Source organism: Providencia sp. Je.9.19 (assembly GCF_051129765.1).
Lineage (GTDB): Bacteria > Pseudomonadota > Gammaproteobacteria > Enterobacterales > Enterobacteriaceae > Providencia.
The window spans coordinates 115,344-173,014 of sequence record NZ_JBCPSS010000002.1 but is presented as its reverse complement, the minus strand read 5'-3'; the positions used below and the strand labels follow the sequence as shown (position 1 = coordinate 173,014).

The 57,671-nt window shown below is 41.2% G+C and carries 58 protein-coding genes, 2 tRNA genes and 1 pseudogene (2 of these 61 cut by a window edge); 26 read left to right on the top strand and 35 right to left on the bottom strand.

Annotated elements, in window-relative coordinates; genetic code table 11:
- Positions 1 to 249 carry the 3' end of a valine--tRNA ligase gene (locus AAZR93_RS10000; RefSeq protein ID WP_434719983.1) on the top strand. The gene continues 2,646 nt to the left of window position 1, outside the view, so 249 of the gene's 2,895 nt are visible here — the last part of the coding sequence; its start codon lies beyond the left edge, outside the window; the stop codon is at positions 247 to 249.
- Positions 250 to 417: 168 nt separating this feature from the next.
- Positions 418 to 930, top strand: a complete 513-nt coding sequence (locus tag AAZR93_RS09995; RefSeq protein ID WP_434719726.1) for a GNAT family N-acetyltransferase — start codon at positions 418 to 420, stop codon at positions 928 to 930.
- A 73-nt stretch (positions 931 to 1,003) separates the two neighbouring features.
- Here the strand turns inward: AAZR93_RS09995 and rraB are convergent, their stop codons facing one another.
- Positions 1,004 to 1,423, bottom strand: coding sequence for a ribonuclease E inhibitor RraB (rraB, locus tag AAZR93_RS09990; protein WP_294104108.1), 420 nt, complete (start codon positions 1,421 to 1,423; stop codon positions 1,004 to 1,006).
- Between the two features lie 161 nt (positions 1,424 to 1,584).
- Here rraB and argF point away from each other — a divergent pair, with 161 nt between their 5' ends.
- A complete protein-coding gene (gene argF / locus AAZR93_RS09985) occupies positions 1,585 to 2,610 on the top strand; it encodes an ornithine carbamoyltransferase (RefSeq protein ID WP_434719725.1) in 1,026 nt (341 codons plus the stop codon).
- 117 nt (positions 2,611 to 2,727) lie between these two features.
- Here the strand turns inward: argF and phnX are convergent, their stop codons facing one another.
- Both phnX and phnW read right to left on the bottom strand, forming a co-directional pair.
- Positions 2,728 to 3,537, bottom strand: coding sequence for a phosphonoacetaldehyde hydrolase (gene phnX / locus AAZR93_RS09980; RefSeq protein ID WP_434719724.1), 810 nt, complete (start codon positions 3,535 to 3,537; stop codon positions 2,728 to 2,730).
- Entirely contained in the window at positions 3,534 to 4,649 is a 1,116-nt protein-coding gene (gene phnW / locus AAZR93_RS09975) for a 2-aminoethylphosphonate--pyruvate transaminase (protein ID WP_434719723.1), read from the bottom strand. The genes phnX and phnW overlap by 4 nt, the downstream gene beginning before the upstream one ends.
- A gap of 141 nt (positions 4,650 to 4,790) precedes the next feature.
- Between phnW and phnR the strand changes: the two genes are divergently transcribed.
- The 5 genes from phnR to phnV all read left to right on the top strand — a co-directional run bounded on the left by phnR (position 4,791) and on the right by phnV (position 9,433).
- Positions 4,791 to 5,510 carry a phosphonate utilization transcriptional regulator PhnR gene (gene phnR / locus AAZR93_RS09970; RefSeq protein ID WP_294104114.1) on the top strand — a complete coding sequence of 240 codons (720 nt, stop codon included), beginning with the start codon at positions 4,791 to 4,793 and terminating at the stop codon, positions 5,508 to 5,510.
- A gap of 131 nt (positions 5,511 to 5,641) precedes the next feature.
- Positions 5,642 to 6,655, top strand: a complete 1,014-nt coding sequence (phnS, locus tag AAZR93_RS09965) for a 2-aminoethylphosphonate ABC transporter substrate-binding protein (RefSeq protein ID WP_434719722.1) — start codon at positions 5,642 to 5,644, stop codon at positions 6,653 to 6,655.
- 6 nt (positions 6,656 to 6,661) lie between these two features.
- Positions 6,662 to 7,771, top strand: a complete 1,110-nt coding sequence (phnT, locus tag AAZR93_RS09960; protein ID WP_434719721.1) for a 2-aminoethylphosphonate ABC transport system ATP-binding subunit PhnT — start codon at positions 6,662 to 6,664, stop codon at positions 7,769 to 7,771.
- A 1-nt stretch (position 7,772) separates the two neighbouring features.
- On the top strand, positions 7,773 to 8,633 hold the full coding sequence (gene phnU, locus AAZR93_RS09955; RefSeq protein ID WP_434719720.1) for a 2-aminoethylphosphonate ABC transporter permease subunit: 861 nt from the start codon (positions 7,773 to 7,775) through the stop codon (positions 8,631 to 8,633).
- A gap of 2 nt (positions 8,634 to 8,635) precedes the next feature.
- Positions 8,636 to 9,433, top strand: a complete 798-nt coding sequence (gene phnV / locus AAZR93_RS09950) for a 2-aminoethylphosphonate ABC transport system, membrane component PhnV (protein ID WP_434719719.1) — start codon at positions 8,636 to 8,638, stop codon at positions 9,431 to 9,433.
- A gap of 43 nt (positions 9,434 to 9,476) precedes the next feature.
- Here the strand turns inward: phnV and AAZR93_RS09945 are convergent.
- Positions 9,477 to 9,569 (bottom strand): annotated as a pseudogene (locus tag AAZR93_RS09945) (type II toxin-antitoxin system VapB family antitoxin); the annotation flags it as partial.
- Positions 9,570 to 9,963: 394 nt separating this feature from the next.
- Here AAZR93_RS09945 and pyrB point away from each other — a divergent pair.
- From pyrB to nrdG, 5 genes are all read left to right on the top strand, one after another.
- Positions 9,964 to 10,899: an aspartate carbamoyltransferase gene (gene pyrB / locus AAZR93_RS09940; protein WP_336429316.1), complete on the top strand. Its 936-nt coding sequence runs from the start codon at positions 9,964 to 9,966 to the stop codon at positions 10,897 to 10,899.
- Positions 10,900 to 10,912: 13 nt separating this feature from the next.
- Positions 10,913 to 11,377, top strand: a complete 465-nt coding sequence (pyrI, locus tag AAZR93_RS09935; RefSeq protein WP_294104124.1) for an aspartate carbamoyltransferase regulatory subunit — start codon at positions 10,913 to 10,915, stop codon at positions 11,375 to 11,377.
- A gap of 100 nt (positions 11,378 to 11,477) precedes the next feature.
- A complete protein-coding gene (gene ridA / locus AAZR93_RS09930; protein WP_294104128.1) occupies positions 11,478 to 11,864 on the top strand; it encodes a 2-iminobutanoate/2-iminopropanoate deaminase in 387 nt (128 codons plus the stop codon).
- Positions 11,865 to 12,269: 405 nt separating this feature from the next.
- Positions 12,270 to 14,408 (top strand): anaerobic ribonucleoside-triphosphate reductase, encoded by a 2,139-nt coding sequence (nrdD, locus tag AAZR93_RS09925; protein ID WP_434719718.1) that lies wholly within the window; start codon positions 12,270 to 12,272, stop codon positions 14,406 to 14,408.
- A 16-nt stretch (positions 14,409 to 14,424) separates the two neighbouring features.
- Positions 14,425 to 14,889, top strand: coding sequence for an anaerobic ribonucleoside-triphosphate reductase-activating protein (gene nrdG, locus AAZR93_RS09920; protein WP_434719717.1), 465 nt, complete (start codon positions 14,425 to 14,427; stop codon positions 14,887 to 14,889).
- A 15-nt stretch (positions 14,890 to 14,904) separates the two neighbouring features.
- Here nrdG and AAZR93_RS09915 read toward each other — a convergent pair whose 3' ends face one another.
- Positions 14,905 to 15,342 (bottom strand): YhbP family protein, encoded by a 438-nt coding sequence (locus AAZR93_RS09915; RefSeq protein WP_434719716.1) that lies wholly within the window; start codon positions 15,340 to 15,342, stop codon positions 14,905 to 14,907.
- Positions 15,343 to 15,740: 398 nt separating this feature from the next.
- On the bottom strand, positions 15,741 to 15,992 hold the full coding sequence (locus tag AAZR93_RS09910; RefSeq protein WP_294104133.1) for a DUF1471 domain-containing protein: 252 nt from the start codon (positions 15,990 to 15,992) through the stop codon (positions 15,741 to 15,743).
- Between the two features lie 298 nt (positions 15,993 to 16,290).
- Here AAZR93_RS09910 and AAZR93_RS09905 point away from each other — a divergent pair, with 298 nt between their 5' ends.
- The gene (locus AAZR93_RS09905) at positions 16,291 to 16,599 is read left to right on the top strand and encodes a GIY-YIG nuclease family protein (protein ID WP_434719715.1); all 309 of its coding nucleotides are present in this window, start codon (positions 16,291 to 16,293) and stop codon (positions 16,597 to 16,599) included.
- On the opposite strand, the gene AAZR93_RS09900 is transcribed toward AAZR93_RS09905, so the two are convergent.
- Together AAZR93_RS09900 and ubiT are read right to left on the bottom strand one after the other, a co-directional pair.
- Positions 16,572 to 17,075: a GNAT family N-acetyltransferase gene (locus AAZR93_RS09900; protein WP_434719714.1), complete on the bottom strand. Its 504-nt coding sequence runs from the start codon at positions 17,073 to 17,075 to the stop codon at positions 16,572 to 16,574. The two genes, AAZR93_RS09905 and AAZR93_RS09900, sit on opposite strands and share 28 nt — an antisense overlap.
- Positions 17,069 to 17,593, bottom strand: a complete 525-nt coding sequence (gene ubiT / locus AAZR93_RS09895) for a ubiquinone anaerobic biosynthesis accessory factor UbiT (RefSeq protein ID WP_336429323.1) — start codon at positions 17,591 to 17,593, stop codon at positions 17,069 to 17,071. Before ubiT ends, AAZR93_RS09900 begins: the two co-directional genes overlap by 7 nt.
- A gap of 287 nt (positions 17,594 to 17,880) precedes the next feature.
- Between ubiT and ubiU the strand changes: the two genes are divergently transcribed.
- Positions 17,881 to 18,876, top strand: coding sequence for a ubiquinone anaerobic biosynthesis protein UbiU (gene ubiU / locus AAZR93_RS09890; protein ID WP_294104142.1), 996 nt, complete (start codon positions 17,881 to 17,883; stop codon positions 18,874 to 18,876).
- 13 nt (positions 18,877 to 18,889) lie between these two features.
- The gene (locus AAZR93_RS09885) at positions 18,890 to 19,765 is read left to right on the top strand and encodes a U32 family peptidase (RefSeq protein WP_434719713.1); all 876 of its coding nucleotides are present in this window, start codon (positions 18,890 to 18,892) and stop codon (positions 19,763 to 19,765) included.
- A 47-nt stretch (positions 19,766 to 19,812) separates the two neighbouring features.
- On the opposite strand, the gene AAZR93_RS09880 is transcribed toward AAZR93_RS09885, so the two are convergent.
- From AAZR93_RS09880 to AAZR93_RS09870, 3 genes are read right to left on the bottom strand one after another with little or no spacing between them, the layout of a single operon-like run.
- On the bottom strand, positions 19,813 to 20,973 hold the full coding sequence (locus AAZR93_RS09880; protein ID WP_294104146.1) for an ABC transporter permease: 1,161 nt from the start codon (positions 20,971 to 20,973) through the stop codon (positions 19,813 to 19,815).
- Positions 20,973 to 22,118: an ABC transporter permease gene (locus AAZR93_RS09875; protein WP_434719712.1), complete on the bottom strand. Its 1,146-nt coding sequence runs from the start codon at positions 22,116 to 22,118 to the stop codon at positions 20,973 to 20,975. The genes AAZR93_RS09880 and AAZR93_RS09875 overlap by 1 nt, the downstream gene beginning before the upstream one ends.
- A 12-nt stretch (positions 22,119 to 22,130) precedes the next feature.
- Positions 22,131 to 23,102, bottom strand: coding sequence for an HlyD family secretion protein (locus AAZR93_RS09870; RefSeq protein ID WP_294104150.1), 972 nt, complete (start codon positions 23,100 to 23,102; stop codon positions 22,131 to 22,133).
- A gap of 672 nt (positions 23,103 to 23,774) precedes the next feature.
- On the opposite strand from AAZR93_RS09870, the gene AAZR93_RS09865 reads away from it, so the two are divergent.
- From AAZR93_RS09865 to AAZR93_RS09855, 3 genes are read left to right on the top strand one after another with little or no spacing between them, the layout of a single operon-like run.
- The gene (locus AAZR93_RS09865; protein ID WP_294104430.1) at positions 23,775 to 25,460 is read left to right on the top strand and encodes a sensor histidine kinase; all 1,686 of its coding nucleotides are present in this window, start codon (positions 23,775 to 23,777) and stop codon (positions 25,458 to 25,460) included.
- A gap of 15 nt (positions 25,461 to 25,475) precedes the next feature.
- Positions 25,476 to 26,192 carry a two-component system response regulator BtsR gene (btsR, locus tag AAZR93_RS09860; RefSeq protein ID WP_294104152.1) on the top strand — a complete coding sequence of 239 codons (717 nt, stop codon included), beginning with the start codon at positions 25,476 to 25,478 and terminating at the stop codon, positions 26,190 to 26,192.
- A 24-nt stretch (positions 26,193 to 26,216) separates the two neighbouring features.
- A complete protein-coding gene (locus AAZR93_RS09855; RefSeq protein ID WP_434719711.1) occupies positions 26,217 to 26,591 on the top strand; it encodes a YjaA family stress response protein in 375 nt (124 codons plus the stop codon).
- 138 nt (positions 26,592 to 26,729) lie between these two features.
- Here the strand turns inward: AAZR93_RS09855 and AAZR93_RS09850 are convergent, their stop codons facing one another.
- The 16 genes from AAZR93_RS09850 to rlmE all read right to left on the bottom strand — a co-directional run bounded on the left by AAZR93_RS09850 (position 26,730) and on the right by rlmE (position 45,037).
- Positions 26,730 to 28,685: a DEAD/DEAH family ATP-dependent RNA helicase gene (locus tag AAZR93_RS09850; protein WP_294104156.1), complete on the bottom strand. Its 1,956-nt coding sequence runs from the start codon at positions 28,683 to 28,685 to the stop codon at positions 26,730 to 26,732.
- A gap of 169 nt (positions 28,686 to 28,854) precedes the next feature.
- Positions 28,855 to 29,772 (bottom strand): lipoprotein NlpI, encoded by a 918-nt coding sequence (nlpI, locus tag AAZR93_RS09845; RefSeq protein WP_434719710.1) that lies wholly within the window; start codon positions 29,770 to 29,772, stop codon positions 28,855 to 28,857.
- A gap of 84 nt (positions 29,773 to 29,856) precedes the next feature.
- Positions 29,857 to 31,977 carry a polyribonucleotide nucleotidyltransferase gene (gene pnp, locus AAZR93_RS09840; RefSeq protein ID WP_434719709.1) on the bottom strand — a complete coding sequence of 707 codons (2,121 nt, stop codon included), beginning with the start codon at positions 31,975 to 31,977 and terminating at the stop codon, positions 29,857 to 29,859.
- A gap of 297 nt (positions 31,978 to 32,274) precedes the next feature.
- Positions 32,275 to 32,544: a 30S ribosomal protein S15 gene (rpsO, locus tag AAZR93_RS09835; RefSeq protein ID WP_294104162.1), complete on the bottom strand. Its 270-nt coding sequence runs from the start codon at positions 32,542 to 32,544 to the stop codon at positions 32,275 to 32,277.
- A gap of 117 nt (positions 32,545 to 32,661) precedes the next feature.
- A complete protein-coding gene (truB, locus tag AAZR93_RS09830; RefSeq protein WP_434719708.1) occupies positions 32,662 to 33,615 on the bottom strand; it encodes a tRNA pseudouridine(55) synthase TruB in 954 nt (317 codons plus the stop codon).
- Positions 33,615 to 34,025, bottom strand: coding sequence for a 30S ribosome-binding factor RbfA (gene rbfA / locus AAZR93_RS09825; protein WP_294104166.1), 411 nt, complete (start codon positions 34,023 to 34,025; stop codon positions 33,615 to 33,617). Before rbfA ends, truB begins: the two co-directional genes overlap by 1 nt.
- A 72-nt stretch (positions 34,026 to 34,097) precedes the next feature.
- Positions 34,098 to 36,818 carry a translation initiation factor IF-2 gene (gene infB, locus AAZR93_RS09820; protein ID WP_434719707.1) on the bottom strand — a complete coding sequence of 907 codons (2,721 nt, stop codon included), beginning with the start codon at positions 36,816 to 36,818 and terminating at the stop codon, positions 34,098 to 34,100.
- Positions 36,819 to 36,841: 23 nt separating this feature from the next.
- Positions 36,842 to 38,350, bottom strand: a complete 1,509-nt coding sequence (nusA, locus tag AAZR93_RS09815; RefSeq protein WP_294104170.1) for a transcription termination factor NusA — start codon at positions 38,348 to 38,350, stop codon at positions 36,842 to 36,844.
- 23 nt (positions 38,351 to 38,373) lie between these two features.
- A complete protein-coding gene (gene rimP, locus AAZR93_RS09810) occupies positions 38,374 to 38,826 on the bottom strand; it encodes a ribosome maturation factor RimP (protein WP_294104432.1) in 453 nt (150 codons plus the stop codon).
- A 279-nt stretch (positions 38,827 to 39,105) separates the two neighbouring features.
- A tRNA-Met gene (locus AAZR93_RS09805) sits at positions 39,106 to 39,182 on the bottom strand.
- Between the two features lie 60 nt (positions 39,183 to 39,242).
- Positions 39,243 to 39,332 (bottom strand) — tRNA-Leu (locus AAZR93_RS09800).
- A 103-nt stretch (positions 39,333 to 39,435) separates the two neighbouring features.
- Positions 39,436 to 39,774 carry a preprotein translocase subunit SecG gene (secG, locus tag AAZR93_RS09795; RefSeq protein WP_294104171.1) on the bottom strand — a complete coding sequence of 113 codons (339 nt, stop codon included), beginning with the start codon at positions 39,772 to 39,774 and terminating at the stop codon, positions 39,436 to 39,438.
- 313 nt (positions 39,775 to 40,087) lie between these two features.
- Positions 40,088 to 41,425, bottom strand: a complete 1,338-nt coding sequence (gene glmM / locus AAZR93_RS09790) for a phosphoglucosamine mutase (RefSeq protein ID WP_294104172.1) — start codon at positions 41,423 to 41,425, stop codon at positions 40,088 to 40,090.
- Positions 41,418 to 42,266, bottom strand: coding sequence for a dihydropteroate synthase (folP, locus tag AAZR93_RS09785; protein ID WP_434719706.1), 849 nt, complete (start codon positions 42,264 to 42,266; stop codon positions 41,418 to 41,420). Before folP ends, glmM begins: the two co-directional genes overlap by 8 nt.
- A 71-nt stretch (positions 42,267 to 42,337) precedes the next feature.
- Positions 42,338 to 44,350 carry an ATP-dependent zinc metalloprotease FtsH gene (gene ftsH / locus AAZR93_RS09780; RefSeq protein ID WP_294104174.1) on the bottom strand — a complete coding sequence of 671 codons (2,013 nt, stop codon included), beginning with the start codon at positions 44,348 to 44,350 and terminating at the stop codon, positions 42,338 to 42,340.
- 57 nt (positions 44,351 to 44,407) lie between these two features.
- On the bottom strand, positions 44,408 to 45,037 hold the full coding sequence (rlmE, locus tag AAZR93_RS09775; RefSeq protein ID WP_294104175.1) for a 23S rRNA (uridine(2552)-2'-O)-methyltransferase RlmE: 630 nt from the start codon (positions 45,035 to 45,037) through the stop codon (positions 44,408 to 44,410).
- 135 nt (positions 45,038 to 45,172) lie between these two features.
- Between rlmE and yhbY the strand changes: the two genes are divergently transcribed.
- Complete coding sequence (gene yhbY / locus AAZR93_RS09770) at positions 45,173 to 45,466, top strand: ribosome assembly RNA-binding protein YhbY (RefSeq protein WP_294104176.1); 294 nt, start codon at positions 45,173 to 45,175, stop codon at positions 45,464 to 45,466.
- A 118-nt stretch (positions 45,467 to 45,584) separates the two neighbouring features.
- Here the strand turns inward: yhbY and greA are convergent, their stop codons facing one another.
- Positions 45,585 to 46,061 (bottom strand): transcription elongation factor GreA, encoded by a 477-nt coding sequence (gene greA / locus AAZR93_RS09765; protein WP_336429338.1) that lies wholly within the window; start codon positions 46,059 to 46,061, stop codon positions 45,585 to 45,587.
- Between the two features lie 257 nt (positions 46,062 to 46,318).
- Between greA and dacB the strand changes: the two genes are divergently transcribed.
- The gene (dacB, locus tag AAZR93_RS09760; protein WP_434719705.1) at positions 46,319 to 47,767 is read left to right on the top strand and encodes a serine-type D-Ala-D-Ala carboxypeptidase; all 1,449 of its coding nucleotides are present in this window, start codon (positions 46,319 to 46,321) and stop codon (positions 47,765 to 47,767) included.
- Positions 47,768 to 47,870: 103 nt separating this feature from the next.
- Here dacB and cgtA read toward each other — a convergent pair whose 3' ends face one another.
- The 3 genes from cgtA to rplU form a co-directional block, all read right to left on the bottom strand.
- Entirely contained in the window at positions 47,871 to 49,046 is a 1,176-nt protein-coding gene (cgtA, locus tag AAZR93_RS09755) for an Obg family GTPase CgtA (protein ID WP_294104180.1), read from the bottom strand.
- Between the two features lie 128 nt (positions 49,047 to 49,174).
- Entirely contained in the window at positions 49,175 to 49,432 is a 258-nt protein-coding gene (rpmA, locus tag AAZR93_RS09750) for a 50S ribosomal protein L27 (protein WP_219244886.1), read from the bottom strand.
- 18 nt (positions 49,433 to 49,450) lie between these two features.
- Positions 49,451 to 49,759, bottom strand: a complete 309-nt coding sequence (rplU, locus tag AAZR93_RS09745) for a 50S ribosomal protein L21 (RefSeq protein WP_294104188.1) — start codon at positions 49,757 to 49,759, stop codon at positions 49,451 to 49,453.
- 333 nt (positions 49,760 to 50,092) lie between these two features.
- On the opposite strand from rplU, the gene ispB reads away from it, so the two are divergent.
- The gene (ispB, locus tag AAZR93_RS09740) at positions 50,093 to 51,064 is read left to right on the top strand and encodes an octaprenyl diphosphate synthase (RefSeq protein ID WP_434719704.1); all 972 of its coding nucleotides are present in this window, start codon (positions 50,093 to 50,095) and stop codon (positions 51,062 to 51,064) included.
- Between the two features lie 31 nt (positions 51,065 to 51,095).
- On the opposite strand, the gene AAZR93_RS09735 is transcribed toward ispB, so the two are convergent.
- Positions 51,096 to 51,458 (bottom strand): DNA-binding protein, encoded by a 363-nt coding sequence (locus AAZR93_RS09735; RefSeq protein WP_294104192.1) that lies wholly within the window; start codon positions 51,456 to 51,458, stop codon positions 51,096 to 51,098.
- A 132-nt stretch (positions 51,459 to 51,590) separates the two neighbouring features.
- A complete protein-coding gene (locus AAZR93_RS09730) occupies positions 51,591 to 51,938 on the bottom strand; it encodes a DNA-binding protein (protein ID WP_294104194.1) in 348 nt (115 codons plus the stop codon).
- Positions 51,939 to 52,450: 512 nt separating this feature from the next.
- Between AAZR93_RS09730 and AAZR93_RS09725 the strand changes: the two genes are divergently transcribed.
- A complete protein-coding gene (locus AAZR93_RS09725; RefSeq protein ID WP_336429347.1) occupies positions 52,451 to 52,723 on the top strand; it encodes a helix-turn-helix domain-containing protein in 273 nt (90 codons plus the stop codon).
- A 467-nt stretch (positions 52,724 to 53,190) separates the two neighbouring features.
- Here AAZR93_RS09725 and mdh read toward each other — a convergent pair whose 3' ends face one another.
- Positions 53,191 to 54,129: a malate dehydrogenase gene (gene mdh / locus AAZR93_RS09720; protein WP_294104198.1), complete on the bottom strand. Its 939-nt coding sequence runs from the start codon at positions 54,127 to 54,129 to the stop codon at positions 53,191 to 53,193.
- Between the two features lie 493 nt (positions 54,130 to 54,622).
- Between mdh and argR the strand changes: the two genes are divergently transcribed.
- Together argR and AAZR93_RS09710 are read left to right on the top strand one after the other, a co-directional pair.
- Positions 54,623 to 55,093, top strand: a complete 471-nt coding sequence (gene argR / locus AAZR93_RS09715; RefSeq protein ID WP_294104200.1) for a transcriptional regulator ArgR — start codon at positions 54,623 to 54,625, stop codon at positions 55,091 to 55,093.
- 191 nt (positions 55,094 to 55,284) lie between these two features.
- The gene (locus AAZR93_RS09710; RefSeq protein WP_434719703.1) at positions 55,285 to 55,701 is read left to right on the top strand and encodes a DUF6122 family protein; all 417 of its coding nucleotides are present in this window, start codon (positions 55,285 to 55,287) and stop codon (positions 55,699 to 55,701) included.
- A gap of 89 nt (positions 55,702 to 55,790) precedes the next feature.
- On the opposite strand, the gene mpl is transcribed toward AAZR93_RS09710, so the two are convergent.
- Positions 55,791 to 57,170, bottom strand: coding sequence for a UDP-N-acetylmuramate:L-alanyl-gamma-D-glutamyl-meso-diaminopimelate ligase (gene mpl / locus AAZR93_RS09705; protein ID WP_294104202.1), 1,380 nt, complete (start codon positions 57,168 to 57,170; stop codon positions 55,791 to 55,793).
- A 161-nt stretch (positions 57,171 to 57,331) separates the two neighbouring features.
- Here mpl and fbp point away from each other — a divergent pair, with 161 nt between their 5' ends.
- Positions 57,332 to 57,671, top strand: the start of a protein-coding gene (fbp, locus tag AAZR93_RS09700) for a class 1 fructose-bisphosphatase (RefSeq protein ID WP_294104204.1). The gene runs 668 nt beyond the window's last position; 340 of the gene's 1,008 nt are visible here — the first part of the coding sequence; the start codon lies at positions 57,332 to 57,334; its stop codon lies beyond the right edge, outside the window.

Sequence of the window (57,671 nt, the reverse complement as noted above, 5' to 3'; positions counted from 1 at the left end):
ATTAATGGCGCTGAGCTATTAATTCCAATGGCAGGTCTAGTTGATAAAGACGCTGAACTCGCTCGCCTAGATAAAGAGCTGGAAAAAGTCACCAAAGAAATTGAATCAATCGAAAGCAAGCTGGCAAATGAAGGTTTTGTAAGTCGCGCCCCTGCTGCCGTTGTTGAAAAAGAACGTGAGCGTTTAGGTGTTAATATTGAAGCGAAAGCTAAAATTGAAGCACAGAAAGTGACGATTGCCTCTTTGTAATCAATTTTCCATATAAGTATTAACGCCCTGATTAGCTTGCTACTCAGGGCTTTTTATTGCATCTTAATTCAAGCATTATCAACTTACTACCTTCACAACTCTCAGATTGAAGTTCCCTTCTGGTTCTCTTTGCACTGAGTTATACACAATAATAATGAAGAGTTTCATATGACAATAAATACACCAGACACAACTCAAAATTACCAAATTCGCCTTCTTGAACAACGTGATAACGCTGGAATTGCCGCTATTATTCGTAAAGTTTCTGCGGAGCATGGACTTACTGCTGATAAAGGCTATGCGATCGCTGACCCGATTTTAGATACACTTTATGACGTTTATAGCCAGCCTCGTAGCGCATATTGGGTTGTTGAAATGCAGGGTGAAATTGTCGGTGGCGGTGGAATATCTCAACTTGCAGGTGGTGATAGCAAAACGGTAGAACTACAGAAAATGTATTTGTCTTCGGCACTGCGCGGTAAAGGGCTGGCAAAGAAAATCGTCCTAATGTCGTTAGAATTCGCCAAAGCACAAGGCTATACACGTTGTTATTTAGAAACAACGGCAGATTTACAAGCTGCAATTAAATTATACGAGAAATTAGGTTTTGAGTTTATTGATGAGCCACTAGGTCACACTGGCCATGGTGACTGTGAAATCAGAATGTTAAAAACATTGTAAAACACACATTTTCAACACAAAAAAGGATAGCATTTCGCTATCCTTTTTAATTCAACAACACTGAAAATTAAACTTAGTGAATACGATCTTCAGGCTCTTCATCACCTTCATCATCACCGTCTTCATCATCTTCACCGTTTGGATCTTCAAAATAGGTGCCCCAACCATCATAATTAACGCCCATTTTTTCAGCGAGCTTAATGAGTTGGTCAACTTGCGCGTCGATCAATTCTGCCTTTAATGGCGATTCACTAACAACATCACAACACATTAATGTGATACCGTTTTCAACTTCTAACTCTTCTGCATCAGTCACTTCATAACCGAGTTTAAATGCTTCAACGGCGGCTTTTTCAAGTAAAGCAAAATCGTCTGCTGAGAAGTGATGCTCAATTGCATACAGCGCATCAGGATCGCTACCATCTTCGAGCAGCTCTTCAATAATTAAACGAGTTTCTTCGTTCTGTGCCTCTAGTTCAGCTTTATCTACCATGTCACACCCCTTATTCCGTAATCGCTTGTCTTATGCCATTCTCCCATAGGGTTGACAGTGAAACCATACCCATGACAACAATTTCTTTTTGATAAGGGGTTGATTTTGAATTTTTATGGATATAAATTGAATATTAATTCAATAATAAAAGGCATGTATTTATGAATCCCTTATATAGTAGGCATTTTTTAAGGTTACTTGATTTTACATCTACCGAAATTAATTCACTTTTAAAACTATCCGCTTGGTTAAAGTCACAAAAAAAAGCCGGTACTGAACAACCCCTCCTTACGGGTAAAAATTTCGCCCTCATTTTTGAAAAAGATTCGACTCGTACTCGCTGCGCTTTCGAGGTCGGTGCTTTCGACCAAGGTGCTAAAGTCACTTACCTCGGCCCTTCTGGTAGCCAAATCGGCCACAAAGAAACCATGAAAGACACCGCGAGAGTACTTGGACGGATGTATGACGGTATTCAGTATCGGGGATTCAGCCAAAACAATGTTGAAACCTTAGCCACGCACTCGGGAGTGCCTGTATGGAATGGACTAACCAACGAATTCCATCCCACACAGTTATTAGCCGACTTGCTTACCATTCAGGAACATCAACCCAATAAACCATTATCAGAAATTAAATTCGCTTACCTCGGCGATGCGCGCAATAACATGGGCAATTCATTGCTAGAAGCCGCAGCCCTCACAGGCTTAGACTTACGTTTAGTCGCCCCCAAAAGCTGTTGGCCAGAAGAGCAACTGGTTGAAGATTGTCAAAAAATAGCCAAAACAACCGGTGCAAAAATAACGCTAACGGAAGACGTCGCGCAAGGCGTTAAAGATACTGACTTTATTTATACTGATGTATGGGTTTCAATGGGTGAACCTAAAGAAGTTTGGGCACAGCGTATTAATTTATTAAAGCCTTATCAAGTCAACATGGATGTCATCAAACTCACCGGTAATCCTAACGTGAAATTTTTGCATTGCTTACCTGCATTTCACAACGAGGACACAACCCTTGGTGCGCAGTTAGCAAAAGAATTCAATATGTTCGGTGGATTAGAAGTGACAGAAGAAGTATTTGAATCGCCTTATAGTATTGTGTTTGATCAAGCCGAAAACCGTCTTCATACTATCAAAGCCGTCATGGTTGCAACATTAGCACCTGAGTTACCTGTTGGCAGTTTTTAATATTTCGTTGAATTATGCTTAGCTCAAGCATATTTAGCACAATGATATTCAAGGTAATAATATTCAGGCCAAGTAGGCGTTTAACTTAATAAAACACCTACTTAGGCCGCCCATTATCTATGGTCGTTCGCCTTTGGCTAACCGATCATTTATCACACCAATAAGTTGTGGCAAATCAGCTAATGTATCAATAACGTAATGAGCACCTGCGGCAAATAACTTAGCAGCGGCTTTTTGGCGAAGTTCTAAAATGGCATCATGGGGCATTGTTTGGTATTCATCCCACGTTTTACCAAATTCATTGCCTGATAGCACAACTCCAACACTCCACATTCCTGCATTGAGTCCTTCAGCAATCCCCGGTACAGCATCATCCACTTTAATACATGAAGCGACTGAATCAATACTAAGCTCAATCACATTCTGTAGCGCCATCCAAGGCCCCGGCCTACCACCAGCCGGTATATCATCACTCGCTACCCAATAATCAGGGCTATAACCTAGTCGCGCTGCGGCAGGCACTAATTTTTCCATCACCGCTCTTGGATATCCTGAACAAGAACCTATTTTTATTTCCTGAGTACGAAGTGCTGCAATAGTTTGAATCACACCCGAAATAGGTGCCGAAAAATCAACAACTTTAGCTATTTGCAATGGCATAAACGTAGCATAAATAGCGTCAATATCGTCATTGTTCATCGAACGGCCAAATTTGTTTTGCCAACAAATATCTATTTCAGGTAACTTTCCTAATGCTTCAATATGTTGCCACTTCCCTAAGCCCATTGGTATACGTGCTTGTTCCAGCGTAATATCAATATCAAATGCGCGATGAAATGCCTCAATAAAAATTTGTGTCGGGGCAAATGAACCAAAATCAACAGTGGTTCCTGCCCAATCAAGAATAACAGCCTGAATTCGGTTCATTTCTCGTCCTTATTTTCCCAGTCAATAGCGTTTTCGATTGCGATTAATAACGCGGTAATATCGTTTTCGTACACTTCCCCAATATTGCCAATACGAAAGCAATCACGCTGAGATACTTTTCCGGGGTAGATAACAAAACCTTGTGATTTCAAACGTAAATAAAATGTTTTAAATTGATAATCTGTTGTTTTTGGCGAGTAGAAAGCAGTAATAATTGGTGAATGTAGAGCATCTTCCAATAACGTGTTAAACCCCAATGCTTTCATACCGGCGACCAATTTGAGTTGATTGCGTTGGTAACGTTGGTAACGTGCTGCTATCCCGCCTTCTTGCGCTAATTCCTGTAAGGCTTGCGCAAAAGCCAATACCGTATGAGTTGGGGAAGTAAAACGCCATTTACCCTGAAAATCTTCCATGCAGCGCCATTGTGCATGCAAATCTAAAGATAAAGAACGAGAGCGCCCCTCACATTTTTCGAGCTCTTCTGTTCGCGCTATGACAAAAGCAAATCCAGGCACCCCTTGAATGCACTTATTTGCCGAGCTAATCAAAAAATCAATATTCAGCGCGGCGATATCCATTGGAATGCCACCAAAACTACTCATCGCATCCACGATGTAACACTTGTGATAACGCAGAGCGAGCCTCGCTACTTTCTCAATTGGATTGAGGATCCCCGTTGTTGTTTCACAGTGCACCATCGCAATATGGGTAATTTGGCTATCCTGCTGTAACCGTTGCTCAATTTTTTCGATATCCGGTAACATGACCTCATCACATGCATATACTGTATGTTGAAGTCCCATACGCTGCGCCATTTCAACCATCCGCGCACCATAGGCACCATTGCTAATAATCAATATTTTATCTTGTGAACCGATGGCTCCGCCTAAAACGGCTTCCACCGCATAGCTGCCGCTGCCTTGTAATAAGACGGATGAATAACCTGTTTGTGTTGTTGCAAGGGAAACAAGCTGCTGACGAATGGATTGCACCACATCGAGGTTATAATCATCGTCCCATGTACAACTATCAAACAACATCGCCTTCTTAACCGTGTTTGAAGTTGTGAGCGGCCCAGGTGTTAAAAGCAAATAGTTACTGACTGTCATTAAAAAACCCACCATTGGTCTATACCAGATTACTCTTATAATGATGGTAGGCTGACTAAAAGGTCAAAGGAAAAATAGCCATGCAACAAAAAATTCATATAACTATGTATAATGGGCAAGAAAAAATAATTGTGAGAATCTATGAAACTATCCGCAGATGAGATGCCTCAATACTTACTAATCAAAGCGCAGCTACAGGCAAGAATTCAAAACGGGGCGCTAAAAAGTGGTGATAAATTGCCGTCAGAACGGGAACTCTGTACTATTTTCAATACCACTAGAGTCACTATTCGCGAAAGTTTGGCACAATTAGAATCTAGTGGAGCAATCTATCGCTCAGAAAGACGCGGCTGGTTCGTTACACCTGAGCGGTTGTGGTTAAATCCAACTCAAAATACCAATTTTCATAAACTGTGTCTTGAGCAGGGTCGATTACCGAAAACGACCTTACTTGATGGTCGAGTTGCAACCGTCCCTACCGATGCAATGGTACCGCTACAATTACAACCCTTTGAACAAATTTATTTACTCACACGCGTCCGTTTTGCGGATAACCGTGCAGTGTGTTATTGCGAAAATCATTGTTTACCCGCCCGCGTACCTGAATTACTACGCCATGATCTTAACGGCAGCTTAACCGAAGTTTATGAAACACATTTTGGTTTGATATACACCAGTATGCATTTATCTTTTTATCCCACAGCGATGCCCCCTCAAGCCGCAAATGCTTTAGGCGTTACCGTTGGTCGCCCAGCCTTGTTATTACAACGATTGAACTACGATCAACATGGGCGAATTCTAGACTATGATGTCGAATATTGGCGTCATGATAGCCTACGAATTGAGGTCGATACGCTTTAGTTGATCGACTATTTTAAGCAAGATAATTTTTAAATTAATAATTCTGTTTCATCTTTTTGTCACATTAGTTCATTAGCGTAGAAAACAACTGGTATATACCAGATTACCTTTACCGCTAATTGGAGACAACGATGAAACATTCCTACCTAACTTGCTTACTGATGGCTGCTTTTTGTTCTACTTCGGCTTTGGCTGCTCCTGTGGTTACTGTTTACTCTTCCGACGGGCTACATGATGGCAATAATAGTTGGTATCAAAATCAATTTGCTGCGTTTACCCAACAAACTGGCATTAAAGTACAGTATGTGGAAAGTGGTTCGGGGGCGATTGTTGAACGCCTAGCGAAAGAGCGAACAAATCCACAAGCCGATGTTTTAATTTCAGTTTCACCCTTTATTCAACGAGCCGTTAAAACACAATTACTAGCACAATTTACGCCAGAAGCTGCCGCTGTTATTCCTAACTCAACCCCTTACTACACCCCGCTGGTCAATAATTACCTCACCTTTATTTATAATGCCAAACTGCTAAAAACCCCACCAGCAAACTGGGCAGATTTGCTCGACAAGCGCTTTAAAAATAAATTGCAGTACTCTACGCCGGGACAAGCAGGTGATGGTACAGCTGTCATGCTACAAGTCTTCCACAGCTTTGCGAGCAAAGATGCGGGGTTTGATTATCTCGGCAAACTTCAAGCTAACAATGTGGGTCCATCAGCTTCAACGGGGAAATTAACTGCGTTAGTGAATAAAGGTGAGATTTATGTGGCAAATGGCGACTTACAAATGAATTTGTCACAAATGGCACGCAATCCTAACATCAAGATTTTCTGGCCCGCGGATGAAAAAGGCCAACGCAGCGCGCTTGATCTCCCTTATGTTGTCGGTCTTGTCAACCAAGGTCCCGAAACCGAAAATGGCAAAAAACTAATTAATTTCCTACTTAATAAGCAATCTCAAAGCCGTGTGAGTGAACTTTCATGGGGGCTACCTGTACGTTCCGATATCACCCCTAATGACGAACAATACCGTACCGCCATCAATACAATGAAAGGGGTAACAACATGGCATCCTAACTGGGATCAAGTTGAATTATCGTTATCAGCAGATATTTCTCGTTGGCACCAAGTAACTGAGAGCGAGTAATTTTCTATGTTGATGAAAAGGACATTAAGCACCCCGTTGAAAATAGCCGAACATTCGGGGATCACATTAGAGTCGTTACGGGTTTCTTACCCTCACAATGTGGTACTGAAACCTTTATCGCTAACGATTGAACCGGGTGAGATATTAGCGCTGATCGGCCCTTCAGGTTCAGGTAAAACGACAGTATTACGCGCTATTGCCGGTTTTGCACAACCCGACAGTGGCCGAATTTTAATTGGCAATAAGGATATTACTCACCTTCCCCCTTTCCAGAGGGGGCTGGGTATGGTTGTGCAAAACTATGCGCTCTTTCCCCATATGAAAGTGGAAGAGAATGTCGCATTTGGTCTGCGCGCTCAAAAACAGCCAAAAACATTAATCACTGAGCGCGTGGTTGAAGCCTTAAACATTGTCGGCATGAGCGATTATGCAACACGTTATCCGCACCAACTGTCTGGAGGTCAACAACAACGAATCGCTATTGCTCGCGCCATTGCAGTACGACCTCGAGTGTTATTGCTCGATGAGCCACTTTCAGCTTTAGATGCGCAAATTCGCCATAATATGGTTGAAGAAATTGCACGTTTGCATCGCGAACTCCCTGAATTAACGATTCTCTATGTCACACATGATCAAACTGAAGCCCTCGCACTTGGCGATAAAATTGGCATCATGAAAGATGGATATTTAGTGGCTCATGGTGAAAAAGAGGCGCTTTATCATCAACCCCCAAATCGCTTCGCTGCGGAATTCTTAGGTCGTGCAAATATTTTATCCGCGACGGTTTTGGGTTTATCAACAATACCAAACCAAATCAATGTAAGTTGTGGTGGTTCATTGATTGAAGCTCAAGCCACCACAATGCGTACAGGAACACATAAATGGGTGTGCCTACGACCTCAGCACATTAGTCTCACACCAAGAAATGATACTTCGAATCAATTATATGCCACTTTACGCGCTATTCGATGGCAAGGGGATTTAACCCATCTTGTCTGTGATGTCTCAGGTGAAAGCGTGACGGTCGCCGTGACGCATTTATCCTCTGCACCACGGATAGGGGATAAACTCACGCTGTGGTTTTCACCAACCAATACCATTTTAATTGAGGATTGATATGTCTCACATTAGTGCATTCAAGCAACCCTTTATTAAGCTAAGACCTATTTACTGGTTGCTACCGCCATTACTGGTATTAGCCACGTTATTTTTCTATCCACTTTTACTGATAGCGGAACAAGCCATACAAACACAATCAGGGCATTGGGGATTGGAAACCTTTTGGCAAGTGATTGAATCACGTCGATTTATCAATGGATTATGGAATACGCTGCAAATTGCTTTTTTCGCGACACTGGGCTGCTTAATGGTAGGTAGCCTATTCGCGATAATATTAGTGTTTATTCCTTTTCCTGGCAGCCGTTTAATCACTCAAGTTATTGATACGTTTATCGCATTACCCACTTTTTTGATTACACTCGCTTTTACCTTTATTTATGGCTCCGCAGGTTTATTAAATGGCTCATTAATGGCCGCTTTCAATATTGAACTCCCTCCCGTTGATTTTTTATATTCAATCAACGGCGTTATTTTGGCTGAAATCACGGTGTTCACACCACTTGTTATGCGCCCTTTGATGGCAGCATTAAGACAAATAGATAAAAGCCAACTAGAGGCAGCAAGTATTTTAGGTGCTCATCCTGCTCGTGTTATCAGACAAATTATTTTTCCTGCCGCGCTTCCCGCCTTATTAGCTGGTGGAAGTTTGTGTTTATTACTTACAACGAATGAGTTTGGCATCGTATTGTTCATCGGTGCCAAAGGTGTGAATACACTACCTATGATGGTCTACAGTAAAGCGATTCTTGAATCTGATTACACTGTGGCCTGTATGATAGCGCTGATAAATATACTTATCTCATTAGGATTGTTTTTCTTATACCGAGTGGCGACAACTCGCCTCAGTGCAAAGGGGTAAGTATGCTTATTTGGTCTAAAAGAGGGCGAATTACAGCGAGCATTATCGCCATCGCTCTATTTTCATTACTATTTTTATTGCCGCTGGGTATGATCTTACTGTCCAGCTTAACTAAGCAATGGAATGGTATTTTACCATCAGGTTTTACCATTTCTCATTTTATCAATGCATTTAGCGGTTCCGCTTGGGACGCCATATTATCCAGTTTAATTATTGGGTTCAGTGCGAGCTTGTTCGCTTTGGTATGCGGTTTATGGGCGGCATTAGCGTTACGGCACTATAGTGGCAGATTACAAAAATATCTCAGTATCATGTTCTATTTACCCAGTGCTATTCCATCAGTTTCCATTGGTCTTGGAACCCTCGTGGCTTTCAGTCAAGGTTACTTGCAAATGAATGGGACATTTTGGATTATTTTTTCTGCTCATTTTGTCTTAATTTCAGCATTCACCTTTAGCAATGTCTCGACTGGTTTAACCCAAATTTCACCTGATATCGAAAATGTTGCCTTCAGTTTAGGCGCCTCTCCAGGGTATCGATTATTCCATGTCACGCTACCATTATTGATGCCTTGGATAATTTCAGCGCTTGCACTCAGCCTTTCCCTTTCATTAGGCGAATTGGGGGCGACCATGATGTTATACCCTCCAGGTTGGGCAACGTTACCTGTGTCTATTTTTAGCCTAACCGACAGAGGAAATATCGCTGATGGCTCTGCATTAACAATAGTATTAGTGGTGATAACATTGATTCTAATGAGGTTACTCGAAAGAGTGGCTAAGCGGCTGGGGCAAAAATAATTATTGAATACAAATTATCATGCAAAGCCCTGAATGGGCTTTGTAATTTTAACTCATTTACACCCTCAAAATCTTTAGGTAAACGGATGGCTCGATTATTACCGTTTCTAAATATAGAAACTGTTTTTGTCCTCATCAGATACCTCCTTTGAATCAGCTCTAACATATGTCAAATAGACAGCTAATCACTGAACTTATCATTTTCTTCTTCAACCGTAATCATCTCTATGATTTTTCGGTTTTATCTTTATAGATTAAATATCAACCAAATTGCAAAATGCAAAAAAAATTCATTTTTCTTTATGCAAACGCTTGCGTCAAACAAAGAGATGCGTATAATTCGCCACAATTTGTCGGGAGAAACCATGAACGCTGCTATTCTATTATTGACTCAGAATACCTCCACCGCACTGCCTTCGAGCGGTCTGGACAGCCAGTTTTTCCCCTCCGTATTTGAAAAAAAGCCCCTCATTGAGGGGCTTTTTTTTGGCCTATCCCCTAACGCGTCTTGCTGACACAGGAGAATAACGATGCCGAACCCTCTATACCTTCGCGACATAATTTCTATTAACGATCTCGATCGCTCTGATCTCGAACTGGTGCTTAAAGTTGCTGCCGCACTAAAAAAACAACCTCAACCCGAGTTTCTTAAGCATAAAGTTATTGCTAGTTGTTTCTTTGAAGCCTCGACTAGAACTCGTTTGTCTTTTGAAACTGCAATTCATCGCCTTGGCGCATCTGTGGTCGGTTTTTCTGACAGCACCAATACATCGCTAGGAAAGAAAGGGGAAACCTTAGCAGACACTATCTCGGTCATCAGCCAATATGTTGATGCGATAGTCATGCGCCACCCTCAAGAAGGTGCCGCACGTCTAGCAAGTCAATTTGCAGGACAGATCCCCGTCATTAATGCCGGAGATGGCTCTAACCAGCATCCAACGCAAACTTTACTCGACTTGTTTACCATTCAAGAAACCCAAGGCCGTTTAGAAAATCTACAAGTGGCAATGGTGGGTGACCTTAAATATGGCAGAACAGTACATTCACTCACTCAAGCGCTCTCTAAATTTAAAGGCAATCACTTTTATTTTATCGCCCCTGAAGTACTGGCGATGCCAAATCATATTTTGAATATTCTTGAAGAAAAAGGCGCAACTTATAGCCTACATAGCAACATCGATGAAGTTATGCCTGAACTCGATATCCTTTATATGACTCGCGTACAAAAAGAGCGCCTAGATCCATCTGAGTATGCCAATGTCAAAGCACAGTTTATTTTACGCGCCGAAGACCTGCATTCTGCCAAACCGAATTTAAAAGTTTTACACCCATTACCTCGTATCGATGAAATTACCGTCGACGTTGATAGCACTCCTTACGCCTACTATTTCCAACAAGCAGGAAATGGGATTTATGCGCGACAAGCATTGTTGTCACTGGTGTTAAATAAAGAATTGGCCATCTGAGGAGAAAATAATCATGACTCACGATCATAAATTACAAGTTGAAGCCATCAGCCACGGTACTGTCATCGACCATATTCCCGCTCAAATTGGTTTCAAACTGCTAAAACTGTTTAAGCTGACCAAAACTGATGAACGTATTACTATTGGATTGAATTTACCCTCAAGTAATTTAGGCAAAAAAGATATAATTAAAATTGAGAATACTTTTTTGACTCCTGAACAAGCCAACCAATTAGCGATGTATGCACCGGAAGCTACCGTAAATCGTATCGAAGATTATCAAGTTGTTGAAAAACTAGAGCTCACATTACCTGAGCATATTGATAATGTGTTGGTGTGCCCAAATAGTAACTGCATCAGCCATAATGAACCCGTTTCTAGCAGTTTTCGCGTTAAGAAAATTGATAAAGAAGTCGCACTTACCTGTCGATTCTGCGAAAAAGAATTCGATAGAGATGCAGTGATCAATAATCAGTAAACAATTTAAGCGTAAACTGTTGCTTTGTATGGGCGCTATCAGCGCTTATACTAACAGTCAATAGCTCGTAAAGTTGTTTCCTCGATTAAACGGAGTAGTTATGTCATACGAAATTAATACAGAAAACGCACCAGCCGCTATCGGTCCTTATGTACAAGGTGTTGATTTAGGCAGTATGGTTATCACTTCAGGTCAAATCCCTGTTAATCCAAAAACCGGCGAAGTACCTGAAGATATTGCTGCGCAAACTCGTCAATCACTCGATAACGTAAAAGCAATTTTAGAAAAAGCAGGCTTAAAAGCCTCTGATATCGTGAAAACAACAGTATTTGTGAAAGATTTGAATGATTTCGCTACTGTTAATGCGACTTATGAAGAATTCTTCAAACAACATAATGCACCATTCCCTGCGCGTTCATGTGTTGAAGTAGCTCGCCTTCCAAAAGATGTCAAAATCGAAATCGAAGCTATTGCAGTTCGTAAATAATGACTAACAATTAATAAAACTATCAAACTAGTGAATTGAATGTAGTCACTGCCTTCTATTGATAGCAATGCGCTATTAGAAGGCAGTCTCTTTTTATTTATCCGCCTTTTACTCCTCACCGCCAATTAGCAATTATTCTCATTCATTGCAAACAAAAAAACGCGAATAATCCTTTTTTTATTTTTATCTCTGCGCTTTTGATATTCATACAAATTATTTTTTTCCTTGTTTTAAATCAAACTAGCGTCATCTAAAAAAAAGCAATAACCTATATATTGTGCTTTAATTACAACACAAGACACAATATGTAGTGTTTATTCACATTTTATCCACAGATTGACTCACACAACTATGAATAATAGATAACACTGTTTATCTGTGGATAACTAAAGAAGGAGCTTTAAAGTGGGAACGGTTGTTATTAAAAGAGATGGTTGTCAGGTCAGCTTTGGCCTTCCGAGAATTCAAGAAGCCGTCAAGCGCGCTGCCGCTGCGGCGAATGTTAAGGATGACAATTACTGTCTTCAGGTTGCCTCCGTTGTAACGGAACAACTGTGCAACCGTGACAAAGTCGATATTCGCGAAATTCAAGATGCGGTAGAAAACCAACTCATGGCAGGCCCTTATAAGGACTTGGCTCGCGCCTATATTGAATATCGTCACGATAGAGATAGCGAACGCGAAAAGCGCAGCCAACTCACGCATGATATCCGCGGCCTCATTGAACAAAGCAATGTTTCTTTACTCAATGAAAATGCCAATAAAGACAGCAAAGTTATCCCCACTCAGCGCGACCTACTGGCTGGCATTGTAGCTAAACATTATGCCAAACAACATATTTTGCCACGCGACATAGTTCAAGCCCATGAACGCGGTGAAATTCACTATCACGACCTCGATTACGCGCCATTTTTCCCAATGTTCAACTGTATGTTAATCGACCTTGAAGGCATGTTAACTAATGGTTTTAAAATGGGAAATGCAGAAATTGAACACCCTAAATCAATTTCAACTGCAACCGCAGTAACCGCACAGATTATTGCTCAAGTTGCTAGCCATATTTATGGTGGTACAACGATTAACCGTATTGACGAAATTTTAGCGCCTTATGTCAAAACAAGTTATGACAAACATCTTAAAGTCGCCAAAGAATGGAATATTGCGGATGCCGAAGGCTATGCACAAAGTCGTACTGAAAAAGAGTGTTACGATGCTTTCCAATCTTTAGAATATGAAGTTAATACCTTACATACCGCTAATGGACAAACGCCATTTGTCACCTTTGGTTTTGGCTTGGGGACTTCAAAAGAAGCACGCCTCATTCAACAATCTATTTTGAAAAATCGGATTGCAGGTCTTGGCAAAAATCGTAAAACCGCGGTGTTCCCAAAACTGGTGTTTGCCATTAAAAAAGGCTTAAACCACCAACTTGGCGACCCTAGCTATGATATCAAACAACTCGCTCTTGAGTGCGCTAGCAAACGCATGTACCCCGATATTCTTAACTATGACAAAGTTGTTGAAGTCACTGGCTCATTTAAAACACCAATGGGTTGCCGCAGCTTCTTAGGCGTCTATGAAGAAGATGGCCAGCAAATCCATGATGGACGCAACAATATCGGCGTCATCAGCCTTAACTTGCCACGTATTGCTATTGAAGCGCAAGGCAATGAAGATGCATTTTGGATATTGCTCGAAGAGCGTCTATCTATTGCGAAAAAAGCCTTAATGACCCGTATTGCGCGCCTCGAAAATGTCAAAGCCCGCGTCGCCCCGATCCTCTATATGGAAGGTGCTTGTGGCGTAAGATTAAAAGCGGATGATAATATCGCAGAGATTTTTAAAAATGGTCGCGCCTCTATTTCGCTGGGCTACATTGGCTTACACGAAACAATTAATGCACTATTTGGCAACCAAACTCACGTCTATGACAGTGAACAACTCAGAGAAAAAGCCGTCGCCATTGTTGATCGACTACGCCAAGCTACTGATAAGTGGAAAGAAGAAACTGGCTATGGTTTTAGTTTATACAGTACACCAAGTGAAAACTTATGCGATCGCTTTTGCCGCATTGATACTGCCGAGTTTGGTGTGATCCCGGGCGTAACAGATAAAGGTTATTACACCAATAGCTTCCATTTGGATGTTGAAAAACAAGTTAATCCTTACGATAAAATTGATTTTGAATCGCCTTATCCACCTCTCGCAAATGGGGGGTTCATCTGCTATGGCGAATATCCAAACTTACAACATAACGTTAAAGCCCTTGAAGATGTTTGGGATTACAGCTATCAGCACGTTCCTTACTATGGTACCAACACACCTATTGATGAATGTTATGAATGCGGTTTTTCAGGCGAATTTTCCTGTACCAGCAAAGGGTTTACCTGCCCTGCCTGTGGCAATCATGATACAACGCGAGTTTCTGTAATTCGCCGCGTCTGCGGTTATTTAGGCAGCCCGGATGCAAGGCCATTTAATGCAGGAAAACAAGAAGAAGTAAAACGTCGAATTAAGCACTTAGGTAATGGGCAACTTGGGTAAATATTAGGTTAATAACATGAATTACCATCAATATTATCCCGTTGATGTCGTTAATGGCCCCGGTACACGTTGCACCCTGTTTGTTTCAGGGTGCGTTCACCAATGCCGAGGTTGTTATAATAAAAGTACATGGCGGGTAGATTCAGGCATTCCATTCACGCAAGAAATGGAAGATAGGATAATTCAAGATTTACAAGATACGCGGATCCGCCGACAAGGCCTGTCCCTTTCAGGCGGCGATCCTCTGCATCCTGCTAATCTACCGGCGATACTGAAATTAATTAAACGGGTAAAAACAGTTTGCCCCGATAAAGACATTTGGCTGTGGACAGGTTATGAATTGAATGAATTGACGTTAGAGCAACAAAAAGTGGCTCGACTCATCAACACACTCATTGATGGCAAGTTTGAACAGGATTTATATAACCCTTCTTTGGTCTGGCGTGGAAGCAGCAATCAAGTGTTCCATAAACTACGTTAACTCATTGATACATAATTAAGCTTCTCTCTCCCAGAGGAGCTTAGTACCAAAACCTAATTTATTATCGACCATTTTAACCTTTTGTAAGCAAAGCTGCCAAACGGGTAGTTTCGCTGTCAATGCGATAGGAAAGCGCTGGCAATAAGCCGCTCTAGCCTGTTGTTCAACAATACCGTCAAGTACTTCAATGCTTCCCGTGAATTGAACACCCTGAATTTTACTCACCTCTTTAGTTTGTGCCGAAACTGTACCTGCAACTTGCGGGTTAGCTAGCATCAATTTGCCATGGGTCGAATTTGGGTCAGTCATTAGAATTAAGCTCATCACTTGCGCATCAAATGCATAATAACAACTGGCAGGCCAGATATCATATTCATGATAAGTAAATAAAGAAAAGACGTGTTGGCGGGAAAAATAGCGCTGAATATGTTTTAGAGATTGTTCTGGCGTCATAGCGTTTTCCTGATTAACCCGTTCAGAACAAGCTTTTGGGAGATTCCCCTTAAGCTTGCTTAAACTGTTCTGAACGTAGGCGTAAATTCGCTATTACTATACTCTAGATATTAAAGCTTTCACTCTAAATACCTAAGCATTACTCTAAATAATTCGAGTTGTAGCTAGGCAGCAAGTGAACGAGACGCTAGGAGCATACAAAAGTATGTGACTAGTGCGAATGAACGCGGCCAACAACGCTACGGCTCGAAGTATGACAAGTAACAGATTTACTCTAAATAATTCGAGTTGTAGCTAGGCGGCAAGCGAATGAGGCGCTAGGAGCATACAAAAGTATGTGACTAGTGCGAATGAACGCGGCCAACAACGCTACGGCTCGAAGTATGACGAGTAAAAGATTATTTATAGATAGCCGCGGTACCATTCATTGAATTTTCACCGCCAGCAGAAATCACACGGAATGAAGTTGCACCAGCTTCATCAGCTTTTTTGGCTAATTGTGCGGTTAAATCATTAACGCTTACTGCACCTGTTACTGAAACATAGCCTGTTGCTGCTTTATCGGTATTTTGAACTTCAGTTGCTGCCATTGTACCGAATGAAAAAGCACCTAAAGTTAAAGCTGTAGCAAATAGTTTTGACATTTTCATAATATATTCCTTTGGTGAATTTGATTTTTAACAGGGGTTTTACTGTTTCCCTGTGATGTGGATCATATTATGCGCTTTAATTAGAAATGAAAATTAGCTAATTTTGCTATAGTTATTCAATTTATTTGAACATAAACCTAGGTTGAGGCTTCAGATTTGTGACAGATTTATATCAATTTCTAGTTAGAATTTAGTATGTTATAAACATTACCATTCAAGAGTATATTCGACCTTACTGCTGATATTTTTCCTTATATATCAGCACAGAATGATAAATTTAAAGATTAAAAATAGGGTTATGAAACAGAATAATTGGTATTTATACTTAATTAGGCAGAAGAACAACGCGTTATATTGTGGAATAACCACTGACGTGCAGCGACGTTTTACCCAACATAAAGAAGGAAAAGGCGCAAAAGCATTGAAAGGGAAGGCACCACTCACACTAGTCTTCCAATGTGCAGTCGGCAATCGTTCTAGTGCATCACAAGTAGAATATAAAATTAAACAGTTGAATAAAAAGACAAAAGAAAGGCTGGTTATTAACCAGCCTGATAATATTATTGATTACTTAGCAAATTATACGTTATCAAAATGCGAAGAATAGGTCACTTGACCGGTGTGATCATTCATTTCACCATTTTCAAGCCCACAAATCATAAAATGCGATTGATGTTCTGGCCATTGACAGTGAATATCATGGTTTGATGCAAGCTTAAAACCAAAGCGGCGATAATAATCAGCATCCCCTAATACCACTACTGCACCATAACCAAACTCATTTAAGCTATCTAAGCCTTCATAAACCAGTTTTTCACCAATACCTTGGCCTTGATATAATTTACTAACAGCAAGCGGGGCTAAACCTACCCACTGAACATCTTCACCATTAACATCCACAGGGGTGAAACCGATATAACCTATCACTTCACCATCGTCATTCGTGGCAACGACACCGAGTGTCAGCAGGCCATCTTCACGTAAATGTTGAACAAGATCCGCTTCCGATCCTGTCGGAAACGTTGCACGTAATAATCTGTCGATACCCATCGCATCAACTGGGATCTCTACTCGGATCAACATGAAGTTAGCGCAAGTGTTTTTTGCTCTGCGCCCTCATCTTCTTGTACTGCTTTAATCACATCCGCCAATTGAAGGAGTGTAAAACGCAATGGCGCAGGCATATTTTCAAGTTCAAAAGCATCCATTAAGTTTTTAACATACAAACCTAATTCCGTATCACCTTCAATAACTAGCCTACGTTGGAAAAACAACGTATCTGGATCTTCTTTACGTGCAGCAATCAAAATCAAGTCATTAGCATTCCCACTGACACTTACATCAGCTTGTGCATGTTGCTTAACAACGAGAACGCCTTCTTGCAAACTAATGAACCACACTAATGCTAAATCGTTGATTGCTACTTTTAGCCATTTACCTTCAAGAAAGTCTAGCTCACCCTCTTTTACCGACTCACGAAACTGCCAACTTAATAGTTGCTCAAGTACTTGGCGTTGCAAGGCAAATGGGGTCACTTTTAAAGGTAACTTCAATAAAGAAGGCCCTTTTGTTATGAGTTGAGAACGAATTTTACCTAACACAATACTGACTCCCGTATCAATTATTGGTCCGTTTCCGCATAACTACTGGGTTGGAGTAGCAGCTTAAGTTGTGACTTAATTTATGATAGCTATCTTGCCAAAAAAATACATTATTAGCTTGATCCTATATCAATTTTTACTCATCTCGCCAATATTTATTTTTTAACTTGCAGACCCTAGCAACGAATACTGATAGCCATTAACAATTTCTCTGCTCTAAATCAAAACCGATAACAGACCATTTGATTAAAATATGCAGTTGTGAAATCGATACAGGGATAGATGTAATGGAATTACTTTGCCCAGCAGGAAGCCTGCCAGCCTTAAAAGCGGCGGTGGATAATGGTGCCGATGCGGTTTATATTGGACTCAAAAATGATACCAATGCACGTCACTTCGCAGGATTAAATTTTACTGAAAAAAAACTGCATGAGGCAGAGCGATATATCCATAGTCGTAAACGTAAATTACATATTGCGATTAATACATTTGCCCATCCAGAGAGTTATCAGCGTTGGAAAGATTCCGTCGATCTTGCCGCTGATCTAGGTGCTGATGCCTTGATCATCGCTGATATTGCGATGTTAGAATATGCGGCCAATAAATATCCACATATTGAACGTCATGTTTCTGTGCAAGCCTCAGCCACAAATACTGAAGCCATACGATTTTATGAACGTAATTTTCAAGTTCATCGTGTTGTCCTCCCTCGCGTCTTATCTATTCATCAAGTAAAACAACTCGCTAAAAATAGCCCTGTGCCTCTTGAAGTCTTTGCTTTTGGCAGCCTGTGTATTATGGCTGAAGGCCGCTGTTATCTTTCATCTTATTTGACCGGAGAATCACCCAATACCGTCGGTGCTTGCTCACCAGCACGCTTTGTTCGCTGGCAACAAACGCCAAATGGGATGGAATCACGCCTAAATGACGTGCTAATTGACCGCTACGAAAAAAATGAAAATGCGGGTTATCCGACATTGTGTAAAGGCCGATATCTGGTTGATGAACAGAAATATCATGTGCTCGAAGAACCCACCAGCTTAAATACGATTGAACTGCTTCCTGATTTAATGGCAGCCAATATCGCATCAGTCAAAATTGAAGGCCGGCAACGTAGTCCTGCCTATGTGACTGAAGTAACAAGAATTTGGCGACGCGCTATCGACTGCTATAAAGCAAACCCAGAACAATTTGTGACTGACCCTAAGTGGCTAAAAGTTCTTGGTAACCTTTCCGAAGGTAGCCAAACCACTCTGGGTGCATATCACCGCAAATGGCAGTAATTAGGGGAATATCATGAAGTACGCTTTAGGGTCAGTTCTCTATTACTGGCCAAAACAAACTTTGAACGATTTTTATCAACTTGCCATGCAAAGTGAAGCCGACATTATTTACATCGGTGAAACCGTTTGCAGTAAACGTCGCGAAATGAAACCAAACGACTGGATAGAGCTTGCCCGCCAACTCGCAAGTAGTGGCAAACAAATAGTCTTAAGCTCACTAGCTTTATTGCAGGCACCTTCAGAATTGAAGGAAATCAGTAAACTGGTTGATAACGGCGAGTTTCTCGTTGAGGCACATGATTTTGGTGTAATAAACATGCTAGCAGAAAAAAAGCTCCCTTTCGTCGCAGGGCATGGCCTCAACTGTTACAACGCACAAACACTCAATATTTTATTACGTGAAGGTATGACACGTTGGTGCATGCCTGTTGAGCTCTCACGCGACTGGCTGATAAACTTGCTCAATCAATGTGACGATATTGGCATTCGTGGGAAATTTGAAGTTGAAGTCATGAGCTACGGACATCTTCCCCTCGCCTATTCAGCAAGATGCTTCACGGCTCGTTCAGAAAACAAGCAAAAAGATGAGTGCGAAACCTGCTGTATTAACTATCCACAAGGCCGTGAAGTACTCTCTCAGGAACAACAACAAGTCTTCATACTTAATGGAATACAAACTCTTAGTGGTTATTGCTACAATCTTGGGAACGAATTGGAGTCAATGAAAGATTTGGTTGATATCGTCCGAGTTTCCCCAGAAAGTGAGCATTCACTTGAGATACTCTCACAATTTAAAGCCAACGAAAATGGACTTGCCCCTATCGCTATTGCAGATAAAAGCTGTAATGGTTATTGGCGACAAATTGCTGGTTTATCAATGATATCGTGATATTTTAAGCAAAATAGGGCTAAATTATATATTCAGCCCTATCAGATTTAAGATTCTTTATGATGTTTACGCCAGCGGTTAAATACATGGCTAATATGGCGTAGTTCGCCATCACGTAACATGCCAATTAACACACCAATTACTGAATAAATTACGCCTAGAATTAGCATCATGACGATATCCATTAATACGTCACTAAACGGTAATCCCATTTGATTAATCCCCGCCATAGCGCTTGTAGCCCATGTGGAAGGCAATGCAGATGCAATCATTCGAACCCAATCAGGCATCGCTTGCAGTGGCCAAATTGTCCCTGACATATAAAAGACCGGTGTTGTAATAAACGCGAGCGTTAGATAAATCATTTCGACACTACGTAAGCACTCAGTGACGAGTTTTCCTAAACCAATAACCGCTAGCAGGAAAGGAAAAGTAAGCATCCAAATTTGGTATAATGGTGCCTCTTGTCGATAACCTAATATCCATGGCCACAACGCGAAAAAAACAGTCGATAGAAATAACCAAATTGGAATTAACGCCGAAAGCGCACCTAAATAAACCGCCAACGGTGGCTTACCTTTTGGTGTTGAGCGAATTGCAATACTGACTCGTACACAAGCAATTAACAATGAATGCTGTAATAACATCACCAATAAGCCGGGAAAAACAATCGCCGCAAAGCTTACACCTGGGTTATACAAAGGTTCAGTTTCACTACGTATCGGCGTAATAATAACTTTCGCTTGCTCTTTACTGTAGCCTGCATTTTGAAGAAGTTGCAGATTATAAGCGCTCAACAAAGATTGATATGCATTAGCCAGCTCTTGCTGAATTTGCCCACTCGCAAGACGGTTTGTTGCATCCCCATAAACCGGCACCGTAATATTTTTACCGCTTAAAAGGTGTTGCTCAAAATCCGTTGGAACAATAACAATCGCAAATAATTTTCTTGCAATCATATCCTGCCGAGCTTGCGCTAAATTATCATAACCATGCAATTGCACTTTCGGCGTCGCATCTAAATCACGAATAAGTGTGCGGCTCGCCACGCTATGATCCATATCGATGACCGCTACAGGTAAATCCCACAGTACGGGTTTTGCATACACTAAACTCATCACGCATAAAGACACCAATAACAACAACCACATAGGTTTCTCTAGCATACCCAATAGCACTTTACGGAAAGTCGCAAAATACATTGACATTAAGCGACCTCCCCTTGCATTTCGAGCCGTTTAACCAGTCTTTTACGGATCAAAAATGCAGTCACTACCGGATAAATCAGCAAAAATAGACACACTTGAATAATGCGAGAAAATGAAATTTCGCGCAAAAAGATGTCAAACATGGCATTTAATGTATGCGTAAGCGGTTCAATATTCGAAATAATTTGAGCCGGCAAAATCATTGATAATTCAGGCACCGCCATCCCAGAGAAAGCTAAGGCGATACTGACTAACATCCCGATTAAGCTGTAAGCCATAATGGCGCTTGAGGTAAAGCTAAAGAGTAGTAATCCAATACTCTGCGCCGCTATCACATAGAAAAAGCCCACCATAACCATATAAAGAGGATTACCGATAACTTTTGCATCGAAAATGGTCACTAACGCCGCGAGCTCGACAATTAATAAGGTCGTAAAAAATAAGGTATAAGGCGCCATCTTACCTAACAAAGCCATGGTAAACGGCTTCACGCTTTGTAATGTTGTGCCTCGAGACATGGTATAAATGGTACAAGTCACTACAAATAATTGCAGCATATGAATAGTCGCGGCAAATTGCTGATAGTAAATATAGCTACCACTCGGATTAAACAGACTGTCATAAGACAACGCAACCTGCGCTAGTGGCGGTAATGAACGCCCCATCGACTTAGCCATTTCTTGGCGGTACTTTGCATTAAGCTCGGCCACTAACCCACTAAAGTCTTGAATCGCATAACTACCTGATGCATAAAATAATGCGTTGTAGTACATGCGCAGCTCTGGCTGACGACCTCGTAAAATATCCTCTTCAAAGTTATGTGGGATATATAACAAGGCGTAGTCTTTAGAGCTGCCAAGCCTTTTTAATGAAGTATTCAGATTATCATCGACGGTTTTAACATCAGCGTGAGGCCCTGCATTCAAGTCTCTAATAATTTGTCTAGAAATCGGACTATGGTTGTTATCCACCACTGAAACGGGCAGATCCATCAAGGTTCCCTCTGAAAAGTTAGCACTAATTAGCGTAAACAACATCAAAGGAAATAACCAACTTAGCCAGTGAAATACTGGGCTGCGGATAGCCATCTTGGTTTCGCGACTAAAGGCGTGTTCAAAGCCATGCCAAGCGAACTTTAATTTCATTCCAGCACCTTTTTATTTATCCCAGTGCCATAACACACTCATTCCAGGTCTTAAACCGTTCACAGGCTCTAACGGATATAGGCGCACTTCAAACGTTTTTAAATCAAAATCCCCTGTAGCTCTGGTCGCACGCTTTGTGGCGTAATCACCTTTTGGTGCAATATAACGAATTTGTGCCTCAATCAGTTTATCCCCCAAAGCAGGTACAGATAACTGAATCTTATCCCCTTTTTTTACATCGACTAAAATATCTTCGCGTAAATTATAAATAAAATAGGCTTGAGGAATACGAATCAATGATATCAGCGGGCTGCCCGCATTGAATAATTCGCCAATTTCAGCAGGGATAGGACCCACTTCACCATCTACAGGTGCTTTAACCTGTAAATCATCCACTTGTACTTGTATTTCTGCGAGTTTTTGCTCAGCTTGATTAAGCGCGGCTTCATATTGATGACGTAATTCAACACGGTCACCATGTTGGCCTTCGTCTAAACGCGCCTTCGCACCTTGAACCTGCTGGAACGCCACATCTTTAGCTTTTCGCGCGCTATCCAATTCATTTGCAGAAACGTAGCCTTTACCAGAAAGACTGCTTAAACGCGCAAACTCACGAGTTGCATTTTGATACTGTGAATTTGCTTCCGCTAAAGAAGCTTGTAAGTCACGAAGGGTTTCTTCACGGGTACCATTAATCGAGAGGTCAAGCTGCGCTTGAGCCTGTGCTTTTGCTGCTTTTAACGCTGAATATTGTGCTTGTAGCTCTGGGCTTTCTAAGGTCAATAGTAATTGCCCTTGTTTAACATCATCGCCACGCTCAACATGGCGTTCAATCACTCGCCCTTTTGCTTTTGAAGTCACGATGACTTCAGGAGCATCAACTTCACCCTGTAACAATAGATATTGATTATGGGAATGAAAAAGCGCTGCCGCTGCTATTAAGATAAGCATCAACAAAATCAGTACTATTGTTCTTTTTTTCATTATTTATATGAGCCTTAAATAATAACGTAGGTAACTATCATCTCTAGAGTATGACAATAAATGCAGTGAGATGTTAATAAAATCGTGCGGAAGATCACAAAAAGTGAGGCCTTTGTATAATATTGGAGCGATTTATTTCTTATGTCAAATAATGATGAACTAACATAATGCGAATGTCGATTACTTAACCAACGACTTACGATATAATTGTAATTCTAATAAATATCTATCGATACTGCTCTGTAGGTAGCCGTATACCCTAATTTCATATAACCCCCCACAACATGAATACCACGAGCTAATGCTCTAAATAATTCATGATGTGGGTAGGCGACTAGCGAGGATATCTTGGGGAGCATACATAAGTATCTGACCCAAGTAGCCGAGTGAAGTCAACACCCCCACAACATGAATATGACGAGCCAATGCTCTAAATAATTCATGATGTGGGTAGGCGACCAGCGAGGATATCTTGGGGAGCATACATAAGTATCTGACCCAAGTAGCCGAGTGAAGTCAACACCCCCACAACATGAATATGACGAGCCAATGCTCTAAATAATTCATGATGTGGGTAGGCGACTAGCGAGGATATCTTGGAGAGCATACATAAGTATGTGACCCAAGTAGCCGAGTGAAGTCAACACCCCCACAACATGAAGTATGACGAGCATGTACGAATTTGATTTAATTTTACTCCTACTCCAACAAATGTGCGTCTACCTGGTTATCGCTTGGGCGCTAAGTCGAACCCCACTCGTCATTCCTCTACTAAAAGTGAGTATCCGCTTACCTCACAAAGTGATGTGTTACCTGATTTTCTCTGTATTTTGTATTATCGGAACATACTTTGGCTTACACATTAATGATTCAATTGCGAATACTCGTGCAATTGGAGCGGTTCTTGGTGGCTTACTTGGAGGCCCTGTTGTTGGTTTTGCTGTTGGTTTCACTGGAGGCTTACATCGCTATTCACTAGGGGGTATGAGCGCATTTAGCTGCATGATTTCGACTATTGTTGAAGGTCTCATTGGTGGCTTGGTACATCGTTATTATATGAAACGGGGAGAAATTAATAAGATATTTAATCCCGTCACAGCGAGTTGTGTCACTTTCATCGCTGAAATAATTCAAATGCTCATTATTCTTTTACTCGCTCGTCCTTTTGATGAAGCATTAGAATTAGTCAAAAACATTGCTGCCCCAATGGTAATTGCTAATACAATTGGCGCTGCGATGTTTATTCGTATCTTACTGGATAGACGCGCTATTGTTGAAAAATACACCAGTGCATTTTCAGCGCAAGCCCTCAAGATTGCACTTTGTACCGATGGTATTTTACGATCAGGCTTCAACGCTGATAACAGCATGAAAGTTGCAAAAATTATTTACCAAGAATTAGAAATTGGCGCGGTTGCGATTACCGATCGTGAAAAAATACTGGCTTTTATTGGATTAGGTGCCGATCATCATCGGCTCGGAACGCAAATTGCCTCAGAACAATCAAGAAGAGCTATTGAAAACAATGAAGTTGTCTATGCCGATGGTAGTGAAACACCCTATAAATGCTCCCTTAGTCCGAGCTGTAAACTAGGTTCTGCCCTTGTTATTCCTTTACGAGGTGAGAACGATCGCGTTATTGGCACAATTAAGCTATACGAAGCTAAAAATCGACTCTTTAGCTCAATTAACCGCACCTTGGGCGAAGGGATTGCCAGCCTATTCTCCGCTCAAATTTTAGCCGGGCAATATGAACGTAATAAACAATCTTTACTGCAATCAGAGGTAAAGCTGCTTCACGCACAAGTGAACCCTCACTTTTTATTTAACGTGCTTAATACCTTACAAGCCGTTATTCGTAAAGATAGCCAACAAGCCAGCCAACTGGTGCAGTATATTTCGACCTTCTTTCGCAATAACTTAAAACGTCCCGAACAAAATGCAACATTTGAAGAAGAACTAGAACACATCAATGCCTACTTACAAATTGAAAAGGCGCGTTTTAGAGAAAACTTACAAATTCATTTAGATATCCCTAATGATGTAAAACATGTGGAATTGCCTGCTTTCACGTTACAACCCTTGGTAGAGAATGCAATTAAACATGGCACCTCACAGTTATTAGAGACCGGATACATTACAATACGCAGCTATATTCGCAGTGAACATGTTTATATCGAAATTGAAGATAATGCGGGCCTCTATAAACCCGCAACGAAATGTGATGGACTGGGAATGAGCTTAGTCGATAAGCGCCTTCGCTTAAAATATGGCGAACAATATGGCATCAATGTTGAGTGTGAACCTGAACAATTTACACGAATGAAAATACGCCTACCCTACACTTTAAAAAAATAACATAATTGAATTTCTATGAATGTATTAATTGTTGATGATGAACCACTTGCCCGTGAAAATTTACGTTGTTTACTTGAAGAACATGATGATATTGAAATCATTGGTGAATGTAGCAATGCAATTGAAGCTATTGGCATTATCCATAAAAAAAAGCCCGATGTTGTTTTTTTAGATATCCAAATGCCGCGGATTACTGGCCTTGAAATGGTCAGTATGCTTGATTCAGAAGAACGCCCTCATATCGTTTTTCTAACAGCCTTTAATGAGTTTGCGATTCAAGCGTTTGAAGAACATGCTTTTGATTATTTATTAAAACCATTAGAAAATGAAAGATTAAATAAAACCTTACACCGGTTACGCCAAGGCAAACAAAAACAAAATCTGGAATTACTAAGCAGCAATGAGCCGCTTAAATTTATTCCGTGCACAGGCCACAGCCGTATTTATTTAATGAAATTAGATGACGTTCTCTATATCACCTCACGTATGAGCGGTGTCTACGTCATGAGTACGCAAGGTCAAGAGGGATTCACCGAGCTGACACTGCGCACGCTTGAAATGCGCACGCCATTAATTCGTTGTCACCGCCAATATCTCGTTAATATGACCCAATTAAACGAGATCCTCCTTGGCGATAGTGGTCAAGCAGAGTTAGTTCTAAGCTCTGGAGAACATATCCCTGTCAGCCGACGTTATTTGAAACCGCTAAAAGAAGCACTTGGATTGATTTAATTCATCATAAAAAGGAGCAATATAATGGCCGATTTTTATCTTCAAATTCGTACAAATTCAATGATTTTAAAAAATGTTGAAACCCATGAAGAACACAGCGTAACAGGGGAGTTCTCTTCATCTAGATTAATTATTGGTGATTTTGCTACTGCTGAATATGTTTTATTTCAACTTATTGATGCAATGAAGCTTAATGTCAGAATGCCTTTAACACCTCACCATCGAATTGTTGTCCAAGCACTCGAAAAAAATGAAGGTGGCCTGAGCCCTGTTGAGGTTCGAGTTTTAGAAGAGGTCGTAGTAAGCGCATTCAATCATAAAGTGAAAAAAGTTGTGGTGAGTCACGACGAGTTACCAATGTCTCAAAAACAAGCAGAAACGTTGTTAAATCAAAAATAAAACTTTTAATTAAAAAAACAACTCAACTAAGAATAAATAAAAAAACTGCACCTTAATCAGTTGATTCTCAACTTTTAGGGTGCAGCTTAAATATTATTTCATAATGGAAGTTTTAAACACTTCCATTAAATCATGCTATTACGCGTTATGGCTGCTGCTACGACGACGTGGAGCTGCTGTGTTCGCATCTTGGCTACGAGGAGCTGAGCTTGAATTCGCACGGCCACGGCTTTCACCACCACCACGACGCTCGCCACCACGGTCAGCACCGCGCTCTCCACCACGGTCATTACGACGACCCGCGCCGAAACCACCTTCACTTCCGCCATCACGACGAGGACCACTACGGCGTTCAGTACGACGTTCAAATGGTTGTGCATCACCCATCAATTGCATTTGCATTGGTTTATTCAATACACGTGCACGGCTTAGGTGGCCTAACACTTCAGTTGGCATGCCTTTTGGTAATTCAATCGTTGTATGTGTACCATACAATTTAATGTTACCAATATAACGGCTGCTGATATCTGCTTCGTTAGCAATCGCACCAACAATGTGACGAACTTCCACACCATCATCACGACCCACTTCAATACGATACATTTCCATATCACCAACATCACGACGCTCACGACGGCCACCACGTTCACCGCGTTCTGCACGGTCAAAGCTGTTACCATTGCTGTTTCCGCTATTGCGGTCACGGTCACCACGACGACGATCATCACCACGGTCACGATCATTTGATTCACGACGCGGACGGCGCGGTGCATCTGGTGGCAGAATTAAAGCACGTTCACCTTGGGCCATTTTCAACAATGCAGCTGCTAATGTTTCCATATCTACATCTTCAGATGGAGATATTTTTGCCAATAATGCACGGTATTTATCTAAATCACTGCTATCCAGTTGTTGTTGAACTTTTTCAGCAAATTTAGCCTGACGACGCTCGCTTAATACGTTTGCATCTGGTAATTCAACTTCAGGAATAACCATTTTCATAGTGCGTTCAACGTTGCGCAGAAGACGGCGTTCACGGTTCTCAACGAACAGTAAAGCACGACCTGCACGACCTGCACGACCAGTACGGCCAATACGGTGAACGTATGATTCAGCATCCATTGGGATGTCGTAGTTAACAACTAAGCTAATACGCTCAACATCAAGACCACGTGCTGCAACGTCAGTTGCAATCAGGATGTTCAAACGGCCATCTTTTAAACGCTCGAGAGTTTGTTCACGCAGTGCTTGGTTCATATCACCATTCAATGCTGCACTATTATAGCCACTACGTTCAAGCGCTTCAGCTACTTCTAGTGTTGCATTTTTGGTACGAACGAAAATAATTGCAGCATCAAAATCTTCCGCTTCTAAGAAACGAACTAATGCTTCATTTTTACGCATGCCACTTACTGTCCAATAGCTTTGTGAGATATCAGGACGTGTAGTAACACTCGCTTGAATGCGAACTTCTTTAGGATCTTTCATGAAACGACGTGTAATACGACGGATCGGATCTGGCATAGTAGCAGAGAACAATGCGGTTTGATGATTTGCTGGGATTTGGCTCATGATGTTTTCAACATCTTCAATAAAGCCCATTCTTAACATTTCATCAGCTTCGTCTAATACTAAGCCTTTCAGTTTAGAAAGATCTAAAGTCCCACGCTTCAGGTGATCAAGAAGACGACCTGGTGTACCCACAACAATTTGTGGACCTTGGCGTAAGGCGCGTAATTGCACGTCATAACGTTGTCCACCATACAGGGCAACAACATTAACGCGGCTCATATGTTTAGAGAAATCACTCATCGCTTCCGCAACTTGTACCGCCAACTCACGAGTTGGTGCTAATACTAGGATTTGCGGTGCTTTTAATTCTGGGTCGATGTTATTCAGTAATGGCACACCAAACGCAGCAGTTTTACCACTACCCGTTTGTGCCATACCCAGTACATCATTGCCGCTCAGTAACAATGGAATACATTGTTTCTGAATCGGAGAAGGTTTTTCATATCCCAGGTCGTTTAGTGCAGCCAAAATTGGTGCTGATAAACCTAACTCAGCAAAAGAAATATCGGTCTCAGTAGTCATGTAAAGGTGCCTTATACTTAGTGGCGGCCAGTTTACATAACTCCACGAAAATCATTTCGGTCATTATCATTTAAAATGTGAACTGGCTCAAATTGTGTTATTAAACGAACAAATAGGCCGTCATCCCTAGGGATGATGACTTAAAAAATAATAGTGAAATGTTCGTCAGCTATTGCTGGCCCGATTCTGAAAGGTCGTCTTGTTCTTGGCCTAATAGCGCCAATTCCAACAATGCATAGCGGTGTTCAACAAAGCTGTGAGCGTTGTTAGCTACCGTCAGTTTGAATAACGCAGCTGCGCTATCCTTATCCCCCAGACTTAGGTAATGTTTACCTAAATAGAAGTTTGTTTCACTGAGATGCTCAGCGAGCGAAGTGTTATCCGCAGAAGTTTCTTTCAAGCGCTCCATTAATGTTTTTTCATTAATGTTGCCAAGATAAAATTCTACGATATTCCAGCCCCATTGCCCCTTCTCCGCTTGTGTGTAGCGAGCTGCAAGATTATCTTGCGCCATACGCGGGTCTATGTCTTTTTCTACAAGATAAAGCCATAGAGTACGAAAAGGATCATTTGGATCTATCTGATAATACGCCAGCAGATCATCCTGCGCTAGTTTGTATCGTCCACCGTAATATAATGCGATGCCACGATTCATTTGCGCGAAATTGTAAGTTGGATCAAGTTCTAAAACAGAATCAAACGCTTCATAGGCAGCATCATAGTTGCCTGCCTGCGTAAAATATATCCCTAGAAAGTTAAAAACCTCAGGAATATCAGGACGTATGGCTAACGCAGTCGAAAAATCGTTACGCGCCAGTGCCCTTAAACCTAGACTATCATACAACACACCGCGCTCATATAAAAGCTGTGCGTACTCATCATCGGTTAAAGACCGACTCGCAAGGATTTGTTCCATGCGAGCCAGTATCACTTCTTGTTGTAATGAAGGTTGAAGTGGAACAGCAAGAACCTCGTTTTTTCGCCAATCTTGATTGCTACATCCAACGATAACAAAAAAGATAAGCGCAGAAACCACACGAATTAACGTGTTAAAGTCTCTAAACCGAAGACAGATACCGTTCAACATACTCCGCCCTTAAATTACCACTTTGTTCAGCAAATTTAGCTGATAGCGCCCTTAAACTTTAGAGCGCTGGATTTTTGGTTCAGCTTACTCTGCTGAGTCCTGTTGTACTGGTGTTTCATCAGTTGCAACGGCTTCTTTCATGCTAAGGCGAATACGACCTTGACGATCGATTTCTAATACCTTAACAGGAACTTCTTGACCCATTTGCAGGTAATCAGTCACTTTCTCTACACGCTTATCAGCGATTTGAGAAATATGGACTAAACCTTCTTTACCACCACCGATTGCAACAAAAGCACCAAAGTCGACAATACGAGTTACTTTACCTTGGTAAACACGGTTAACTTCAACTTCAGCCGTGATTTCTTCAATGCGGCGAATAGCTTCTTTTGCTTTCAAACCATCAGTTGCAGCAATCTTAACTGTACCATCATCTTCGATTTCAATAGTTGTACCCGTTTCTTCGGTCAGTGCACGAATGACTGAGCCGCCTTTACCGATAACATCTTTGATTTTGTCAGAGTTAATTTTGATGGTATAGATACGTGGTGCAAATTCAGAGATTTCTTCACGTGGACCATTGATTGCCTGTTCCATTGTACCAAGAATATGCAAACGTGCACCTTTAGCTTGGTTCAATGCAACTTTCATGATTTCACTTGTGATACCTTCGATTTTAATGTCCATTTGCAGTGCACTGATACCTTCACGGCTACCAGCAACTTTAAAGTCCATATCACCTAAGTGATCTTCATCACCTAAGATATCAGAAAGAACGACGAAATCATTGCCTTCTTTAACCAGACCCATTGCAATACCAGCAACAGCGGCTTTAATTGGTACACCTGCATCCATAAGAGCAAGTGATGCACCACAAACAGACGCCATAGATGACGAACCATTAGATTCTGTAATCTCAGAAACAACACGGATCGTGTATGGGAAGTCTGCGTGATTTGGCATAACGGCCAATACACCACGTTTTGCTAAACGGCCATGACCAATTTCACGACGTTTAGGTGAACCGACCATGCCAGTTTCACCAACAGAGTATGGAGGGAAGTTGTAATGGAACAAGAAGCGGTCAGTGTATTCACCCATAATTTGGTCAATCACCTGTGCATCACGTTCAGTACCTAACGTTGCTGCCACTAGAGCCTGAGTTTCACCACGAGTAAACAGTGCAGAACCATGAGCACGTGGAAGGACACCAGTACGTACATCAAGCGCACGAACCATATCTTTCTCACGACCATCTATACGTGGCTCACCACGAATAACACGGCTACGAACAACTTGTTTTTCTAAGCTAGCAAGAATGTCAGAAACTTCAGAAACATCAATAGTTTCATCTTCAGCAACTAAAGTTGCAGTCACTTCATCTTTAATCAAATTAACTTGAGCATAACGCTCTTGTTTTTCAGTGATACGGTAAGCATCGCCCATACGGCTTTCTGCTAACACAGCAATACGGTCATGCAGAACTTGGTTAATTGGCTCTGGCTGCCAATCCCATTTCTCTTTACCGGCTTCTTTCACTAACTCATTAATATTTTGAATAACAACTTGCTGTTGCTCATGACCAAACACAACGGCACCCAGCATTTGTTCTTCACTTAACAGTTCAGCTTCTGACTCAACCATTAATACCGCGTTATCTGTACCTGCAACAACCAAGTCAAGACGGCTTGTTTTTAGTTCATCAGCAGTTGGATTAAGAACATATTGGTCATTGATAAAACCAACACGCGCTGCACCGATAGGACCATTAAATGGTACGCCTGACAGTGCTAATGCAGCTGATGCACCAATCATCGCAACCATATCAGGGTTAACTTGTGGGTTAACCGAAACAACTGTTGCAATAATTTGAATTTCATTCAAAAAACTATCTGGGAATAATGGACGCAGTGGACGGTCAATCAAACGAGCGATCAGCGTCTCGCCTTCACCAGGACGACCTTCACGACGGAAGAAGCTACCTGGGATACGGCCTGCTGCATAGGTGCGTTCTTGATAGTTAACAGTTAAAGGAAAGAAATTTTGACCTTCTTTAACTTTTTTCTGAGCAACCACAGTAACGAATACTGCGGTATCATCCATATTTACCATCACAGCTGCAGTTGCCTGACGAGCCATCATGCCTGTTTCAATCGTTACGGTATGTTGACCGTACTGAAATTTACGAACAATAGGATTTAACACAATATTACCCTTTTTGTAAGGCTACCTGAGCATCTCCGATAGCATTGGCTTGCTCTTCCTACTACAGCCTCGCGACTAATGAAAAAATTGATATTCAAATGATCAACACTTTCATTAGCCGCGCGAATTGGATGCAGCTAAAAAGAGATATTAGCTAAAATAATACACTATGAGTTATAGCTTAACATTTAAGTTAAGTAAAATTCGAATATTACTTCAACATTCAAAATAATTTTTTAAAAAAAACTTTTAGAAGAAAAGGGGCCATTTGGCCCCTTTCCTCTGAAACTGACTAGATTAGCGACGCAGACCTAAACGCTCGATTAGAGCAGTATAACCCGCGATATCTTTGCCTTTCAAGTAAGCTTGTAAGCGACGACGCTGAGCAACCATACGCAGCAGACCACGACGACTATGGTGATCTTTTTTGTGCTCTGAAAAGTGGCTTTGCAGATGGTTAATTTGCGCAGTTAGCAAAGCAATTTGAACTTCGCTTGAACCAGTGTCGTTTTCGCCGCGACCAAACTCAGCAACGATTTTCGCTTTTGCTTCAGTACTTAGAGACATAATAAACTCCAAAAATAGATATAATTGTATGTAATGAGAGCCAATCTCTAATTTAGCATCTCACAGATTAAGCGCCGCCATTCTACGCTGCTTATAAGCGCAAAGCAATAAAAGCCACTATACAGAAGGCTCATTTTCTACGACTAAGCGCTTTGGTGCAACACGCCCATCTTCACTAACCAGCGCGATACCAATAAACCGTTGCGCTTCGCCGCTAGTAACTCTGAGCATATCGCCTTCTGCTAGGCCTTGTATATCCGCATGAACAGGCTGACCTAACTGAAAAAGTATTGTAGTATCTTCCGTTAAATTAACAGTAGGGAAATGGATAACCGCGGTATCCATAGGTAAGAGTAATGAATCAAGTAATGATTCAAAAGAATCTTCACCTTCATCTACTTTTGCTCTCAACGCCGCTAGCTGTTCGAGTGTGACCATTTTTTCATAAGGATAATTGGCTACTTGCACTCGGCGCAGATAAATAACATGAGCACCACAGCCTAGCATTTCACCTAAATCATCAATAATAGTGCGAATATAAGTCCCTTTAGAACAATGGACTTCTAATTCTAACTCATTATTTTCTAAACCAATAAACTGTAATTCATATACGGTTATAGGACGTGCTTCACGCTCTATAGTGATTCCTTTTCGTGCATACTCATACAAGGGACGACCTTGATGCTTTAATGCAGAATACATGGAAGGAACCTGAAGAGTATCACCGCGAAAATAATTTAAAGCATCATCAAGTTGCTGTTGTGTAAACTCAACGTTACGCTCACTGATAATTTCTCCATGAGAATCTGAAGTATCCGTGCGTTGTCCAAGACGGGCAATAACGCGATAACGTTTATCTGAATCGAGTAAAAACTGGGAAAACTTCGTTGCTTCACCAAGGCAAATAGGTAACATACCTGTTGCTAACGGATCTAATGCCCCCGTATGACCTGCCTTGTTTGCATTGAAAAGGCGCCGCACTTTTTGCAGCGCATCATTTGAAGAAATATCAGTAGGTTTATCCAGCAGCAATACGCCATGTATATCACGACCGCTACGACGACGACCCATTATTTTGCCTCTTTATCTTCTGCATCGGCACGACGTTCTTCATCATCACGAATAACATTCGAAACGAGGTTAGACATACGCATACCGTCTACTAATGAGCTATCGTATTCGAACGTCAATTCAGGAACGATACGTAAACGCATCTCTTTCCCTAGTAAAGAACGAATAAAACCCGCAGCTTCATTCAATGCTTTAATGCCATCTTTTACCATTTCAGCTTCAGTTTTTTCGCTAGCAATATTAAAAAAGGTCACAAACACTTTTCCGTATGCTAAATCCCTTGACAAATCAACACCAGAAACGGTGGCCATGCCAATACGAGGATCTTTAATTTCGCGCTGTAAGATAATCGCAATTTCTTTTTGCATTTCTTGCGCTACGCGCTGAGAACGACTGAATTCTTTTGCCATCGTTATTTCTCCTGACAATTTGGGGGGCAATAGCCCCCCATGAAAGATGAATTCTTAAAGAAATAAAAGAGATTAGCCGTCAATAGAACGTTTAATTTCAATTATTTCGAAGACTTCAATCATATCGCCGACACGGACGTCATTGTAGTTCTTAACACCGATACCACATTCCATACCGTTACGAACTTCACTCACGTCATCTTTAAAGCGACGTAGTGATTCCAACTCGCCTTCGTAAATAACCACGTTATCACGTAGAACACGGATCGGATTATTACGTTTGATTGTACCTTCTGTAACCATACAACCAGCAACTGCGCCAAATTTAGGTGATTTAAACACATCACGAACAGAGGCAAGACCAATAATTTGCTGTTTGTATTCAGGTGCAAGCATACCGCTCATCGCTTGTTTGATTTCATCAATCAAGCTATAGATAACTGAGTAGTAACGTAAATCGACACTTTCACTTTCAATAACACGACGAGCAGAAGCATCCGCACGAACGTTAAAGCCAAGAATAATCGCATTCGATGCTGCAGCCAGAGTTGCATCCGTCTCAGTGATACCACCCACGCCTGAACCAATGATTTTCACTTTTACTTCGTCAGTAGATAACTTCATCAATGAGTCAGTAATCGCTTCACAGGTACCCTGAACATCTGTTTTTAGAACGATGTTCAGTTCAGAAACTTTACCTTCTTCCATGTTCGCAAACATGTTTTCAAGTTTAGATTTCTGCTGACGTGCAAGTTTCACATCACGGAATTTGCCTTGACGATACAGAGCAACTTCACGCGCTTTTTTCTCATCACGAACAACGGTTGCTTCATCACCGGCTGAAGGAACACTTGAAAGTCCCAAAATTTCAACTGGAATTGAAGGACCTGCAGATTGAACTTCTTTACCTAATTCGTTACGCATCGCACGAATACGGCCATATTCAAATCCACACAGCACGATGTCGCCTTTGTTTAACGTACCTTCTTGAACAAGGATAGTCGCAACAGGACCACGACCTTTATCAAGGTAAGATTCAACCACAACACCACTTGCCATACCCGTATAAACTGCTTTCAGCTCTAAAACTTCAGCTTGCAGTAAAAGCGCGTCTAACAGTTCATCAATACCAGTACCGACTTTAGCAGATACGCCAATGAACTGAGTGTCACCACCCCATTCTTCAGAAATAACACCGTACTGAGACAGCTCATTTCTAACACGATCTAGGTCAGCTTCTGGTTTATCCATTTTGTTCACAGCAACAACAATTGGTACACCCGCCGCTTTAGCATGCTGGATAGCTTCAATTGTTTGTGGCATTACACCATCATCTGCTGCAACAACCAGTACAACGATATCTGTCGCTTGAGCACCACGAGCACGCATTGAGGTAAACGCGGCGTGACCTGGGGTATCCAGGAAGGTAATCATACCTTTATCAGTCTGCACATGGTATGCACCAATATGCTGAGTAATACCACCGGCTTCGCCTGAAGCGACTTTCGTAGAACGAATATAGTCAAGTAATGATGTTTTACCATGGTCAACGTGGCCCATGATGGTAACAACAGGAGCACGAGGCTCTTGAGCTGCTGAACCCATGTCACGGTCATTCATTACCGCTTCTTCTAACTCATTCTCACGACGAAGAATAACTTTGTGACCCATTTCTTCTGCAACTAACTGTGCAGTTTCTTGGTCAATCACTTGGTTAATGGTTGCCATTGCACCCATTTTCATCATGGTTTTAATAACTTGCGAACCTTTAACAGCCATTTTATTAGCAAGTTCGCCAACAGAAATCGTTTCACCGATAATAACATCACGGTTTACTGCTGCTGCTGGTTTAGTGAAGCTTTGCTGTAAAGAACTACCTTTACGTTGCTTCCCTTTATTACGACCTGAACGTCCTGCAGCACGCTCTTCTTCGCGATCTGCTTTCTCAGAAAGTTTATTGCCTTTCTTTTGACGAGGTGCTTTTGCGGTACGATTACGAGAACGACGGCCTTCTTCTTTCGCGTCATTCTCATCTTCTGCAGCACGAGCATGAGTCGATGTAGTTGTGTGATAATCGCTGTCGTCTTCAGGCTTAGCAACCACAGGAGCGGTCCATTCTTCGCCTTTTTCAGCAGCCATTTTACGCGCTTCTTCGGCAACGCGAAGAGCTTCTGCTTCAACTTTACGCTGTGTTTCTTCTTCAGCTTTGCGCTTCAGCTCCGCAGCTTCAGTTTCACGGCGTTGTTTTTCGGCATTGCTTTCATTTGCCTTGCCTGGTTTTTGATGATTTTCGCTTGGTTTCACTTTTTCTCTTTCCGCTGCTTCGCGCGTAGCTTTATCAGCTGCTTCACGTTTTGCTTTATTTTCGGCATCACGTTTAGCGTTTACTTCTGCTTCACGTTTTGCAGTTTCTTCTGCTAATCGTTTAGCTTCAGCTTCGCGCTGTGCTTGCTCTTCCGCTTCACGCTGCGCCTGTTCTTCCGCGTTCGCTTGCTCAGCGTCACGGCTCACATAAGTGCGTTTTTTGCGGACTTCAACATTTACCGATTTGCTTTTGCCACCGGTGACGGGGACACTCAACGTACTACGAGTTTTACGCTGTAGTGTCAATTTGCTTGGCTGCCCCGCCACTCCGCCTTGCTCGCGGTTCAGGTGGTTCAGTAAAGCTTCTTTTTCTGACTGGCTAACAGAGTCATTTTCACTTTTATTGAACCCTGCTTCAGCAAATTGCTGTACCAGACGATCAACTGTGGTTTGAATTTCTGTTGCTAATGTTTTTACAGTTTCTGTCATGCCGTTCCTTCCTGCTACAGTGTTTACGCATCGTTACCGAACCAGCAAATATTACGCGCGGCCATAATGAGTGTACCTGCGGTCTCTTTATCCAGACCTTCGATATCAATCAGGTCGTCGATGCCCTGCTCAGCAAGATCTTCCAGTGTACAGATTCCACGAGTAGCCAAAGTATAGGCAAGAGTACGATCCATACCTTCAAGATTCAACAAATCTTCTGCTGGCTGATTATCACCGAGACTCTCTTTTTGAGCCAATTCTATAGTGGTGAGGGCCGCTTTTGCTCTATCTCGTAGAAGTTCAACGGTATCGGAGTCAAGACCGTCAATTTCCAGAAGCTCTTTGATTGGCACGTAAGCCAGTTCTTCTAACGTCGAGAAGCCTTCTTCAACAAGTGTAGTGGCGAACTCTTCATCAATATCAAGATGCTTGGTGAATGTATCAATAGAAGCATGTGCTTCTGCTTGATGTTTTGCATTTAGCTCTTCATCGGTCATGACATTCAATTCCCACTTGTCATCACCACGATGTAATTTCAGTAACTGAGCCGCTAAGCGAACATTTTGTCCATTTCGTCCAATTGCTTGCGCTAAATTACTACTTTCTACGGCAACATCCATTGTGCATTTGTCTTCATCGACAACAATAGATGCAACATCAGCCGGAGCCATTGCATTAATCACGAATTGAGCAGGGTTATCATCCCACAATACAATATCAATTCGCTCGCCGCCTAGTTCACTAGACACCGCTTGAACCCTTGCACCACGCATACCAACGCAAGCTCCGACAGGGTCGATACGCTTATCGTTAGTTTTTACCGCAATCTTAGCACGAGAGCCAGGATCACGAGCCGCAGCTTTAATTTCTATGATTTCTTCGCCAATTTCTGGCACTTCGATGCGGAATAATTCAACCAGCATCTCAGGGCGCGAACGGGTCACAAAAAGTTGTGCTCCACGTGCTTCTGGACGAACATCATACAGGACTCCGCGGATGCGGTCACCTGGGCGGAAATTTTCACGTGGCAACATATCTTCACGCAAAATCACAGCTTCAGCATTGTTACCAAGATCTAATGTGATATTTTCACGATTAACCTTTTTAACTTGCGCGGTGATAATTTCACCTTGTTGCTTGCGAAATTGCTCTACAACCATCGCTCGTTCAGCTTCACGCACTTTCTGAACGATGACTTGTTTTGCCGTTTGAGTCGTAATACGGTCAAATACAACTGATTCGATTTGGTCTTCGACATAACCGCCCAGTTGAAGTTCAGGATCTTCAAACTGTGCAGCTTCAATTGTAATTTCACGCGTTGGCATTGTCACTTGATCAACAATCAACCAACGACGGAACGTGTCAAAATCACCTGATTTACGGTCAATCTCTACACGTACTTCAATTTCTTGCTCGTATTTCTTTTTGGTTGCTGTCGCAAGCGCAGTTTCCAGAGCCTCGAAGATTTTTTCACGAGGGAGGGATTTTTCGTTAGAAACCGCTTCAACAACAGCCAGAATTTCTTTGTTCATCCTAGTTGCCTCATTGAACTTAATTAAAAGTGGGGTACCAAGTTAGCTTTCTGGATGTTGCCCAGGGCGAACACCTCATCCTTACCATCTACAGTAACCGTTATCATTTCACCGTCAATAGCCTTGATTATACCTTGCCATCTGCGGCGGTTCTGCATTGCTATACGTAAAGTTAAAGATATTTCTTCACCGAGAAAGTGCTCATAATGAGCGATAGTGAATAATGGACGCTCAAGCCCTGGCGACGAAACCTCAAGGTTATAAACAACAGCGATTGGATCTTCGACATCCAATACTGCGCTTACCTGATGGCTTACATCAGCACAATCATCGACATTGATGCCTTCTTCACTATCAATGAAAATGCGCAGTGTCGATGTACGCCCACGAATAAACTCTAAGCCAACAAATTCAAAGCCTAGTGCTTCCACAGGTGCTGAAATCATCTCTGTCAATTTTTGTTCTAATGTGGACAAGCCCACCCCCAGACATAAAAAAAGGGCTATAAAAGCCCAGTTAATTCGGTTGTCAAATAACAAAAAACCCCGATTTCGGGGTTTTAAGTAACTGGACCCTGTGTGCACGTGTAGTGCACGGGTTCACCATATGCTTAGTATATCTTGAAAGTCTAGACAAATCGATGAGAAATTCCGACAATTATTTTTTAATAACTAGATAATAACTAAAATTGATAACAACAATTGCTAGCTATACTAATAAATAATTATATCTGACAAGATATGCTGACTAAGATATGGTTGCGGGAGCCGGATTTGAACCGACGACCTTCGGGTTATGAGCCCGACGAGCTACCAGACTGCTCCATCCCGCGTTCGAAAACGTGTCGTATTCTACACAGATAACTTATAAATCTCAAGTTATCTTAAAATAATGGTGCCGAGAACGGGACTTGAACCCGTACGCCCGTTTTGTAGGCACTACCACCTCAAGGTAGCGTGTATACCAATTTCACCACCTCGGCACTGAGGTGAGGCTACTAATTGACTTAATAACCTCTAATTCTTTATTTTACTGCTTACTGCTTTTGATGATGACTATAAGTCTTCATCCGGAATTATTCACACTTAACGAGGAATATCGCTCGTTGGTGTTGCTGGTGCTGCCGGAACGTCTGTTGGTTGCTCGACTTTTGCCGGTTCACTAATGTTTTCCCATTTACTACCTGTTCCGTATTTGTTGGCAGTCATATTGCCAAGCACTAAACTGATAATGAAAAACACAGCAGCCAAAATTCCAGTCATACGGGTCATAAAATTACCTGAGCCCGATGAACCAAACAGTGTTGCAGAGGCACCCGCACCGAATGATGCACCCATATCAGCACCTTTACCTTGCTGTAACATAACTAGGCAAATAAGCCCAATAGACGCTAGCAAGAAAATAATTAAAAGAGCTATATACATTTGAGTTACCTATTCAGTTACGGTCCATAGCGCATTGCTATGACCTTTATCACTGCACACCTGCTCAATTATTTTTAACTATTTCGCTTAAAGCTACTTTTGAGGAAAGCGCTTTAACGAGATTGAGCAGGTGCGAATACTAACCAAAGCTGAGCTGACAAGCAAGTCTATTTTGACGCGATTTGGTTATTTGCAGAAAAAACAATCAAAGCTGTAAAATAATGCTCAACCACACCCATACTTCACCTTTTTCAATATTTTAATCGCGTCTTATAAGCAGACGATTAAGCAATGACTAAGGTTAGCGAAAAAATTAACCCGCCGCTTTTACTGCATCAGCAATCCGATTTGCCATTTCCGTAACTTCGGCCTCGTTTTCGCCCTCAACCATCACTCGAATCAATGGTTCAGTACCTGATTTTCTCAGTAAAACGCGACCTTTTCCGGCGAGTTCTTTTTCAACTTGCTCATAAACTGCAATCACACTATCACTTTGCAGCGGGTCATGTTTACCTTTGAAGCGGACATTCACCAAAATTTGAGGTAATAATTTCATACCACTACACAGGTCATGCAAACTCATATGATTACGCACGATTGCACTAAGCACTTGTAGCCCAGCAACAATGCCATCACCCGTGGTCGTTTTATCTAATAAAATAATATGCCCAGAATTTTCAGCGCCCATACGCCAGCCTTTCTCTTGCAATTTTTCAAGCACATAGCGGTCACCCACTTTTGCTCTATCAAAAGGAATGCCGAGTTGTTTTAGGGCAATTTCTAATCCCATATTACTCATCAGAGTTCCAATTACACCACCTTTCAGCTGGCCTTGGCGTAATGCTTCACGAGCAATAATATACAGAATTTGGTCACCATCAACTTTGTTACCTTGGTGATCAACCATGATAATACGATCGCCATCACCATCAAATGCGAGGCCAACATCTGCTTTTTCTGCTAATACTTTGGCTTGTAGCATGCGCACATCAGTTGCACCACATTCTTCATTGATATTGATACCATTTGGATCGCAACCAATTGTAATAACCTCAGCCCCTAGCTCACGAAAAACATTTGGCGCAATGTGATAAGTCGCACCATTTGCGCAGTCAATCACAACTTTCAAACTCGCAAGGCTTTGTTCACTTGGGAACGTACCTTTACAAAATTCAATATAGCGACCAGCAGCATCTACAATACGGTTAGCACGGCCTAACTCAGCAGACTCAACGCAAGTAATTGGTTTTTCCATTTCAGCTTCGATAGCTTCTTCAACTTCATCAGGCAATTTGGTGCCATCGATTGAGAAGAACTTAATGCCGTTATCATAATAAGGATTATGAGATGCAGAAATAACAATTCCCGCTTCTGCGCGAAATGTACGCGTTAAATAAGCAACCGCAGGTGTTGGCATGGGGCCTGTGAATGAAGCAGATAAGCCCGCTGCGGCTAAACCTGCCTCTAAAGATGACTCCAACATATAACCAGAGATACGCGTATCTTTACCGATAATAATTTTGCGAGAACCATGGCGAGCAAGTACTTTTCCCGCTGCCCAACCAAGTTTTAAAACAAAATCAGGTGTAATTGGGCTATCACCCACTTTTCCACGTATACCATCGGTACCAAAATATTTACGATTACTCATACGCTAACTTTTCCTTTTCTGACAGAGTCATCTGAACGACCTGCATTGCTTGTACAGTTTCTTTCACATCATGAACACGAATTATGTGCGCGCCTTGCATGGCAGCGATTACTGCGCAAGTCAGGCTACCTGCAAGTCTATCTTGCGGTGGAACATTCAATAATTGCCCAATCATAGATTTTCGTGACATTCCTGCCAATAGCGGAAGTCCTAAATTATGAAACTGTTCTAAGTTTGCCAATAACTGGTAATTATGCGACAGGTTTTTACCAAAGCCAAAGCCTGGATCGAGTATTATTTGCTGTTTATCAATCCCGGCACTGACACAACGCTCGATTTCAGCCATTAAATAATGTTTAACGTCATACACCACATTGTCATAATCCGGTGCGTCTTGCATCGTTCTTGGCTGACCTTTCATATGCATAATACAAACGGGTAGACCTGTGTTAGCGGCAACTTCAAGTGCATGAGGTTCATGTAATGAGCGAATATCATTAATAATATGCATGCCTGCTTTAGCTGCTTCTTTCATCACCTGCGCTTTCGACGTATCCACAGAAATCCATACATCAAATCGCTGGGCGATTGCTTCAACAATAGGGATCACTCGTGCTAATTCTTCATCAACAGAAACCTCAGCTGCGCCTGGGCGCGTTGATTCTCCACCAATATCAATAATTGCTGCGCCTTCTTGAACCATCTTAGCAACATGTTCTAAAGCATCATGATAACGATTATGGGTGCCACCATCTGAGAATGAGTCAGGAGTAACATTCAAAATCCCCATCACTTTCGGTGTAGACAAGTCAAGGACACTTCCTCTTGCTTTGATTTGCATTATTATTTTACCTTAACGTAAAAAACCCCAGAGACCTGGGGTTTTATTAGCATCTAACTTTTCACGATAATTTACTGTGGCTTATTATCGTTATTATTATCTGATGATGTTGATTCATCAGCGTCATTCTTTGGTTCTACAGAACTCTCGTTTGCACTTGGTTCTTCAGAATTATTTTTTGGCTCTTCAGATTGAGGTTTAGCCGCTTGCTCAGTTTTCGCTGCACCTTTACCAAAGGTACCCGTCACATTGCTCACTTTTTTGTCTTCATCCCAACCTGCAGGTTCACGCACTGGACGACGATTCATTAAATCATCAATCATAGGCATATCGATAGTTTCATATTTTAACAATGCATCTTTAGTTGCATGCAAGATATCGATATTGTCTTTCAGTGTTTTATAAGCCAATTGGTAACAATGGTCCAAAATAATTTTGATTTCTTCATCAACAATACGTGCTGTTTCATCAGAAATACCAGAACCATTACCCGCAGAACGACCTAAAAATGCTGGGCCTTCTTCTTTTGCATATTGCATTGGACCTAAACGATCAGAGAAGCCCCACTGCGTTACCATGTTACGTGCTGTATTCGTTGCAAACTGAATATCAGATGACGCACCGGTGGTGACTTTTTCACGACCATAAATCAGCTCTTCAGCAATACGGCCTGCATACGCAGTTGCAATCATACCTTCAAGCTTCAAGCGGCTACGGCTAACTTCATCACCTTCTGGTAAGAAGAAAGCAACACCAAGCGCTTGTCCACGAGGAACGATTGTGACTTTATGAACAGGGTCATGCTCAGGCATCAAATGACCGATAATCATATGACCACCTTCATGATATGCCGTCGATTCTTTCTGTTCTTCAGTCATCATCAAGGAGCGACGTTCAGCACCCATCCAAATTTTGTCACGCGCTTTTTCAAACTCAACCATGGAAACAACACGCTTATCAGCACGTGCAGCAAACAATGCTGCTTCGTTTACCAAGTTTGCAAGCTCCGCACCTGAGAAACCAGGCGTTGCACGCGCAAGGATGAAAGTATCAACACTTGGGTCAATCGGTACACGACGCATATGAACTTTAAGAATTTGCTCACGGCCACGGACATCCGGTAAACCAACAACAACCTGACGGTCAAAACGACCTGGACGTAATAACGCAGGGTCAAGAACGTCTGCACGGTTAGTTGCAGCAATAACGATAATGCCTTCGTTGCCTTCAAAGCCGTCCATCTCAACCAACATTTGGTTCAGTGTTTGTTCACGTTCATCGTGACCACCACCAAGACCAGCTCCACGTTGACGACCAACAGCATCGATTTCATCAATAAAAATGATACAAGGCGCTGCTTTTTTCGCTTGTTCGAACATATCACGAACACGAGAAGCACCAACACCCACAAACATTTCTACGAAGTCGGAACCCGATATTGTAAAGAAAGGAACCTTAGCTTCACCAGCAATCGCTTTGGCGAGCAATGTTTTACCCGTTCCTGGAGGTCCTACCATCAGGACGCCTTTTGGAATTTTACCGCCAAGCTTTTGGAAACGCGCTGGTTCACGTAAGAATTCTACAATTTCGCCTACTTCTTCTTTTGCTTCATCGCAACCTGCAACGTCTGCAAATGTTGTTTTGATCTGATCTTCTGTCAGCATACGGGCTTTACTTTTGCCAAATGACATTGCCCCCTTACCGCCGCCACCTTGCATTTGGCGCATAAAGAAGATCCAGACACCAATCAACAGAAGCATTGGGAACCAGGAAATAAAAATTGATGTTAGTAAGCTAGGTTCTTCTGGTGGTTCACCAACAACCGTCACTTGCTTATTCAGCAAAGTGTCTAACAACTTCTCATCCTGCATAGGAAGATAAGTTGTATAGCGGCTATTATCAGCTTTTCTGACGTTTAGTTCACGACCAGTGATACGAACTTCACGTACCTGATCCTGAGCCAACTCATTGATAAACGTAGAATAATCAACTCTGCGACTATTCGAGTCGCTTGGGCCAAAACTCTGGAACAAGGACATCAGAACAACTGCGATGACTAACCAGAGAATCAGGTTTTTCGCCATGTCACTCAAGGGATTAACCTCATATTACAACTGTGTTAACAAATAACGCTCAGGTTACTAAAGTTTTAGTCCTGTCGCTACAATGTATACTTCACGCGATCGTGCCCGCGAAGATTCGGGTTTACGAACTTTTACTTTCGTAAACAGGGAACGGATATCCCTAAGGTATTCATCAAAGCCTTCTCCCTGAAATACTTTGACAATGAAACTACCCCCAGGTGCCAGTACCGCACGGCACATATCCAATGCTAATTCAACCAGATACATAGAGCGAGGGATATCAACTGCAGGTGTCCCACTCATATTTGGCGCCATGTCAGACATGACTACCTGTACTTTTTTATCACCAACGCGTTCTAACAAAGCACCAAGCACTGCCTCATCACGAAAATCTCCTTGTAGGAAATCTACGCCGACAATTGGGTCCATAGGCAAAAGGTCACATGCGATAACTCGACCATTATTACCTATTTGGCTGACTACGTATTGCGACCAACCACCAGGGGCTGCTCCTAAATCAACAACGGTCATACCTGGTTTAAAAATTTTATCACCTTGCTGGATTTCTTCCAGTTTAAACCATGCACGTGAGCGTAGCCCTTTTTTTTGTGCTTGCAGAACATATTTATCACTAAAATGCTCTTGCAACCAGCGACTTGAGCTTGCCGTACGTTTTTTATTGGCCATTGCACTTTCCAACTATACTAATAGAAATATATCTATATTACTGCTTCTTTACCATCAAATAGATATAATTGATGGTGATAGATATCAGATGGCGGTAGAATAAGCCTTTTTCAATACTAACCAAGCAAATAATCGATGAAACTTAATAAAAAGCAAAATCAACACCTGAAAAGTCTCGCTCACCATTTGAATCCTGTTGTCATGATCGGTAACAATGGATTAACAGAAGGTGTATTAGCGGAGATTGAACTCTCTTTAGCACACCACGAGCTTATCAAAGTCAAAATCGCAGGCGAAGATCGTGATACTAAAACTTTGATCGCTGATGCAATTGTTCGTGAAACCGGTGCAGTAAATGTACAAGTCATTGGTAAAATACTTGTTCTTTACCGTCCTTCAGCGGATCGTAAAATCATTTTACCTAAATAATCACGCTTTATTTATATAAAAATGCCATTGAGCGCATGCTTTATATGAGGAAAAAGGCCGCCTGCGGCCTTTCTCTTTAAATCAGTAAAATAATATAACCAATTCAGTGAAATAGGAATCAGATATACTCAACTTTAAGAACTTCAAACTCTACATCACCGCCTGGCGTTTTAATCGAAACCGCATCATCGACGACTTTACCTACCAAACCACGCGCGATCGGCGAATTTACTGAAATTTTATTAATTTTAATATCAGCTTCGTCATCACCAACAATACGATAAGTCAGCTCTTCATCTGTATCGACATTCAATACGGTTACCGTCGCACCAAAAATCACACGTCCAGTATTGGTTAATTTCGTAACATCAATGACTTGAGCATGTGAAAGTTTAGCTTCAATTTCTTGAATACGGCCTTCACAGAAGCCCTGCTGCTCACGAGCCGCATGATATTCCGCATTTTCTTTTAAATCGCCATGTTCTCGTGCATCTGCAATCGCAGTAATAATTTCAGGGCGACGGACAGATTTCAGATACTCGAGCTCTTCTCTAAGCTTATCTGCACCAAATACCGTCATTGGAATCTGTTTCATTGATAAATACCTCTGATTCAATCCTATAAAAAATAAGTATCTTCCTGATTTTGTAACAACAGTACACCGAACACCGCTGCAATACAGGGGGGTTCTTATTATCTATTAGGTGTAAATAACTCAATCAGACTAAGTTACTGACTTATCTTATCATAATATTCGCTATTTTAACTTAGAGTTAATCGCGGGTCATCGTTTACTTTATAAGGCATTACACTTTAGTATGTACAGTATGTCTAGCCTAATGCGTGAAATATATGCCGTTATTAACTTTAGCCAGAAAATTGATCTTCACTTTAGGAGTCGCCGTGACTACCACACAGGCGCTAGCTGTTCCTATTGATGACTATAAACAATATCTACCGGATGGCACTAATCTTGCTCTGGTCGCGCAGAAAGTCGGGAGTAATACCCCTCTTATCGATTATAACGCTCAACAAATGGCGCTTCCTGCCAGTACACAAAAAGTTGTCACCGCCCTTGCCGCATTACTACAGTTGGGTCCTGATTATCGTTTTGTGACCAATTTTGAAACCAGTGCAAAGCTAAATGATAAAACATTAGCGGGTGACCTTGTTATCCGATTTAGCGGTGATCCAACATTGACGCGTCAACAAATTCGCAATATGGCTAATGCATTAAAACAAATTGGTATTCAAAAAATTGAGGGGGATTTAATTGTCGATATCTCAGCATTTGCCAGTCATGATAAAGCTCCGGGTTGGGTGTGGAATGATATGACCCAATGTTTTAGTGCTCCTCCTGCCGCTGCAATCATTGATAGAAACTGTTTTTCAGTGTCACTCTACCCTGCTGAAAAAGCAGGCGAGATGGCTTATATAAAAACGGCAAATTTTTATCCGGTGAATATGTTCAGTGAAGTGAGAACACTCGCTAAAGGCTCCACTGAAGCACGCTATTGTGAGTTGGATGTTGTTCCCGGCGAACTTAATCGCTACACATTAACCGGCTGTTTAATGCAAAGAAGTGAACCTTTACCTCTCGCATTTGCCGTGCAAAATGGTGCAAGTTATTCAGGGGCAATTGTTAAAAATGAACTCACAACAGCGGGTATTGAGTTAACAGGACATGTGAAGAAAAGAACTCAACTGACACCACAATCTCAAGTCCTCGTCAAAACAGAATCGAAGCCTTTACATGATTTATTAAAAGTCATGTTAAAAAAATCAGACAATATGATCGCCGATACTGTTTTTCGCACTATTGGCCGAGATTATTATGGTGTTCCAGGTACTTGGCGTTCAGGTTCTGATGCCGTAAGGCAAGTTCTAAAACAAAAAGCAGGTATTGATATCGGCAATACCGTTATGGTCGATGGCTCAGGATTATCACGTCATAATCTGATTAGCCCCGCAACCATGATGGAAGTTTTACAATTCATTGCCAAAAACGATCAACAACTTGATTTTATCTCAATGCTACCTTTGGCAGGACATGATGGCACATTGCGTTATCGTGGTGGTTTTGATGAGGCAGGTGTAAATGGTAAGGTTTCTGCAAAAACAGGCGCATTACAAGGAGTCTATAATCTTGCTGGCTTTCTAACGACAGCAAGTGGGCAACGCGTTGCTTTCGTACAATTTATCTCGGCATATGCAGTTCCACAAAGCCAACAACGTAGCCGACGAGTACCGCTGGTGCGCTTTGAAAGTCGATTGTATAAAGATCTTTATCAAAAAAATTGATCCTATCCTTAGATAAGATCCAATAAAAAAGGCGCAATTCCTAATGTTACATACGGAATCTTGCGCCTTTTATTTATCGCTAATGCTAATTAGCTGGTATTAACTATTTTTGGTAGATGAACTCGATACCTTCATCGTCTTCTTCGTCCCAATCATCATCCCAGTCTTCATCAACTTCTTCAGCTTCAGCCAATTGCTCTTTATGATAGTCATCCCACATAAATTCAATTTTTTCTGGTTGCAGCTCATCTTCTGTTGTTAGCATATTACGTGGTTGAGTATTCATGAACTCCATGATATCCCAACATAATGCTTTGACGCCTTCATGATTTACGGCAGAGATCATGTAGTACTTCTCTTCCCAACCCATGGCTTTAGCGATCTCAGCAGCACGTTTTGCTGATTCTTCTTCACCTAAAATATCAATTTTATTGAAAACTAACCAACGCGGTTTTGCGGCTAATTTTTCGCTGTATTTTTCTAGCTCACCGATGATGATCTTCGCATTTTCAACAGGATCAGTTTCATCGATTGGACAGATGTCGATCAAATGCAACAAGACACGGCAACGCTCTAAATGTTTAAGAAATTGAATTCCTAAACCAGCACCTTCAGCAGCACCTTCGATCAAACCTGGAATATCAGCAACCACAAAACTTTGTTGGTTATCCATGCGTACAACACCCAAGCTTGGTACTAAGGTAGTAAATGGATAATCTGCAACTTTTGGTTTTGCTGCTGAAACAGAACGAATGAAGGTTGATTTACCCGCATTCGGCATTCCTAACATACCGACATCAGCTAACAGCAGCAATTCTAACATGAGTTCGCGTTCTTCGCCTTTGGTACCCATGGTACGTTGACGTGGAGCACGGTTTACTGATGTTTTAAAGCGAGTATTACCAAGGCCATGGAAACCGCCCTTAGCAACCATATGACGCTGTTCATGACGAGTCATGTCACTAAGTACTTCGTTAGTACCAAGATCGCGTACACGCGTACCTACAGGGACTTTAATCGTGATATCTTGACCACGTCTACCAGTACATTCACGGCTTTGGCCATTTTGACCACGTTCCGCGCGGAACGATTTTTCAAAACGGTAGTCGATTAGCGTGTTGAGGTTTTCATCTGCCTGTAAATAGACATCACCACCATCACCACCATCACCACCATCAGGCCCGCCTTTTGGGATATATTTTTCACGACGAAAGCTGACACAACCATTGCCGCCATCTCCCGCCACAACCAATATTTTGGCTTCATCTACAAATTTCATTATTTTTCTCCGTATCTAGCCATTATAGAGCTGGATGGCAGTTTTACCCAGAGATGGCGTATTTTAAATATAAAAAGCCCCGCAAAAAGTTTTGCAGGGCTTTAATTCTAAATTAAAAGTCAGAAAACTTATTCAGCTTCGATACTGATAAATTTACGATTATTAGGACCTTTAACTTCAAATTTAACTTTACCGTCCGCCAGAGCGAACAGAGTGTGGTCACGGCCACAACCTACGTTGCTACCTGCGTGGAACTTAGTACCACGTTGACGAACAATGATGCTACCTGCTAATACAGCTTCACCACCGAAACGTTTCACACCCAGACGTTTAGCTTCTGAGTCGCGACCATTACGGGTCGAGCCGCCAGCCTTTTTATGTGCCATTAATCTGCTCTCCTAATCTTAAGCGATGCCAGTGATCTTAACATCAGTGAACCACTGACGGTGACCCTGTTGTTTACGGCTATGTTTACGACGACGGAACTTGACGATTTTAATTTTCTCGCCACGACCGTGTGCAACCACTTCCGCTTTCACTTTAACGCCTTCAACGACAGGAGCGCCGATTTGGATCTCGTCGCCATTAGCTACCATCAGAACTTGATCAAATTCAACAGTTTCACCTGTTGCGATGTCCAGCTTTTCTAGGCGGACAGTTTGACCTTCGCTAACTCGGTGTTGTTTACCACCACTTTGGAAAACCGCGTACATATTAACTCCGCTTTCCGCGTACTCGCTAAATATTTCAATTCCAGAGCACGCTATAAAATATTCACAATAGGGCGCGAATTCTACGCAAAAAAGCACCAGAACACAAGCCAATAATGCAGTCAGATTATAAAAAATACGACTTTTTTATCAAGACTCTCTTTTTGAGGCCGATTTATCATTGATAACTCAAATTGTTACTTATTTAAACATTTTTTGCATTACACCTGATAATCTTATAATTAATAATGTTATGCTTACACCATACATGTGCTATCGATTTCCCTTTTTTGTATTCAGGGAATGAACTAAAACTAATAATATGAATAATTTACGATGAATTTAGAATCTATTATTGAACTAACAACTGAAGATATGTCAGCGGTTAACGAAGTGATCCTCAGCCAATTGAATTCAGATGTCGCGTTGATTAATCAGCTTGGTTATTACATCGTGAGTGGTGGTGGAAAAAGGATCCGTCCGATGATCGCGATACTCGCAGGTCGATCCTTAGGTTATTCAGGCCAAAAACACATCCAAGTAGCCGCTTTAATTGAGTTTATCCACACAGCCACTCTATTACATGATGATGTTGTCGATGAATCAGATATGCGTCGAGGAAAACAAACGGCAAATGCAGTTTTTGGTAATGCTGCAAGCGTACTAGTTGGCGACTTTATTTACACTCGATCCTTTCAAATGATGACGGATCTTGATTCAATGCGCGTGCTCAAATTGATGTCTGAAGCAACTAATGTGATCGCGGAAGGTGAAGTATTACAGCTGATGAACTGCAACGATCCTAATATTACTGAAGAAAACTATATGCAAGTTATCTACAGTAAAACGGCGCGTTTATTTGAAGCTGCGGCGCATGCATCAGCAATTTTAGCCAATGCAACACCTGAACAAGAGAAAGCTTTACAGAATTATGGTCGTTACATTGGTACTGCATTCCAATTGATTGACGATCTGCTTGATTATGACGCTGATAATACCCAGTTAGGTAAAAATACAGGCGATGATCTTGATGAAGGGAAACCTACATTACCTCTTCTCCATGCTATGCAACATGGTAATGAAGAGGAATCAGCTTTAATTCGCCAAGCAATTGAGCAAGGGAATGGGCGTCATTTATTAGATACTGTGCTTGCAACAATGAAGCGTTGTGGTTCATTAGAATATACCTATGCACGTGCTCAGCAAGAATCTCAAAAAGCGGTTGATGCTTTAAGTGTGATTGAAAACTCAGTATATAAAGACGCATTAGTCAGCCTTGCACAGGTTGCTATCCAGCGCCACTCATAGGTTAGCTATTTTTGTTTAAAAAAGGGTGAAGCTATTTCACCCTTTTTTCTTCCTCTTCTATTCGGGCAAGAAGTGATGATAGCCCATATCGTAAAATATATTTTACGATAGTATTGCGCTCAGTTTCCGTTAATTGGTAGTAAGCTTCTGACCATATTTGTAAGGCGTCCGTCCTTTTGCTTTGGTAAGGCGCAGGAGGTTCACCAAGACTTAATTGACCTTGTATTTCCCCAGGTAAACTCTCGGCATAGTACTCTACAGCCTTTCCTTGAACGCCTCTTTTCCGACGATTTTTCCAGCCTTCTCTTCTTGCCATCAAGTTAACCCCTTGAGGCGAAGTTGGAAGACCCTCTAATCCTGCTAACTCTTTCGCAGTGAACCACAATTTTTTCATATTTTCACATTCACGCTTATATTATGAAACTAGCTGCTGTAGCTATAATAAATTATTATCTGTTAAGGCATTTTAGGCTAAAGATAATATTGTTTTTATAAATTAATTATTTTCGTCTTAATGTTCTGCTAATTATTTTTTATTAATTAAATCAACTAATGCTAGAGCACCTTCTCGTATAATAAAGGCTAAGATAAGCGCTCGTTCATCACTAGAAAGCTGGTTATATACTTCTTGCCAAATAGATGAGTTATCATTACGTTTCACTTGGTAGATAGCCGGCGTTTCATTGGCAAAGTGATGTTCAAAAATATCGATTGGCAAAGAACTAACATGATATTCCAAAGCCTTTCCTTGGATACCTTTTCTTTTACGACTAATCCAATTTTCTCGCCTTGCCATAGCATTAACACCTTGAGTTGTCATTGGAAGTCCTTGTAATCCAACTAACTCTTTTGCCATTAACCACTCCTTATACATAACTGACCCTCCTAGTCATGATGGCAACTTGTTTACAGTTGCTGAAAACTATCTATATTTTCTTAAAACCTCGTTGAATCATTCTTTTTTTTATTAGTACAAAATAATATATAAAGCATATATGTTATTTATATTTTAATTTCTTTTAATAACAGCTAATTAAATAGCGTAACCGTTAATAGCCAAGACAAAATTCATAAAAACTATATAGGTATTATATATACAAGTAAGGACAACCGTTAAATACGTCATTTACACAACTAACTAATAATAGTTAGTTTTACTTTCAAAGCATTAGCTTATTTCACAATTATCATTTCCAAGTTTCTATATATTTCATAAAAACAACGACAGTTTCATAAAACTGAACTTTAAGAAAAATTTAGAAATCTTTTTGAGAAAATTCTGTTATTTTATTTCCAATAACAGGGAGATTACACTGAATGTATCACAATACCCTGTTACATGTACCACTAACTCTACATGATTCTGAGTGAAAAAAGGACTAAAAAATGATTTTACGGAAATCCGACTGGCATCCAGCAGATATCATCGCAGCTTTACGTAAGCGTGGAACAACACTCGCCGCAATTTCTCGAGGAGCAGGATTAAGCTCTTCAACACTTGCAAATGCACTTTCACGACCTTGGCCTAAAGGTGAGTGGATTATTGCTAATTTTTTAGGAATACACCCATCAGAGATTTGGCCAAGCCGTTATTATGACTCAATTACAGGTGATTTATTAGAAAGGAAGGTTAGAGAGCGGTCACCTGATTTAATCTGAGAATAGGCAAAGACAAAAGCCGTCAGTGATATGCCATTTTGGGGTTGTAGTACACAGAAATACGGCTTTTATCTTTTGACTGTCTTTAGACATGGCTTCATTTATAGCTAATAATATAAAAAATGACTTAACTAATACGATAAATTTATCTAACAGACAAATATATTCATTCTTAAAGGTATTTAGGCGCCATATCTAAGTATGAAATTATAAAGACTATGTGGGATGTGTAATATCATTCCAGTTTTAAGACATTTCATATTTTAAAGCTTATCGTTACCTCGTTATGTTATAGCGGTTGAATCATAATGATCAAGTCATCGCTATCTAGCATCTTTCAATCAAATGAAAATTTTTTAAAAATAAAAAAAGGTTGAGCTTTAAGTATAGAGGCTCAACCTTAGTTATTAACGACACATTTTAGGACAATCTATAAGAATTGCTCATGAGCAATTCATTTATCAATATTAATTATTGATAAATTTTTCACCTAACTCGATATCGCCTTTCAATACATCTAACATTTCAGTCAGTGCTTTTTGTTCAAATGCGCTTAGTTCACCGATAGGCAAGTGTTTTTCAATACCGTTTTTACCGAGCAGAACAGGTTGAGCAAAGAAACGTGCATGTGCACCTTCACCTTCTGTGTATACGCACTCAACAACATTGCTTTCGCCTTGCAGTCCACGGATCAATGATAAACCCAGACGTGCAGCTGCTTGTCCCATAGACAAAGTTGCAGAACCGCCACCTGCTTTAGCTTCAACAACTTCAGTCCCTGCGTTTTGGATACGCTTAGTTAGCGCTGCCACTTCTTCATCAGTGAAGCTAACACCTTTCACTTGAGACAGTAGAGGCAAAATGGTGACACCAGAGTGGCCACCAATAACAGGCACTTCAATTTCGTGTGTTTTTTTGCCTTTTAATTCAGCGACAAAAGTATTAGAACGAATAATATCCAGTGTAGTCACACCAAATAAACGGTTTTTATCATAAACGCCTGCTTTTTTCAGCACTTCTGCAGCAATTGCCACAGTGGTATTAACTGGGTTAGTAATAATCCCAATGAGCGCTTTTGGACAGGTCACCGCTATTTGTTGAGTCAGATTACGTACGATGCCTGCGTTAACATTAAACAGGTCAGAGCGATCCATTCCTGGTTTACGCGCAACACCCGCAGAAATCAGAACAACATCAGCACCTTTTAGCGCTGGAGTGGCATCTTCACCGGCAAAACCAACAACCTTAACATCTGTTGGGATGTGGCTAAGGTCGGCGGCAACACCTGGAGTAACGGGTGCGATGTCATAGAGAGAGAGTTCTGAACCTGCTGGAAGCTGATTTTTGAGAAGAAGGGCTAGAGCCTGACCGATACCACCTGCTGCACCTAGGACTGCAACTTTCATTCTGAAACTCCTTAAATTGTACTTTCAAAAATATGAATTCATCTAATTATGCACTAAACACATTACGTATAAAAAACAATTTCTTAACAGATATAGAGAGATATTAACGCGAGATAATTTGTATACTAATTTTCACTATTCTAAACAAATTCCTTATCTGTTAATGAGATAACGGGCACTTTTTTAACAAATAGTTTTTCTCACTATTGTATTTCGCACAATAAGTTGTTTTCGCTGTTTATTATTCGAACAAAGACCAGAAAATTAACAATATTCTCACAATTTTCTCAGGTAAATTTATTAATACTCTATATTATATTTTCACATCGCTAATTTAATATAAGCCAGTTTTTGTCGCTGTAAAATATATCACTTAAATCGTAAAAAATTAATTCCTTGCTGCTTATAAAACGGTCATAACGCAATTTTGTTGCATAAAAATGCACATTTACGGATAATACAACTTAGTTTAATGCCAAAGAATGGGTTAATTATGCGTACACCGTCTAAACAAGAAGACTTGGTTAAGGCTTTTAAAGCCCTACTTAAAGAAGAAAAATTCAGTTCTCAAGCCGAGATAGTGATTGCGCTTCAAGAACAAGGCTTTGATAACATTAATCAATCTAAAATTTCCAGAATGCTAACTAAGTTTGGCGCGGTTCGCACGCGTAATGCCAAAATGGAAATGGTTTACTGCCTACCATCAGAGCCTGGCGTTCCGACAGCAACGAGCCCACTTAAAAATCTTGTACTTGATATTGATTACAACCACTCGGTTGTAGTGATTAGAACAAGTCCTGGTGCAGCCCAACTTATTGCACGTTTGTTAGATTCTTTAGGTAAAGCAGAAGGTATCCTTGGTAGTATTGCAGGTGATGACACTATTTTCTCTACCCCAGCGAATAATTTCACCACTCTTGAACTTTACGAAGCAATATTAACGCTGTTTGATCAAGAGCTTTAAATTCACACAATGCATTTTCCAAGCGCTATCTGATTATTATCATTGAGATAGCGATTAAAGAGGGGGAAATATCATTTTCCCTCTTTTTGTTTATCAAAGTTAGTTACGCGAGTTAGTGCAAAATTAATTATTTAAATCACATGAAAATAAATAATTAATTGAGTTATAAATCATAAGATTGAGATTATATTGTGATATTTGAGATCTTTAGAAACATCGTACACTACGGTTTCCACTTTCTGGTTCCGATTCTTTTTGGCTATCTATTTTGGCGAAAAAATTGGAAATTAGCATCATTAATCATGATATCGACAATGGCTATCGATTTAGATCATTTACTGGCGACGCCAATTTTTGATCCTAATCGTTGCGGCATCGGTTTTCATCCTATGCATACGGTTTGGGCAGCAATTGCCTATGTTTGCTTATTTTTAATACCATCATGGAAACTAAAAGCAATCGCAGTAGGTTGTCTATTTCACTTATTCACTGATTCACTTGATTGTTATATGGGAAGTTTAAAACAAGAAACAAAGATCTCTTTTTTGAATTGTGGAAATGGAAATGGAAGTGAAAGTCTTTGGGATAGAGCTTTAAAAATTAAATAAATCTTAAACATAGAAAAACACCCCAAAGTGACTATCCAACTTTTGGGGTGTAGTTTAATATTTAGCGAGGGCTTTGTTACTTATAAGCGCTACTCTTCTATTTCAATATCAGCCTTGCTCTTCAAACCCGCCAGTAATTTGCCATGAATACCACCGAAATCACCGTTACTCATGACAAGGATATAGTCTCCTGGCTGAGCGGTTTCAATGACCATATTAGCCAAAACATCAATATCTGCACTCCAACGCGCAGGTTGCACACAATTTTCAGCAATATCCGTAACCATCCAAGGAATATTAGCAGGTTGGAATAAGAATACTTCATCAGCGCGACCTAATGCAGGCGCAATATCATTTTTATTGATCCCCATTTTCATGGTATTCGAACGAGGTTCAAGTACGGCAATGATACGTGAAGTACCACCAACTTTGCTGCGTAATGCTTCTAACGTCGCTAAAATTGCTGTTGGATGATGGGCAAAGTCATCATAAACATTAACACCAAATTCAACACCACGTAATTCAAGGCGACGTCGTGCGTTAATAAATTTATCTAAAGCAAGGCAAGCTTCTTTGGCCGGTACTCCAACATGGTGCGCAGCAGCAATCGCCATCAAACCATTTTGAATATTATGATTACCAACTTGGACCCAATTCACTTCACCAACACTTTGTTGTTGATAATAAACTTCATAATGGCTGCCATCATGATTTAATTTTTTAGCTTGCCACTCGCCACTGTCACCAACTAGCTCTTGTTCGCTCCAACATCCCATACCAATAACCTGTTTTAGGTTACTATCATTGTCTGGCATGAAAATTTTTCCACTACCCGGCACGATACGCACCAAGTGATGGAATTGCTTTTGAATCGCTTCTAGGTTTTCGAAAATATCAGCATGATCAAACTCAAGGTTATTTAACACCAAGGTTTTTGGGCTGTAATGCACAAATTTAGAGCGCTTATCAAAGAAAGCACAATCGTACTCATCTGCCTCAATAACAAAAAATGGGCTATCACCGATTTGAGCAGAGACTTCAAAATTGCCCGGTACACCACCGATTAAAAAGCCTGGTTTGTAGCCACAATCTTCAAGTATCCAAGCCAACATACCTGCTGTTGTGGTTTTTCCATGAGTACCAGCTACTGCGAGTACCCAACGCTCAGGTAAAACATGTTCATGTAACCATTGAGGACCCGATGTATATGGTAAGCCTCTTTCTAATACAGCTTCAACACAAGGGTTACCACGTGTCATTGCATTACCAATAACAACCATGTCAGGCTCAGGACTTAGCTGAGCGGGATCATAGCCTTGAATAAGTTCAATACCTTGTTTTTCAAGCAACGTGCTCATCGGTGGATACACGTTTGCATCCGAGCCTGTGACTTTATAGCCTAAAGAACGAGCCAATATTGCTAAGCTTCCCATAAAGGTGCCGCATATCCCTAAAATATGTATGTGCATTATGTTTCATCCAATAGCATGAGGTTTGTCACCATTCTACCCATCAATAGCCGCTTTATAAATGCATTAACCTATTAATCTTTTCTTTATTTAGTTAAACTCCTCGCGCAAGGGTACAATAAGCCCTCAAACCTCTGTCAATTTTATTCAGGACCTTCGTCATGAAAACATTAGGCGAATTCATCGTCGAAAAGCAACACGAATTTTCTCATGCAACAGGAGAGCTGACTGCATTACTGTCAGCAATCAAACTGGGCGCTAAAATTATCCATCGTGATATTAACAAAGCTGGACTTGTAGACATTCTTGGCACAAGTGGTGTGTCAAATGTTCAAGGCGAAGTTCAGATGAAGCTCGACCTGTATGCAAATGAAAAGCTGAAAGCGGCTTTGAAAGCGCGTGGAGAAGTCGCCGGTATCGCCTCTGAAGAAGAAGATGAAATTGTCATTTTCGAAGGTGACCGTGCAGAAAACGCAAAATATGTCGTTTTAATGGACCCAC

Coding starts and splice junctions, on each gene's coding strand:
- AAZR93_RS09995 (WP_434719726.1), top strand. CDS start 418: ATGACAATAAATACACCAGACACAACTCAAAATTACCAAATTCGCCTT.
- rraB (WP_294104108.1), bottom strand. CDS start 1,423: ATGGTAGATAAAGCTGAACTAGAGGCACAGAACGAAGAAACTCGTTTA.
- argF (WP_434719725.1), top strand. CDS start 1,585: ATGAATCCCTTATATAGTAGGCATTTTTTAAGGTTACTTGATTTTACA.
- phnX (WP_434719724.1), bottom strand. CDS start 3,537: ATGAACCGAATTCAGGCTGTTATTCTTGATTGGGCAGGAACCACTGTT.
- phnW (WP_434719723.1), bottom strand. CDS start 4,649: ATGACAGTCAGTAACTATTTGCTTTTAACACCTGGGCCGCTCACAACT.
- phnR (WP_294104114.1), top strand. CDS start 4,791: ATGAAACTATCCGCAGATGAGATGCCTCAATACTTACTAATCAAAGCG.
- phnS (WP_434719722.1), top strand. CDS start 5,642: ATGAAACATTCCTACCTAACTTGCTTACTGATGGCTGCTTTTTGTTCT.
- phnT (WP_434719721.1), top strand. CDS start 6,662: ATGTTGATGAAAAGGACATTAAGCACCCCGTTGAAAATAGCCGAACAT.
- phnU (WP_434719720.1), top strand. CDS start 7,773: ATGTCTCACATTAGTGCATTCAAGCAACCCTTTATTAAGCTAAGACCT.
- phnV (WP_434719719.1), top strand. CDS start 8,636: ATGCTTATTTGGTCTAAAAGAGGGCGAATTACAGCGAGCATTATCGCC.
- pyrB (WP_336429316.1), top strand. CDS start 9,964: ATGCCGAACCCTCTATACCTTCGCGACATAATTTCTATTAACGATCTC.
- pyrI (WP_294104124.1), top strand. CDS start 10,913: ATGACTCACGATCATAAATTACAAGTTGAAGCCATCAGCCACGGTACT.
- ridA (WP_294104128.1), top strand. CDS start 11,478: ATGTCATACGAAATTAATACAGAAAACGCACCAGCCGCTATCGGTCCT.
- nrdG (WP_434719717.1), top strand. CDS start 14,425: ATGAATTACCATCAATATTATCCCGTTGATGTCGTTAATGGCCCCGGT.
- AAZR93_RS09915 (WP_434719716.1), bottom strand. CDS start 15,342: ATGACGCCAGAACAATCTCTAAAACATATTCAGCGCTATTTTTCCCGC.
- AAZR93_RS09910 (WP_294104133.1), bottom strand. CDS start 15,992: ATGAAAATGTCAAAACTATTTGCTACAGCTTTAACTTTAGGTGCTTTT.
- AAZR93_RS09905 (WP_434719715.1), top strand. CDS start 16,291: ATGAAACAGAATAATTGGTATTTATACTTAATTAGGCAGAAGAACAAC.
- AAZR93_RS09900 (WP_434719714.1), bottom strand. CDS start 17,075: ATGTTGATCCGAGTAGAGATCCCAGTTGATGCGATGGGTATCGACAGA.
- ubiU (WP_294104142.1), top strand. CDS start 17,881: ATGGAATTACTTTGCCCAGCAGGAAGCCTGCCAGCCTTAAAAGCGGCG.
- AAZR93_RS09885 (WP_434719713.1), top strand. CDS start 18,890: ATGAAGTACGCTTTAGGGTCAGTTCTCTATTACTGGCCAAAACAAACT.
- AAZR93_RS09880 (WP_294104146.1), bottom strand. CDS start 20,973: ATGTCAATGTATTTTGCGACTTTCCGTAAAGTGCTATTGGGTATGCTA.
- AAZR93_RS09875 (WP_434719712.1), bottom strand. CDS start 22,118: ATGAAATTAAAGTTCGCTTGGCATGGCTTTGAACACGCCTTTAGTCGC.
- AAZR93_RS09870 (WP_294104150.1), bottom strand. CDS start 23,102: ATGAAAAAAAGAACAATAGTACTGATTTTGTTGATGCTTATCTTAATA.
- AAZR93_RS09865 (WP_294104430.1), top strand. CDS start 23,775: ATGTACGAATTTGATTTAATTTTACTCCTACTCCAACAAATGTGCGTC.
- btsR (WP_294104152.1), top strand. CDS start 25,476: ATGAATGTATTAATTGTTGATGATGAACCACTTGCCCGTGAAAATTTA.
- AAZR93_RS09855 (WP_434719711.1), top strand. CDS start 26,217: ATGGCCGATTTTTATCTTCAAATTCGTACAAATTCAATGATTTTAAAA.
- AAZR93_RS09850 (WP_294104156.1), bottom strand. CDS start 28,685: ATGACTACTGAGACCGATATTTCTTTTGCTGAGTTAGGTTTATCAGCA.
- nlpI (WP_434719710.1), bottom strand. CDS start 29,772: ATGTTGAACGGTATCTGTCTTCGGTTTAGAGACTTTAACACGTTAATT.
- rpsO (WP_294104162.1), bottom strand. CDS start 32,544: ATGTCTCTAAGTACTGAAGCAAAAGCGAAAATCGTTGCTGAGTTTGGT.
- truB (WP_434719708.1), bottom strand. CDS start 33,615: ATGGGTCGTCGTCGTAGCGGTCGTGATATACATGGCGTATTGCTGCTG.
- rbfA (WP_294104166.1), bottom strand. CDS start 34,025: ATGGCAAAAGAATTCAGTCGTTCTCAGCGCGTAGCGCAAGAAATGCAA.
- infB (WP_434719707.1), bottom strand. CDS start 36,818: ATGACAGAAACTGTAAAAACATTAGCAACAGAAATTCAAACCACAGTT.
- nusA (WP_294104170.1), bottom strand. CDS start 38,350: ATGAACAAAGAAATTCTGGCTGTTGTTGAAGCGGTTTCTAACGAAAAA.
- secG (WP_294104171.1), bottom strand. CDS start 39,774: ATGTATATAGCTCTTTTAATTATTTTCTTGCTAGCGTCTATTGGGCTT.
- glmM (WP_294104172.1), bottom strand. CDS start 41,425: ATGAGTAATCGTAAATATTTTGGTACCGATGGTATACGTGGAAAAGTG.
- folP (WP_434719706.1), bottom strand. CDS start 42,266: ATGCAAATCAAAGCAAGAGGAAGTGTCCTTGACTTGTCTACACCGAAA.
- ftsH (WP_294104174.1), bottom strand. CDS start 44,350: ATGGCGAAAAACCTGATTCTCTGGTTAGTCATCGCAGTTGTTCTGATG.
- rlmE (WP_294104175.1), bottom strand. CDS start 45,037: ATGGCCAATAAAAAACGTACGGCAAGCTCAAGTCGCTGGTTGCAAGAG.
- yhbY (WP_294104176.1), top strand. CDS start 45,173: ATGAAACTTAATAAAAAGCAAAATCAACACCTGAAAAGTCTCGCTCAC.
- greA (WP_336429338.1), bottom strand. CDS start 46,061: ATGAAACAGATTCCAATGACGGTATTTGGTGCAGATAAGCTTAGAGAA.
- dacB (WP_434719705.1), top strand. CDS start 46,319: ATGCCGTTATTAACTTTAGCCAGAAAATTGATCTTCACTTTAGGAGTC.
- cgtA (WP_294104180.1), bottom strand. CDS start 49,046: ATGAAATTTGTAGATGAAGCCAAAATATTGGTTGTGGCGGGAGATGGC.
- rpmA (WP_219244886.1), bottom strand. CDS start 49,432: ATGGCACATAAAAAGGCTGGCGGCTCGACCCGTAATGGTCGCGACTCA.
- rplU (WP_294104188.1), bottom strand. CDS start 49,759: ATGTACGCGGTTTTCCAAAGTGGTGGTAAACAACACCGAGTTAGCGAA.
- ispB (WP_434719704.1), top strand. CDS start 50,093: ATGAATTTAGAATCTATTATTGAACTAACAACTGAAGATATGTCAGCG.
- AAZR93_RS09735 (WP_294104192.1), bottom strand. CDS start 51,458: ATGAAAAAATTGTGGTTCACTGCGAAAGAGTTAGCAGGATTAGAGGGT.
- AAZR93_RS09730 (WP_294104194.1), bottom strand. CDS start 51,938: ATGTATAAGGAGTGGTTAATGGCAAAAGAGTTAGTTGGATTACAAGGA.
- AAZR93_RS09725 (WP_336429347.1), top strand. CDS start 52,451: ATGATTTTACGGAAATCCGACTGGCATCCAGCAGATATCATCGCAGCT.
- mdh (WP_294104198.1), bottom strand. CDS start 54,129: ATGAAAGTTGCAGTCCTAGGTGCAGCAGGTGGTATCGGTCAGGCTCTA.
- argR (WP_294104200.1), top strand. CDS start 54,623: ATGCGTACACCGTCTAAACAAGAAGACTTGGTTAAGGCTTTTAAAGCC.
- mpl (WP_294104202.1), bottom strand. CDS start 57,170: ATGCACATACATATTTTAGGGATATGCGGCACCTTTATGGGAAGCTTA.